The sequence below is a fragment of the Heliophilum fasciatum genome (assembly GCF_004341395.1).
Classification (GTDB): Bacteria; Bacillota; Desulfitobacteriia; order Heliobacteriales; family Heliobacteriaceae; genus Heliophilum; species Heliophilum fasciatum.
Genome location: NZ_SLXT01000017.1, coordinates 1 through 57671, shown reverse-complemented (window position 1 = coordinate 57671; position 57671 = coordinate 1). Strand labels below are relative to the sequence as shown.

Annotated in this window: 46 protein-coding genes (1 of these 46 running past the window's edge); 4 read left to right on the top strand and 42 right to left on the bottom strand. The window is 51.4% G+C overall.

Features of this window, described 5'->3' with window-relative positions; translation table 11 throughout:
- From EDD73_RS09775 to EDD73_RS15545, 7 genes are all read right to left on the bottom strand, one after another.
- Window positions 1–523, bottom strand: the 5' portion of a protein-coding gene (locus EDD73_RS09775; RefSeq protein WP_131919602.1) for an RpnC/YadD family protein. It extends 191 nt beyond the left edge of the window; 523 of the gene's 714 nt are visible here — the first part of the coding sequence; it begins with the start codon at window positions 521–523; its stop codon lies off the left edge, out of view.
- 396 nt (window positions 524–919) lie between these two features.
- A complete protein-coding gene (locus EDD73_RS09770) occupies window positions 920–2296 on the bottom strand; it encodes a Wadjet anti-phage system protein JetD domain-containing protein (protein ID WP_131919601.1) in 1377 nt (458 codons plus the stop codon).
- Window positions 2202–5618, bottom strand: a complete 3417-nt coding sequence (locus EDD73_RS09765; RefSeq protein ID WP_165876442.1) for an ATP-binding protein — start codon at window positions 5616–5618, stop codon at window positions 2202–2204. Before EDD73_RS09765 ends, EDD73_RS09770 begins: the two co-directional genes overlap by 95 nt.
- Entirely contained in the window at window positions 5587–6189 is a 603-nt protein-coding gene (locus EDD73_RS09760) for a DUF4194 domain-containing protein (RefSeq protein ID WP_131919599.1), read from the bottom strand. Before EDD73_RS09760 ends, EDD73_RS09765 begins: the two co-directional genes overlap by 32 nt.
- Before the next feature lie 111 nt (window positions 6190–6300).
- Entirely contained in the window at window positions 6301–7839 is a 1539-nt protein-coding gene (locus tag EDD73_RS09755) for a Wadjet anti-phage system protein JetA family protein (RefSeq protein WP_131919598.1), read from the bottom strand.
- A gap of 187 nt (window positions 7840–8026) precedes the next feature.
- A complete protein-coding gene (locus EDD73_RS09750) occupies window positions 8027–12016 on the bottom strand; it encodes a M4 family metallopeptidase (RefSeq protein ID WP_131919597.1) in 3990 nt (1329 codons plus the stop codon).
- Window positions 12017–12342: 326 nt separating this feature from the next.
- Complete coding sequence (locus tag EDD73_RS15545; protein ID WP_207668856.1) at window positions 12343–13920, bottom strand: LysM peptidoglycan-binding domain-containing protein; 1578 nt, start codon at window positions 13918–13920, stop codon at window positions 12343–12345.
- Window positions 13921–14231: 311 nt separating this feature from the next.
- Here EDD73_RS15545 and EDD73_RS09735 point away from each other — a divergent pair, with 311 nt between their 5' ends.
- Window positions 14232–16172, top strand: a complete 1941-nt coding sequence (locus EDD73_RS09735; RefSeq protein WP_131919596.1) for a methyl-accepting chemotaxis protein — start codon at window positions 14232–14234, stop codon at window positions 16170–16172.
- Window positions 16173–16336: 164 nt separating this feature from the next.
- On the top strand, window positions 16337–16666 hold the full coding sequence (locus tag EDD73_RS09730; protein ID WP_131919595.1) for a hypothetical protein: 330 nt from the start codon (window positions 16337–16339) through the stop codon (window positions 16664–16666).
- Here EDD73_RS09730 and EDD73_RS09725 read toward each other — a convergent pair.
- The 4 genes from EDD73_RS09725 to EDD73_RS09710 form a co-directional block, all read right to left on the bottom strand.
- On the bottom strand, window positions 16643–17455 hold the full coding sequence (locus EDD73_RS09725; RefSeq protein ID WP_264672925.1) for a serine/threonine protein kinase: 813 nt from the start codon (window positions 17453–17455) through the stop codon (window positions 16643–16645). The two genes, EDD73_RS09730 and EDD73_RS09725, sit on opposite strands and share 24 nt — an antisense overlap.
- Window positions 17456–17485: 30 nt before the next feature.
- A complete protein-coding gene (locus EDD73_RS09720) occupies window positions 17486–17812 on the bottom strand; it encodes a zinc ribbon domain-containing protein (RefSeq protein WP_131919593.1) in 327 nt (108 codons plus the stop codon).
- A 246-nt stretch (window positions 17813–18058) separates the two neighbouring features.
- The gene (locus EDD73_RS09715) at window positions 18059–19873 is read right to left on the bottom strand and encodes a GAF domain-containing hybrid sensor histidine kinase/response regulator (RefSeq protein WP_131919592.1); all 1815 of its coding nucleotides are present in this window, start codon (window positions 19871–19873) and stop codon (window positions 18059–18061) included.
- 240 nt (window positions 19874–20113) lie between these two features.
- Complete coding sequence (locus tag EDD73_RS09710) at window positions 20114–20290, bottom strand: small, acid-soluble spore protein, alpha/beta type (protein ID WP_131919591.1); 177 nt, start codon at window positions 20288–20290, stop codon at window positions 20114–20116.
- Window positions 20291–20494: 204 nt separating this feature from the next.
- Between EDD73_RS09710 and EDD73_RS09705 the strand changes: the two genes are divergently transcribed.
- Window positions 20495–21175, top strand: coding sequence for a ZIP family metal transporter (locus EDD73_RS09705; protein WP_131919590.1), 681 nt, complete (start codon window positions 20495–20497; stop codon window positions 21173–21175).
- Window positions 21176–21237: 62 nt separating this feature from the next.
- On the opposite strand, the gene EDD73_RS09700 is transcribed toward EDD73_RS09705, so the two are convergent.
- The 29 genes from EDD73_RS09700 to EDD73_RS09565 form a co-directional block, all read right to left on the bottom strand.
- Entirely contained in the window at window positions 21238–21879 is a 642-nt protein-coding gene (locus tag EDD73_RS09700) for a hypothetical protein (protein WP_131919589.1), read from the bottom strand.
- 211 nt (window positions 21880–22090) lie between these two features.
- Window positions 22091–23026, bottom strand: coding sequence for a copper amine oxidase N-terminal domain-containing protein (locus EDD73_RS09695; RefSeq protein ID WP_131919588.1), 936 nt, complete (start codon window positions 23024–23026; stop codon window positions 22091–22093).
- A 263-nt stretch (window positions 23027–23289) separates the two neighbouring features.
- Complete coding sequence (gene hemL / locus EDD73_RS09690; RefSeq protein ID WP_264672924.1) at window positions 23290–24600, bottom strand: glutamate-1-semialdehyde 2,1-aminomutase; 1311 nt, start codon at window positions 24598–24600, stop codon at window positions 23290–23292.
- A 12-nt stretch (window positions 24601–24612) separates the two neighbouring features.
- A complete protein-coding gene (gene ahbB / locus EDD73_RS09685) occupies window positions 24613–25092 on the bottom strand; it encodes a siroheme decarboxylase subunit beta (RefSeq protein WP_131919587.1) in 480 nt (159 codons plus the stop codon).
- A 141-nt stretch (window positions 25093–25233) separates the two neighbouring features.
- Window positions 25234–25731, bottom strand: a complete 498-nt coding sequence (gene ahbA, locus EDD73_RS09680; RefSeq protein ID WP_243116877.1) for a siroheme decarboxylase subunit alpha — start codon at window positions 25729–25731, stop codon at window positions 25234–25236.
- 4 nt (window positions 25732–25735) lie between these two features.
- Window positions 25736–26728, bottom strand: coding sequence for a putative heme d1 biosynthesis radical SAM protein NirJ2 (gene nirJ2, locus EDD73_RS09675; protein ID WP_131919586.1), 993 nt, complete (start codon window positions 26726–26728; stop codon window positions 25736–25738).
- Window positions 26729–26830: 102 nt separating this feature from the next.
- Window positions 26831–27820, bottom strand: coding sequence for a porphobilinogen synthase (hemB, locus tag EDD73_RS09670; RefSeq protein WP_264672923.1), 990 nt, complete (start codon window positions 27818–27820; stop codon window positions 26831–26833).
- A 225-nt stretch (window positions 27821–28045) separates the two neighbouring features.
- On the bottom strand, window positions 28046–29224 hold the full coding sequence (gene nirJ1 / locus EDD73_RS09665; protein ID WP_131919585.1) for a putative heme d1 biosynthesis radical SAM protein NirJ1: 1179 nt from the start codon (window positions 29222–29224) through the stop codon (window positions 28046–28048).
- Between the two features lie 177 nt (window positions 29225–29401).
- Complete coding sequence (gene cobA, locus EDD73_RS09660) at window positions 29402–30940, bottom strand: uroporphyrinogen-III C-methyltransferase (protein WP_131919584.1); 1539 nt, start codon at window positions 30938–30940, stop codon at window positions 29402–29404.
- Entirely contained in the window at window positions 30940–31878 is a 939-nt protein-coding gene (gene hemC, locus EDD73_RS09655; protein WP_131919618.1) for a hydroxymethylbilane synthase, read from the bottom strand. The genes cobA and hemC overlap by 1 nt, the downstream gene beginning before the upstream one ends.
- Before the next feature lie 34 nt (window positions 31879–31912).
- Window positions 31913–33208, bottom strand: a complete 1296-nt coding sequence (gene hemA, locus EDD73_RS09650) for a glutamyl-tRNA reductase (protein WP_131919583.1) — start codon at window positions 33206–33208, stop codon at window positions 31913–31915.
- Window positions 33184–33816, bottom strand: a complete 633-nt coding sequence (locus EDD73_RS09645; RefSeq protein ID WP_243116876.1) for a precorrin-2 dehydrogenase/sirohydrochlorin ferrochelatase family protein — start codon at window positions 33814–33816, stop codon at window positions 33184–33186. Before EDD73_RS09645 ends, hemA begins: the two co-directional genes overlap by 25 nt.
- Before the next feature lie 15 nt (window positions 33817–33831).
- Window positions 33832–34677 carry a c-type cytochrome biogenesis protein CcsB gene (gene ccsB / locus EDD73_RS09640; RefSeq protein WP_131919582.1) on the bottom strand — a complete coding sequence of 282 codons (846 nt, stop codon included), beginning with the start codon at window positions 34675–34677 and terminating at the stop codon, window positions 33832–33834.
- Window positions 34664–36019 carry a cytochrome c biogenesis protein ResB gene (gene resB / locus EDD73_RS09635; RefSeq protein ID WP_131919581.1) on the bottom strand — a complete coding sequence of 452 codons (1356 nt, stop codon included), beginning with the start codon at window positions 36017–36019 and terminating at the stop codon, window positions 34664–34666. The genes ccsB and resB overlap by 14 nt, the downstream gene beginning before the upstream one ends.
- A gap of 73 nt (window positions 36020–36092) precedes the next feature.
- Complete coding sequence (locus EDD73_RS09630; RefSeq protein ID WP_131919580.1) at window positions 36093–37055, bottom strand: polyprenyl synthetase family protein; 963 nt, start codon at window positions 37053–37055, stop codon at window positions 36093–36095.
- A 154-nt stretch (window positions 37056–37209) separates the two neighbouring features.
- Window positions 37210–37830 carry an RNA 2',3'-cyclic phosphodiesterase gene (gene thpR, locus EDD73_RS09625; RefSeq protein WP_165876441.1) on the bottom strand — a complete coding sequence of 207 codons (621 nt, stop codon included), beginning with the start codon at window positions 37828–37830 and terminating at the stop codon, window positions 37210–37212.
- Window positions 37831–37956: 126 nt separating this feature from the next.
- Window positions 37957–38727, bottom strand: a complete 771-nt coding sequence (tatC, locus tag EDD73_RS09620) for a twin-arginine translocase subunit TatC (RefSeq protein ID WP_131919578.1) — start codon at window positions 38725–38727, stop codon at window positions 37957–37959.
- Between the two features lie 17 nt (window positions 38728–38744).
- Window positions 38745–39815, bottom strand: a complete 1071-nt coding sequence (mqnC, locus tag EDD73_RS09615; RefSeq protein ID WP_131919616.1) for a cyclic dehypoxanthinyl futalosine synthase — start codon at window positions 39813–39815, stop codon at window positions 38745–38747.
- Window positions 39816–39832: 17 nt separating this feature from the next.
- On the bottom strand, window positions 39833–40744 hold the full coding sequence (locus EDD73_RS09610; RefSeq protein ID WP_131919577.1) for a menaquinone biosynthetic enzyme MqnA/MqnD family protein: 912 nt from the start codon (window positions 40742–40744) through the stop codon (window positions 39833–39835).
- Window positions 40745–40812: 68 nt separating this feature from the next.
- Complete coding sequence (mqnE, locus tag EDD73_RS09605) at window positions 40813–41916, bottom strand: aminofutalosine synthase MqnE (RefSeq protein ID WP_131919576.1); 1104 nt, start codon at window positions 41914–41916, stop codon at window positions 40813–40815.
- A 48-nt stretch (window positions 41917–41964) separates the two neighbouring features.
- Entirely contained in the window at window positions 41965–42837 is an 873-nt protein-coding gene (locus EDD73_RS09600; RefSeq protein ID WP_243116875.1) for a UbiA-like polyprenyltransferase, read from the bottom strand.
- 184 nt (window positions 42838–43021) lie between these two features.
- Entirely contained in the window at window positions 43022–43753 is a 732-nt protein-coding gene (locus EDD73_RS09595; RefSeq protein WP_320055183.1) for a demethylmenaquinone methyltransferase, read from the bottom strand.
- Between the two features lie 26 nt (window positions 43754–43779).
- Window positions 43780–44598: a polyprenyl synthetase family protein gene (locus EDD73_RS09590; RefSeq protein ID WP_165876440.1), complete on the bottom strand. Its 819-nt coding sequence runs from the start codon at window positions 44596–44598 to the stop codon at window positions 43780–43782.
- A gap of 145 nt (window positions 44599–44743) precedes the next feature.
- Window positions 44744–46009 (bottom strand): aspartate kinase, encoded by a 1266-nt coding sequence (locus EDD73_RS09585; RefSeq protein ID WP_131919574.1) that lies wholly within the window; start codon window positions 46007–46009, stop codon window positions 44744–44746.
- 32 nt (window positions 46010–46041) lie between these two features.
- Window positions 46042–47001 (bottom strand): homoserine kinase, encoded by a 960-nt coding sequence (thrB, locus tag EDD73_RS09580; RefSeq protein WP_131919573.1) that lies wholly within the window; start codon window positions 46999–47001, stop codon window positions 46042–46044.
- A complete protein-coding gene (locus tag EDD73_RS15465) occupies window positions 47001–47135 on the bottom strand; it encodes a hypothetical protein (protein WP_264672922.1) in 135 nt (44 codons plus the stop codon). Before EDD73_RS15465 ends, thrB begins: the two co-directional genes overlap by 1 nt.
- 40 nt (window positions 47136–47175) lie before the next feature.
- Window positions 47176–48465 carry a homoserine dehydrogenase gene (locus EDD73_RS09575; protein WP_131919572.1) on the bottom strand — a complete coding sequence of 430 codons (1290 nt, stop codon included), beginning with the start codon at window positions 48463–48465 and terminating at the stop codon, window positions 47176–47178.
- A gap of 14 nt (window positions 48466–48479) precedes the next feature.
- Window positions 48480–49001 (bottom strand): ACT domain-containing protein, encoded by a 522-nt coding sequence (locus EDD73_RS09570; RefSeq protein WP_243116874.1) that lies wholly within the window; start codon window positions 48999–49001, stop codon window positions 48480–48482.
- Between the two features lie 51 nt (window positions 49002–49052).
- Window positions 49053–49742 carry a hypothetical protein gene (locus EDD73_RS09565; RefSeq protein ID WP_131919571.1) on the bottom strand — a complete coding sequence of 230 codons (690 nt, stop codon included), beginning with the start codon at window positions 49740–49742 and terminating at the stop codon, window positions 49053–49055.
- A gap of 118 nt (window positions 49743–49860) precedes the next feature.
- On the opposite strand from EDD73_RS09565, the gene EDD73_RS09560 reads away from it, so the two are divergent.
- Window positions 49861–51285 (top strand): hypothetical protein, encoded by a 1425-nt coding sequence (locus EDD73_RS09560; protein ID WP_131919570.1) that lies wholly within the window; start codon window positions 49861–49863, stop codon window positions 51283–51285.
- A 102-nt stretch (window positions 51286–51387) separates the two neighbouring features.
- Here the strand turns inward: EDD73_RS09560 and EDD73_RS09555 are convergent, their stop codons facing one another.
- Both EDD73_RS09555 and EDD73_RS09545 read right to left on the bottom strand, forming a co-directional pair.
- Window positions 51388–55620, bottom strand: coding sequence for a Calx-beta domain-containing protein (locus EDD73_RS09555; protein WP_406567187.1), 4233 nt, complete (start codon window positions 55618–55620; stop codon window positions 51388–51390).
- Between the two features lie 104 nt (window positions 55621–55724).
- Window positions 55725–57251: a hypothetical protein gene (locus EDD73_RS09545; RefSeq protein WP_131919567.1), complete on the bottom strand. Its 1527-nt coding sequence runs from the start codon at window positions 57249–57251 to the stop codon at window positions 55725–55727.
- Window positions 57252–57671: the final 420 nt, after the last annotated feature.

Sequence of the window (57671 nt, the reverse complement as noted above, 5' to 3'; positions counted from 1 at the left end):
GAATCTTTTCTTTTTCCGGACTTAATAGGTTGCTGAAATTGGCAGCTACCATGGTTCCAATTAGGTAGGTACTGTTGTCTGAATTCTCCTGGTGTAAGGCCTCGGTGATTTTCCAGGCCGCTTGCGAACGTTCTTGCGGTTTTTCAAACATCATTGGCAGAAGCATGATGCGGATCTTGTCTTGTGCATCCAATGGTTTGTGACGTTGGATCTTGAGTAGCGCTCGTTCCAACTCATCGGCACCGTCAAAGTGCCGGTTCAGGTGAATCACATGCTGATGCGTAGTTAGGCTTCCGATATGCAACGGTTCCGGCGTTTTTTGAATACCGGCAGCGAAAATAACGATACGGCGGATTAATTTCTGCTGCTGCGCAAAAAGTTCTAGATCGTAGTGACCATAGCGAATCTGATCGGCCATGGTGGGTTCACTTGACTCAAATTCTAAGTGTAGCAAACTGTCATCTTCCAAAGCGAGGACCACATCCATGGTCTGATCCTTTACGTCAATGAGTGGTACATGCACTGGTAAGGCATCCACCACTTTCGGTAGTGCCAGATTAAAAAATTGAAATATTTCGCCGCGGAAGGTTACGGCCATCGATCGTAGCGATATGTCTTTATGATTCCTGGGCATACGAATATCCTTATCGATATCTATCCCTCCCAAAACGTATTTCTATCCTCTATTCTAGCATAGAAATCGTTTTATTTCCATAACCTGTTATTCTACTGGGGGGCATATGGCTCCCCAATCGTTGCTATGTCACTTAGAACTAGATACCCAGCGGTATGCTGTGGTTTATAAATAAGGCAAAATACAATTCACGGACATTTTATCTCGTCATATTTTAGCAATTATATGTTAGCAACAATAGTAACCACCCGAAGCATACGAAAAACGACGGCGCTCTGACCATCATCAGAACGCCGTCGTGCGTTTTTCCATCAACCTCTGCATAACTTCCGTAATATCAATACTTTCCTGCTCCACGCGCCGCCCTTCCATTTGCAACGCTTGAAGCACAGAAAGCCACCGGGCAAACCGTCCATCTTCTACCAGGTTGGCAAGCTTCCGGCGATACTCTTCCGTTACCGTAATCCCCCTTTCGGCATAGCGACGATAGGTCGCTACATCCATCGCCAGCGGCTGCAAATCCGGCAGCGCTTGATGGCGTATATGTTCAAAAATGCGTATGCCGCCATAATCGATATCGCCCCAGTGCCAAAACCGCGTTCCCGCCGGGGTCGCCTGCCCCAGCTTTTGCAGCAACCGCAGCGTGCCATGATGCGGAAATCCGCCGGTGTAAATGATTAAAACCGTATTTTTCTTTGTTGCCAGAGCTGCGACTGCTTGTGCAACACCGGGTTGTACTACACCAGCTTGTGCAGCGCCAACCGCTGCCACCAGTTGCTCATAACTCGTCAAGTTCTCCACCGTAACCACCGTCGCCGGCAACTTGCGCACCGCCAGCGCTTCAATCGTCGGCCCATACAGACCCACCCCGCCCGGCAGTGCCCCTACATCCGTCACCACTTCACCGACGGCAAATTGCAGTGGCCCCGCCAGCAATGTCAACTTAGGATGGTCAACAAGCCCGATGCTGTCGAGATATTCCTCATCCCGTTCAAACTCTTCACACTCTCGGCGCATCAAGGCGAGCAGCGGCTTTTCCACCACCTGCTCAAACCGCTTGGAATCCCCAAGCACGGCCTGGCTAAACACCCGTTTGGGCGTCCCCGGCGCAACCGTAGGCAGCGCCTGTAGTACACGTACCAGCAGTTCCAACTGTTCCCCATCCTCGGCCAGCCGCCCTACGGACTTGCGCTCCCCTGCCGCCTGCACAATCCCTGCCGCCCAGCGCCGCACCCATTCAAAAGGATGATCAAGGAGTTTCTCCGCTAACGCCTGCACCATCGCCAAGTGATCTGCTTTGGACGTGCGCCCAGTGAGTCGATAAGCCTGTTCCACCTCATCGAGAAGCAAATAAACCTTGTCCACCCGGCGACCTTCCTGAAAGCGCACCCACGTCACCGCCACGATGCCACGCCGCACCAGATCGCCCAGGGCGGCGTGGATCAATTCGCGGGGTCGGTAATCCATTTCATCATCATAAGCAGTTCCCAGTGGGCTGCCGCTTAGCGTCATCTGCGGCCGCTGCTTGCCCGCTTGTCCCGTACGAAAAGCCGAGCTCCGCTCATATTTATCCAAAAGAAAAGAGAGAATCTTGCGTTGATACTGCTTCGCCTTCTCCTGCTCCGCCGGGCTCAGCGTCGCCATCTCCGGAAATAAGCTCATTGGCCTGCGGCACCTCCTCGCGCCCAATCATATCGACAAAACAAACATAGCCGTCCCGGTTGACGACCAGCGTTGTCGTCACTTCCGGCGCCATGTGCTGCATCTTTTCGTCCGGCACTGCCGCGATCAGTTGCAAGTTCATCCGCTTGATCAAGCGCAAACTCGTTTGAATGCGCTCCTCATCCATCTTGTTAAAAGCCTCATCAAAAACCACCAGCCGCATCGTTTTGTTCGATGCGTAGAGATGATTGAACGATGCCAAGATAGCAATGTAAAAAGGCGTCTGTGTTTCGCCGCCGGACTTTTCTTTGAGCACCTGCGAAAACTTGTAGGACGTGCCGCGGCTCGTCACCCGAATGTCAAAGTCCAGATAGCGCCGGTAGTCGGTAAATTCCGCTTGCTCCCCCACCTCACCGCGAATCAACCGCTCAAACAGTTCATGCAACACCTGCGCTTTTTCTTCGCCGCCGTCAAACAAGGATCCCCGCTCGTTGATCTCCGGATCCATGATCGCTTCATAAAAGCGCTTGTACTTTTCACTGGCTTTGACTTCAAAATAATAATGATCCTCATGAAAGGGAAAATGCTTGAGCGCATAGTTAAGCTGTTGAAAATCACGCTTCGCCTGTTCGATGGCTTCCCGCAGCTTAAAGATAAAGTGCGACTTAAACTCCTCTTCCGACTGGCGTAGCGCCTCCGTCAGCTTCCCTTGATAATCGGGGATATCGACGGCATCGATATGATCGAGCAAGCTGCGATAGGCTTCGTTATCTTCAGCGCCCACATCAGCGCTGTAGGTGTAGCGCAAATTATACTCTTTGCGGGCATCACGTAGTTTTTCCGCTTCCTTTTGCCGCTTCGTCTCATTGCCCTGCTGGTTTCTGAGCCAGTTGCTGATCTTATTTGCTGTCGCTGCCTCTTGCTGCGCCGCTTCCAGCCAGCGTTCCTCGGCCCGCGCCAAATGCTCGGGGCCGTGCTCGGTGATCCAATCCTCCACCAACCGCCCTAACTTCTTGACCTCTTGACCGGTCAAAAAGCAGCGCCTTTGCACGTCCTGCTGCGCCGTTTCCAGTTGGCTTTTCGCACGCTCCAACTCACGAATCTGCCGGAGCAACGTCTGTTCCTGCCCATGCCAACGTTTGTACTCCTGTTCCAGGCGCTCCACATCACTCAGATCCAGTTGGGCCAGCGCGGCCGCTAACGTCTCGATCTCCCTTTCGGCTGCGGCCAAAAGGCGGGGCAAGTGCAATTGTCCCGCTAATTGCTGGCACCGGGTACGCTGATCGCTTAGTTGCCCGGCCCATCGCGCCAGTTCCTCACGGGCCGCCGCCAGGCTCGCTCTCTCCTGTTCCAACGCCGCCAATTCGGCTCGCTTTAGTTCCAGTTGGCGCACGATCGCCCGCGCCCCGATATAAGGCACTTCATAGCGGCTTTTGGGCATCTGCCGGGCCACCAAGTTGGTATAGGTCATGCACGACGCCGTCACCGCCTGGGCATGACGGCGCAGATCTTGCTCATCGTTGGCTTTGAACACCCGCCCTAGGAGATGAGCGATCCGTGCTTGTATCACCGGATGATCGGCACGCATCACTTCGGCGAGCGATCCCGGCTCCACTTTGCCCAGGTAGCGCTGCTCTTTTTCCGTGTCGACGAGCCCGACGCCTTCCAATTTAAGCCGCCATTTTTCTTGCTCATACAGCGCCAGCGCTTCGGCGAATACGGCTGGCTCCACAAGCAAGTCAAAGCGCTGTGTATGCAAATAGCCTTCTACGGCATTGCGCCATGCTTCATCGGCGATCTCTGCTTCTTCACAAAAGATCCAGACCGGCGATCGCCCTGCCAGCCGTTCCTCCAACAGTTTTTTCAGTGCCAAAAGCGAACGGTCATAGGGGCGTTTTTGGTTTTCCAGATCAGCGATCTGTTGTTGCAGCCTTTGCTTGCGCTGCTCCATCTCGGCCAGGCGATCTTCGATGCGCCCCACCGTTTTCGTCAAGCGGTCCTGCAACTGGGCCAGCATGTCGCCGACCTCGGCCAAGGCGTCACTTTTTTCTTCGGCTAAGGCATGGCTTTTTTCTTCGGCCAAAGCATCGCTTTTTTCCTCGGCCGTCGAGCCGGCTCCTTCCAGATCACCCAGTAACGCCGCCAGCAACTCTTCGGCCGCCACCAGCGCCGCTTGATCGTCTTCTGTCCACTGCCACTCGCTGTTACCTCCCCAGGAAGCGAAGGACGTCACCAGCCTGTATTGCCGATTGATGCCGTCCCGCAGCACTTGCAGCATGCGCCGGTGCTCATCGGCCTGCTTTTGCCGCTCGGCCAGTTCCGCTTTCAATGCCACCTGCCGCTGGCGCTGTTCATTGCCTTGCCAGGCCATATACGCTTCCTTGGCACGGTCCGCCGCTTCCCGCTGCTGCTCCTCGGCCAGCACGAGATCGCTGGCTTTTTGGCGGATCTGATCGTCCAGCAGCGCCGCTTGTTCTGTTGCCTGCGCCAGCAGTTCTTCCTGCTCCGCCACGCGCAAACGGCGAATCACATATTCCTGCTCCCGTACCCGCTCCCGCAGTTTCTGACAAGTGGCAAACTGCGCTGCGATCGTTTGCAGCATGTCGCGCCGCGCCTGCAACTCCGTCAACTCGCGCTGGTAATTTTCATGGATGCGAAAATTCTCTTTCATTAGATCAAGCTGCAATTCCCGCTCATCTAAGATGAAGTCAAAGACAAAATCGCGCACGTTGTGAATCGGCTTGAACGAAAGCGCCCGCACAAAGTTGGAAAAAAAGCGGTCATGCACTTGTCCCATCCGCTGCAACAAGGCCTTTTGATAAGCCGACTTGCTGCGCTCGAAAAAGGTCTTGGCTCCTTGATAATGGCGGCGAAAAGCATCACGGTTGCGCAGCTTGCCATTGCCGTCGCGCACGGCTAAGCTTTCGACGCCGGCGCCGGGAATGATGAAAAATTCTTCCACAATGCTGTTATCGCCATAGACATCAAAGACGGCGCCGATGACAAAGGTCTCGCGCTTCTTCTCATCATAAAACTCAGCGACCACATAGGAAGTAAAATCATTTTCCCGCACATGGCGCTGATCGTCACTGCCGATCTTGCCCCGGAGATAGCTGAGCAGCGATCGCCGTGCTTCATCGTGGGCCGCCGAATTAAAGCGGATCTGCCGCTGATCGGCGATGAAGATCACTTGGAGCGCATCGATGATCGTCGATTTGCCGGCACTGTTGCGCCCGGAGATCAGCGTCTGCGAACCGAAAGCCATCGTTTCATCCTGAAAATAGTGCCAGTTAATCAGCCGCAGCTTCCTCATCCACTTCATCGAACAATCCCTCCTCGCCCAGTTCATAGCGCGTGATCTTTTCATGGAGTTGATCTACCTGCTCGGCGTTGATCGCATGTAACAGCGTGTGAAACAAACGAAAGCGCGCTTCATCCATCCAGACTTCCTGATCCATCGGTTGGATCAGTTGGTACTGCGTAGCGAGGCGCACCAACTCGATCAGCCGTGTTTTTTTCAAAAAGGGCAACCGAAACGTATCATACTTGGCGCGGATCTCATAAAGCGTCGTCTCGGGAAACTCGCTTAGCGACAGTCCCTGGCGCTTTTCATGGTAAATCAAGCGCAGTACCAAGAGCCAAAGGCTTTCGTCGCGCGATAAGTTGCGCCGGTGGATGCTTTCCGGTGACGTTACGTAGATGCATTCATGGCGATCATCGACGACCACTTCCCAGCCGAGCAGGCGAAAAAAAGCATCGAGCCCTTCACAGTGCCGCCGCGCCACTTGAAAGCGCTCCCGGTCATTTTCTTTAAGCAGGAAATTGACGGCCAGCAAGCGATTGATCACATCGCGCAGCTTTTCCTGCTCTATTTGACTGATGCCTTCCCACATAGGTCTCGCTCCTCTACCATCAATTGCTTCACTGGGGGGCTTGTAGTAGGGCTTGTTGCAGGGCGCGCCGCTGGATCCTTGCGGTTCTCTCAGCAGGGCTGACCGCTCCCATCAGCGCACGAGCCGCTTCACTGATTGCTTCACCCGCTGCACTGTTCGTTCTTGAAAGCGATAATCGCCGATGGCCAAGATGCGGTTTTCGCTGCTGCGCGCCAACCGATACCCGGCTTGAACGTCATAGCCATATAAATAAACATAGTGCAAATAAAGAAACTCTTCCATCGTCGTCGGTGCCAGTTCCACAATCGACATCTGTTCCCGCTCGCCAAGCTGCGCTAACACATAGGCACGCACCTTTTCGCGAGTGATCGTCTTTTTCATGCGTTCCAGGTTTTGTTGCTTCATCTGCCGGCGCAGTTCCTCGGGCACTTCGATGACGACATGCTCCTCGGGCCGGTGGGGCTGACGGCGTTTGCGCGGTGGCAACAGCGATGCTTCGTGCAGTTGTCCCAGCCGTTGCAGGCGAAAAAGCCCTTGCAGCTTTTGTAGCCTTTGCTCGATCAACTCCTCACGATCGATTTCATCTTGGCGCAGCACTACGGAAGCCCATTCGAGAATTGTCGCCAGTTGCTGATCGATGCCGTGGCTGTGCTGGGTTAAGTAACGGGCGCGATCGAATGATGCCCGCAAATATTGATTGTGGCGCAAGTCAATCTGGTAAAGCATATCATCTAAGTTGCGATAGCCTTCATCAATGTGCAACAAGGCCGCGCGGATTCGCTCCTGGGCCTCCTCGGGTGACGAAAACAATTCGCTGCGAACCGCTTCTTCAACGGCCTTGGTCATCCAATGATCATCCATCAGGCAATCTTGCACATGGGTCAATATTGCTTGACGATAACGGGACACATGATCCGATGTTTTCAGCCGGTGGTAACTGCGGTCAACAATTTTCGTTTTGTATTCATCGAAATGATGATCCAACACGTCCTGAATCGATGATTTGGTTACCACTTGTTCCATGTGGTGCTTCATGTTGTTGATGAGAACACGTAGTTCCTCAATAAACTGTCTGGTCATCTCTTCCGCTTCGATAATTGCAACAGCCGGACGTTTTTTTGCTTCTTCACCGGTGAGCAATTGGTACGTGACAAAGGCGTAACGCTGGTACTCGACGGTGCGCACGGTACAAAGATCTTTAAATACAGCCAAGAGGCGACTCGTGTAATGGGGCAAAACGATATACTGGCGATAGCCGTCGCGTACTTCCACATCGATCCAACCTTGATCGCGCAATCGTCGCAACACGCCATTGGCTTGCAGCCGCATGGTATCCTCGGCAAACATGCTTGCCGCCGCTTCGGCTACGTTGCCATGCTTTTGTTGCTTTTCCCTATCGGCAGCAGATTCCGCGGATGTTGTGTTTGCCGCATTCCCATCATCACCCTCCGCCTCATAGACAAAGCCCTGCTCAACTTGCGTTTCTAACAGTTCCTGTACCAAGTCACGCAGGATCTCATACTGGATGCCGAAGTGATGAATCTGGTACTGCTCAAAGAGAATCATCAACACTTCTGCATAAAACTGCTTATTCTTCCCGGCAAAAAGCAAAAAGAATCGCTCCGGGATCACATCAAATAAATTCGTCATGGACAGGTCCGCCTTTTCGCTTCTGCTTGCCCTAGCATCATTTTAACCATTTTACTGCATTTTTCTATCATGATGGTACATTTCAGCTTATATCATCATGCAGAATAGGCAAAAATCGATGATCATAAAAACGACGGCACCCCGATCATCATCAGGGTGCCGTCGTTTCATGGAATACCGGCAACGCTCATTTTTTTTCTATTTTCCCTAACATCCGCACAACCAACGTTGCCGTTTCCGCGCGGCTGATGTTCGTGTTGGGCAGCAGCATCGCGTTGACACCTTTTACAATGCCATGCTTGATACATAGGGCTGCTTCGTTTTTTGACCAGTCAGCAAAGTCGCTGTAGTCGGCGAATTGAGCTAACGTTTTTGTTACTTCCCCATCGGAAACAATCGTCTCCATACCAGCATGTTTCATCGCTCGGGCGATCATCACCATCGCTTCCTGACGGGTGATCGTCTGTGCAGGCGCAAACTCAGTTTTGCTTCGGCCACGGATGATGCCGTTTTCAAAGGCGCTGGCTATGCAAGGGGCGAACCAGTCATCGGCTTGCACATCACTGAATGAACCAGACTTACCGCTGGGCGTAAGGTTAAGTGCTTTGTTGATAATCGCCGCAAACTCTGCGCGGGTAATATCGCGGTTGGGGGCAAAGGTTTCTTCGTCGATTCCGTTGACGATACCTCGCGCGACGAGATCATCGATATCGGATTTGGCCCAGTGATCGTCGATGTCACGAAGTTGGCCCCTCTTTGTTTTCACATTATTTTTTTTCGGATCTTCCTTATCGGAAGGAGATTGAGATTGTGCTTGCTGTTTATGCTTGTCCTCAGGCTTTCTTGGTTCTTCTTTCTCCACCATGACAGCATATTTAGAAAAGTGATCCACATTGACAGATATCTTATTTCCGCTGATCAGCCCGCCAAGTTTTACCCACTTTTTATCCTTTTCATCATAAAAGTATACCGCAGGTGTCTGGGTGCCTACTAATGATGGCTCAAAGCGCAATGTGATAGAAACAGGCCGGGCAAATGGTTCTGGCTGGGTTTTTGAAATTTCAAAAATTCTACTTACTAGCGTAGCCCCAGAAGGAATCAAATACGGTGCTGATATTTCTCGAACTTCCACTTCGATCGTCTTATCTATCGCATCAGCAGGAATTTGTACTTTCGCCTCTTCCCCTAGGGTGATGACTGTAGGTGTTCCCGCATACACCGTTTTATGACTTGAATTCGAATTTCCGGAACCTCGACTAACCACAGGCCTTGCGTCGCCGATAAATTCCACATCATCAATCACCCAATAGCCCGCGGGATCATCAATCCCCAAGCCCAAATCGTTGGTTGTTAATTGAAAGGTAAAGGATAGAACTACATTCGTTTGTCCAGCCACAAGGGAAGACAAGTCAAGTTTATTGGTGGAAAAATCGACAATGCTTTCACTGCTGCTCCAAACCGTTTCCCACGGCCCATCTAGTCCGTTCTTGCTTAATTTTATTGAAGTGAATCCATCCTCTTTAATTTGCTTATACCGAAGCCCAACTCTTTGCATGCCCGAAAAATCCATTGTCGGGGTAAACAGCCATGCATCTACAGCTTCACCATAGTAGGCAACTACCACCATGTTTTTATTTTCGCTGTAATATTCCCAGTCAATATCATTTGAATAGTTTTTTATCATCCATCCAGCGGGAAACGCTTGTCCATCAAATGTTTCTTTAAAAATAATTGGGTAAATAATATCGATATCAATCGTAATCGCTTGTTCTTTAAGAATTCCATTTTGATCCATAATCACATTAGCATTGATCCTTATACGATTGAAAGGATCTCGTAACGGTTCATACAGGGTGATGACCATCTCGTTTCCCTCAATGTTGACAGCATCTTTGGGCCCAAGTTTAGTGAACTGCTTGCCATCCCTTGCAATGGAGATAACCCTATCCATATCGTCTTCCGAACAGATAATGTTCTCGCTAAATATGATACGCACAACTTTATTACTATCATTGACCACATGGCCTTTTACTTGGGGTGGATGATCGCCCATACCGGAAAGCGGTATTGAGATGACGGAATTATCGGGGTCATTGCTATTTAGAACAAGCAACGCTGTGTGTTTGCCTTCTCGCTTAGGCTGAAAACCGATCTCTAATTCTGTTGTTGCCCCCGGTCCAATCATGATCCAATCTTTTTGGGGTTGAAAATCATGATTACCGTCTATCCGTACATGAACAAACGATGGGTAATCCCCTTTGTTAGTGATTGCGATGGAACGAAGTCTTTCTGATTCTGTTCCGGTCCATGCGAAATCCACTGGTTCTGTCGACAAGACAAGCTGCGGCTTAGCATCTTCTTTCACTTTTACTCGATCCCAGGCTTTTTCAACGGCAACCACTTCCGGTGATTGTTCACCAAATAATTCTTTGGCACTTTGCACCGTTGCCAAACGGGCATCGATAAAATCACTTTGAGGCGTCAGATGGAAGGCAAGTGCACGATAAAAAATCTGCCCCATCTTCTCTCTGCCGATGCTGTCTGCCCCTAAGCCTTCCGCCACAAGGTAAGCAGCATAGCTGGGTATACCACTGTAAGTATATTTACTGGAACCTCTTTGGTCATCTGATGCGTTCACAGATTGATATTCATCCATTGTCGCTGCCATCGGGTCATAACTTGTTGCAGGATCTTGCAGACTACGTAGATATCCGGGCTTGACTATCGTAACCTCCTCGCCAAGCAACCAGTCATCATTGTCGATTACACAAGCTAACACATCGCTAAGCGACTCGCTTAATGATCCAGACATATCATCATAAATCAAATCGGCAGTATTTTCGATAACCCCGTGTGTGTATTCATGTGCAACGATGTCGAGCGACCCGACGGGGTGCAAAAAAAGCTCTCCCCCATCACCGAATGCCAGAATATTAGGGCTAGCAAAAAAAGCGTTATCATAATCCACGCCATAATGAACTCCGGCTATAATGCTCATACCCTGATCATCGAGGCTGTTACGGTCAAATTTATCTTTATACGCGTTATATGTAATCCGTAGATTATGTAATGCTGAAACGGCTGACTTATCCCAATCACCATCCAAGGAAATCGCTTCAACGACTGAATCAGGATGATTATGATAACTGTTAAGATAATCAGAAATAATGATATTCCCTTTTCCAGGATCATCAGGAAGCACAGGGGGCGTTGTATGCATTGGCAACGAAGTATCTGCCATATAATATTTCTCTCCGTCTACCTGTTGCCACACGGAGAATGTTTGCTTTTCATCGTTTAGATCGAGACCTGAAGCCTCAAAGCGCCCCGGTACCGCTCCGGGTTCGTTAGGTAATGCCCCAGGTTCTGAAAGGCTTAATGAGTTGATTAACCGGGGTAACTGTTCAGTCTGAACAGTAGGACTGGCTTTCTCAGGTGTGACCGAATCATTGGACCCTCTGTCTTTGTATTTGTGAACAAGCGAGCCATCGACTGCATCAATAAAATAATGCCACCGGCTTCGAGGATCTTGAGCCTCGATATGATAAACAAGATAGGGTTGGCTATTTTTTATATAGATGGTCAATTCGGATGAAGCACTGATAGTTCCTGATCCTAATTCTTTTATTACCTCTTCTTGGGCTGATTCAATGGAGATTTTAGGTGATGTCTCCATTTGCGGTGTTTTCTCACTGCGCCCTTCAATCAAATACACAGCGCCGTCCCTGTTCATATGGACAATGATTTCTTTTCCCCATAAGGGGATTCCTTGAAAGTGCTGGCGAAATTTAACATGGTGAAATCCAAGGGGATCTTTTATGTTTTGCTTGAGCTTGAATTCTTCAACAGGATTATCAATCTGTAATATCGTTTTATAGGAGTCCAAGGCAGCCAATGCGATATTCTCTAGGTTATCTTCGTCCAATTGTGCCTGCCGCATCTGTTGTGCTCTCGGTGATGGATGGTTATATAGAAAATTACCACTAATAAAACGGGGGATCCCATTTTTTTTATCAAAATGAATCTCTAAGTTCTCTGGAAAAGTAGATAGCTCACTAATTTTCGGGTTATCTTGCGTTGCATCATTCCACTCCAGCGCACTTGCACCGGAGGGCATGCTCAGCACAACAAATAAAGCCATGACCCAGTATTGCATGAGCACTCGAATCTGTTTCACTGTTTTTCACTACTTTCATAACCGAATGGACTATCGGATGAACAAGCTGTCTTAATGAGTTGTGTTGCTAACTCTTTGGCGAGAATTGATTTCTAGCCAACCATGATCTTATTCAGTTAGACTGTTATCCTCCTTTCAATTCTAATCCAATTTTTAAATTACCATGTAATCAATAGATGTCAATCACTTATTTCCAATCATTCATTGAATAGTAACAATCAAATTTGGATCATCAAAAAAAAACGACGCCCAGATCTTCATCTGGGCGTCGCTGCGCTTTGTTGGTCAATACCGTTCTCTTAACTTACGTTCTCTTGCTAATACCACTACTTGATAAACATCTGCACCCAAGCACCCTGATAATAGCCTACACCAATCGTATTATAGTTGGCATTCAAGATATTCGCCTTGTGCCCGGAACTGTTCATCCAGTCCTGCATCACTTGGGCCGGTGAGGTTTGTCCCTTGGCAATATTCTCGCCTGCCCAGGAATAGTTGATCCCGAAGGATTTCATCATATCAAAAGGCGATCCATAGGTCGGCGATGTATGGGAGAAGTAATTGTTGACGATCATGTCTTTGGCTTTCACTTGGGCTACATTGCTCAAGTTGCTGTCCAATTTGAGCGGGGCCAGACCGGCCTTGGCGCGTTCAGCATTTACCAGATCAGCAACTTGGCGCGTATACTCTTGCTGCGTCGTTGTTGCCGGTGTTGTCGTCGTTGGTGTTGGTGACGTTGTCGTCGGTATCGTTGTCGTTGGTGTTGTCGCCGGTGCCGTTGGCATCGTCGGCAGGGTCACCGTCGTTGTTTTCGGCAGACGCAGCACCTGTCCTACATACAGATAGTTCGGGTTAATCAATGTTGGATTGGCCAAGCGCAAATCCGTAAGACTTACACCGATTTTCGTGGCAATACGCTGGAGCGTATCACCCGGTTCGACGATATACGAAGGCGTCGGTAACAGCAGTTTTTGGCCGACATAAAGCCAATCGGTCGTAAGCCTGTTTAAGCTTTTGATTTTTGTTACCGTCACCCCGTTGGCTTGGGCAATCTTCCAGAGGGTATCACCCGATCGTACAGTATAGGGCGTGACGTTACTCAGCGGTGCGATCTGCCGATCCGGCGACAAGGGTTGGATCACCGGTTTACGTGGCGGCAATTGATACTTTTTCGGAATTACCGGTGCTTTGAGCGTATGGCCGGCAATCGTTTGCCCCGGTGTCCAGGAGCCTTCCGGCAATACTCGCCGTACGGTGTAGAAATTGCTGCCCCACCAGTAGCGAACATCATCAACAATGCCGATGGCCGTGGGATTGTTCGTATCGGCCGTGCCGATGACTAAGGGTTTCCCGTCCACCATACCCATGAAAATCGCGACATGGCCGATGTACTTGTTACCACTGGAGTCCTTTTTCCAATAGGTGAAAATGTCACCAGGGCGCAGGTTTTCTGTGCCTTTGATCGTCCAGTAGCTGCCTTGTTTGGCCGCATAGACACCGTTCACGCGAGTACCGACGGTGTTATACTTTTTCGCTGTTGTCGTAATGTCAAAGCCGAGATCACTGTAGACCAGCGAAACAAAGTTCGAGCAATCAACAATGCCATAGTCTTTATAGCCTTTGTATTGATGGCCATAGACCATGTAGCCTTGGTCCATGTACCAGATCGCTCGTTCCACCAATTGATCGGCCAAACTGCCGTTGATCGATTGATAGTTCTGACGCCATTTGGCGATCTTGGGAACTTCGTCTTTTTGGTAGCTGCTGATGTACTTGTTATACTTGGAGATCGCTTGCGACGTACTGTACCGGGCCCAATAAGCATCTGCTGGATTCGGTCCTGTCAGGAAAAAAAGTGATGCTGCAAAGATACCTGCCATGATCGTTGCCAGTGCTTTTCTCATTCTCGTCCACCCTTCACATTATAGTTGCAGGAGACGCTCTCGGTACGTCTCCCTGACCATGCGTCGCTCATGGTTACTATAGCATTCGTTGTGAACATTGCGTTGTTGTCCAAAAATGATCAACGCGCACTGATAACACCTATTACAACCAATTCGTAACATTAGCACTGGTATAACAGTAGTATCTTTGAGCTTCTCCTTACGGACATCAAATGCACTATACATCCTTTAAATATTATTTATAACTTAAATACTAATTATGTTAAAATGAATTAGCTGTAACCATCAATAAACCATTAAGGAGAAGGCCCATGACGATACGAAAACAGATTTTAGTCACGTTGCTCTTCTTTGCGTTGTTTCCCATTCTTACTGGCGGAGGGATCGCTTTCATCGGCATCAGTCGGGGCCTTTCCTCCATGGAGCAAGAGCAAGCCCTCTTTGCCGGCAAAGCGGCCACCAATACAATGAGCGTACTTAATCAACAAATGGAACTAGCTGTACGCACTAATGCATTCTGGACTGATGCCCACGATGCCGTTGACCAAGAAAACGTAGCTTGGATCAAAGAACAATATGTCCCGATTAAGGAAGACTTAGATCTGGATTTCTTATTGGTTTGCAACAAAAATGGAAAAATGCTGTTGAACTCGGGTTCCGAAGATTTCTCCGGTGATATGACCACCCATCCCATCTTATCCCCGGTTGTGCAAGGCCAAAAAGTAAAAAGCGGACTCTTTATCACCTCGAAAGGCCTCGCCATTATTGGTACCGCTCAGATTCTCCAAAACCAAGGTAACGGAAATTCGTCCGGTTACCTGCTCTTCGGTCAATATCTTGGACAGGCTCACTTGGAAACCATTCAAAACATTACGGGTTCGCAAGTTGTTATTCATTATACCAGCGGTCAAGTCCCGATTGCCCTTGATCCTGCCTTTGCACAACAAGCCAACAGCGGAGGCAGCATCACCAAGCAAGTCATTCATGAATCCACGTATTTGACTGCTTACCAACCGATCATCGATATCAACGGACAAGAGATTGCCACCCTATCTGCTTCGATCCCGATCTTGGCTAGTGTGGAAACCAAAACCAACTTGACCATCATCGCTCTCGCAGTTTTGACATTCAGCACCTTGCTTGCCGTCAGCTTTGGCATTGTGATGTCGAACCGTTTTGCCGGCCCGATGAACATCACAACAGAGCTCCTAAAACGAGTCTCTGAAGGTGATTTGCGCGAAGAGCAAATTCAGCAGGTCAGCAGCAATGAGGAAATCCAAGCCATGCGCCGCGCCTATAGTCAGATGGTCCAAGGTTTGCGGGCGCTTGTCAAGGGAGCCAATGAAAATGCCGTGACGGTTGCCCAATCCACAGGCACACTTTCATCCAATGCCCAACACCTGGGCACAGCCAGCGAAGAAATTTCCGCATCTGTACAAGAAATTACAGTGGCGTTTCACCAGGTTTTAGGCAACGTGAAAAAAACAGTTACGGCGATGCAAGAAATGACCTCCAGCGTTCAGCAAGTTGCCACCGATTCTGAAGCAGTTTCCCTTTTTACCCAAAAAACCAGTGATGCCGCTCACGCGGGCATGGAAGTCGTCAATAAAACGGTGAATCAGATGAAAACGGTCATGGAAAAAGCCAAAGATACGGAATGCATCATTAATCACCTTGGCGACAACTCGCAAAGAGTCGGACAGATCGTTGACGTCATCACCGGCATCGCTGAGCAGACCAACCTCTTAGCGTTAAATGCCAGCATTGAAGCCGCCCGTGCCGGTGAGCAGGGCCGGGGATTTACCATTGTCGCTGAAGAAGTTCGTACACTGGCCGAAGAGTCGGCCCGTTCCGCCAAAGATATTCATGACATCATCTCAAGCATTCAAAAAGATACCGCTGAAGCGATCGCATCTATGCAAGCCGAAATGGCTGTATTAGACCAAGGATCACACCTCATCGAAAAAACCGGTGAGACCTTTGCCCACATTGAACAAGCAGCCGTCAATTTATCCGTCCAAGTCAGCAATACAAGCAAGCAAATTGAGCAAATGGCCAGTCAAAGCCAACAAGTTGTTGCGCAGATTCATTCCGTCGAACAAGGTGTCCAGATCACAACGGGTAACGCCGAGCGCATCGCTACTGCAGCGAAGGGGCAATTGGACTTTGTCAAGGAACTTACCACATCGATTCATCATCTTGATGAGATTGCTCAACAGTTAAAAGCTTTGAGCAGTCAGTTCAAAATCTGATCACGAGGACTGGCCGCTCCCCTGATTCGAACTCTTATTTTTACCAAAGCACAAGCACCAATCAAAAGCCAAACCGGAGGTCGCTCCACATGAGCAGACCTCCGGTTTTCGTTATTCCCAATTTTCGATTTTCACATAATCTAATCAAGAGGAGGCGATTCAGTATGTCCTTATTAGAAGGCCTTAGCCCCAAAGAACTGGTGATCATCGCTGCCCTCATTGCCATCCTCATCATCGATGACCTCAGTGCCGACGATCTGAACGTACTGGGTAACTTTGTCGTTGCCGTCGGTGGCCTGCTCTTGACCGCGGCCGCCCAAAAGTCCTCTCAGGAAAGCGCGGCGGAAAACCCACCGGCAAAGGAAGGCACGAAAAAGGCTACGGAAAAGACTACAGATAAGACCGCGGATAGGGCCACGAATAAGCCAAAAACCGGGACCGAGATCAAGAGACCCTGTCGACCATCGAACTCAGGTACGTATCAACCGGTGTAGCGCTGCCCGCGCTTCCGCCGCCGATGGCCAAGCTTCCACAGCCGCTTCTCCCATGAGCCGGCGCAAAAAAGCGATCATTCCCGGCGAAAGCGGCACCAGTTGATCCCACTTTTGCCCATCGCGAATCTCCGGCGGCACATGATTGACCATCATATCGACGGCCACCACACCGGCACCAAAAAGGTCACTTTGTGGACTAATCGCCCGGCGACGGATACGGTAACGCCTATCGGCGCTTTCTTCGATCGATGATTGCTGGCATCCTGACGCATTGCATTCAGGCCCATCGGCATCGGCACGAACCGATACCGGATCCGTCAACGCTTGATCAGCCGGACAGCCCATACGCCGGGCCAAGCCAAAATCGATCAAAAACACCTGCCCATTCGACCAGAACACATTGGACAAGCGCAAGTCACGGTGGATGACAGGCCATGCCCCCCGGGCGGATTCATGGATCGCCTGCAAGATGCCCAGCAATTGATCCAGCACCGCCACTACTTGCTCTTCCGTAAACCGTACACCGGCCATCACCTGTGCACTCAAGGGTTCCCCCGTTACATAGGTCTGCACCAGATAAAAGCAACCGTCTCGCTCAAAAGCTTCGATACACCTTGGCACCTGTGGATGATCGATGCTACGTAAAATCGCTGCTTCCGTTGCAAAGCGTGATCGCGTAATCTCGATACCTTCGCCGCGATCCCAGAAACCTTTGATCGCATAGGGGTGTCCATCATACCACGCCCGGACAACAGCTCCATAGCTACCGAAGCCGAGCAGCGCCTCCAGTTGATACGTCCGTGATGGTGTGGTCAGCGTTCACGATGAGAACAGGCGGCCTAAAAAACCTTTACGCTTATAAGCAGACGAACTGTAATGCCGTCCATGCACCGGGATGCCAAAGACCGTCCCACCGGGATGGGGATGTACCGGAGGATGGGGCGGCATCGGCGCTGCCGGCGGCACAAAAGCGGCCGGACGTGGCGGCGCACCTTTAAGGGCTACACCACAATAAGGACAGGCCGCCCAATCGGGATTGGTAGTTTTGCCACAACCGGGACAACGCGCCGGTGCCGTTTCCGTTCCACAGTGAGGACAAAAACGAAAATCATCTTGGATCATCCGTTGACAGCGAGTACACTGCATAAAAACATCCTCCTTAACGTTACATCCTTCGTCTTATTAGGATAAGCCATGATGCATCGATATAATACATAATTTTACTACAAAAGCCGCCTTACCGCAACGAAGGTACGCCGTAACCCGGCTGACGCTTTCGCATGCCGCCCATGAACTCAAAATCGCATCTCCATAAAAATAAATGAAGCAATCACCAACGGGCAAAACGATAAAAAAGCCCCGAAAACACAGGAGGTCATCGGAGCAATCCTATCATTGAACGATCGTTGAACGGTTGTCCAACCTATGGGTAAGCGTATCCAGCCACTGATTCACGACATTTTGTAATTGATCCCGCGTGATCGGTTTGCTGAGAAAGTCATCCATACCGCAAGCCAAGCACTGCTCACGGCAGCCCTCCAATGCATGGGCCGTCAATGCAATGACCGGAATATGACCGCCTCGACGGCGTTCCCGTTCCCGAATGATTCGAGTGGCCGTAAAACCATCCATCACCGGCATTTCACAATCCATCAATACCAGACTATATTTTGCCCGTTCCATCATCTTCAATGCCATCTGCCCGTTTACCGCAATTTCAGAAGCTAAGCCGATCTTTCTCAGCTGTTTCTTAAGTAGAATTGCATTGCTCCCATTATTCTCCACAATCAGAATAACTACATTCTGCCTCAAGATTTCTTGGTTCGACATCGTTGGTTTCGGTACACTCTCAGGCACTGCAATTCGTTCTATGGGCAGCGTGAACCAAAAAGTTGACCCCTGTCCTGAGTTACTGCTTACACCGATGTTACCGTTTAGTAACCGCACAATACGCTGGCAGACAGCAAGACTCATGCCTATCCCGCCGTATTTACGATTGAGTGAAGATTCCACTTGGGTAAAGGGTTGAAAAATGCTTTCCTGCACTTCCGGCAAAATGCCAATTCCTGTATCAGCTACTTCAAAGCGAACCATCGTTACACCGGGAACGGTCATCGTGGGTACCGGTTCGGCGCTCACCCGCAATGCGATCTCGCCGGCCTCCGTAAACTTAAGCGCATTATGAAGTAAACTGTCCAGCACTTGCTGAATACGCAAAGGGGCACCGCGGAACGGACTGCTTACACTCGGATCAATATGTTGATGAAGCTTCAAGCCTTTGCTTAGCGCTTCCTGTTCATATTTCTTTACGACATGTTCAACCAAGATCGATAGATTCATTTCTTCCATCGTCATCGACAGATTCTCCGTTTCCAGTCGTGAAAACGTCAGGATCTGGTTAATCACATTCAGTAACGTATTGGCTGAATTAATGATCATCGTCGTAAGTTCCTTATGCTCTCCTTCCCGTACAATTTCAGTCAGTAGTTCCGCCGAGCCAAGAATCCCGTTTAATGGGGTCCGCAGCTCATGGCTCATCATCTTCAGGAACTCACTTTTGAGGCGACTGGCCGATTCCGCTTGTTGCTTCGCCCGTACCAATTCTTCCCGCGACCGGGCGCTATCCAGCACAATCGAGATCTGGTCAGCCATATATTCCAAAAAAGAAATCTGCATCGAATTGAAGAAATCAGCAATCGACGAATAACAAGCGATCATTCCCCATACCTGCCCCCTCACTTTCAGAGGAAAGGCACCTGTAGATTCAATGCCATACCGGAGAGCCCGTTCGCACCAAGGCGCAAAATTCGGATCTTTCACCGTAACAAAGGAACTTGTTCGCATACGAACTGCCTTGCCGCATGGCCCTTCTCCATGGGGTCCCTGATCCCACCGGACGGTCAACCCCTGTAGATACCCAGAAGCACTCCCCGCCGAAGAAAGAATACTAAATGTTCCATCTATTTCTTTGATACCGATCCACACCAACTTCAAGTGAAACAGTTGAACAAGTTGTTGACAAATATAAGGAAGTATCTCACTTGAAGGACGATTCTCTAACACAGAGAAGGCAATCTCTCTGATCAGTTGCTCCCGTTCAGTAGCACCTCGTTGTCCATTTTGCTCATTTTCAGCCTGCAACAGCGGGCTTTCCCCTTGCTCGGCCACCGGTGTTCCCATCGGCTCGCACTCTCGCAGACTATCCATAAGCCATCATACTCCTATCAAGTCATAATCAAGTCATAATATATCTAATCATAATATATCTAATCATAATATATCTAGTCATAATAACTTCAATCCATGATCTTAATAGATAGATAACTTCGACTGCCAAACTTGATCTCCTGTTGTCGAATTCCACCGGGAATTGAAAATAATAAAAAATTAAAGCCAGCGCATTTGATCGATCAATTGCGCTGGCCTGGCCGCCAATGATAATTGGAATTACTTCGAACCCGTCACACCTCGCTCAGCACGTTCAATCGCTGCACGTACCAAGCTCCCCGCATCCCGAGTGGTCACCCCACCCCAGCCTTCACGATCGACCACATCGGCAAAGCCTAATTCTTGGGCCAACTCGTATTTCAGCTTCTCGGACATGACAGGACGGCGACGAGACATGTGATTCCTCCTCTCTTAGCGAACCGCCTATAGTGTTTCGCTTTTGTCTTTATCTTATGCGGTAAAAAGAACAGCGTTCCTAGCAGGAAAAAAGGGCGAAAAAAAGAACTCCAATAGGGGCATAAATGCTTACTACTTACTGCCTTCTGCCAACTACCTACCGTCATTGATAATCTCAACTACCATATATAATAAAGGAATCGTATGATAAATGATGTATTGTTGATGGCGCTGCTGGCCGGTTCGATGACCATTCTTGGTGGCTTACCTTTTTTCTTTTTGGCGGTAAGCCACCGGCTGCGTGACAACTTGCTTGGTTTTTCTGCCGGCATGATGGTTACCGCTGCCTTTTCACTGATCAGTGAAGCGCATAATTACTGGTTGATGGTTGCCGGTATGGGGATCGGTGCGCTTTTGTTGTCCTTGCTGATCCGGTTTTTCCCTGAAGGCGGACGACTTGCCTGGCTTTCGTTTATTGCCATATCGCTGCATAATATCCCGGAAGGACTCGTCGTCGGTGTAGGTTACGCGGAGGAGGCCACGTTAGGTTTGCTCATGGCCGTGACCATCGGCATTCAGAATATGCCGGAGGGTCTGATGATCGTGGCGCCGCTTTTGGAGCAAGGGATTAACCGTTGGAACGCTTTTTTCTTTTTAGCCTGCGCCGCACTGGTCGAACCGGTTTTTGCCGTGTCCGGCTATGTGCTGGTGGCACAAGTGAATGAACTGCTGCCGCTGGCATTGGGCTTTGCCGCCGGTTCCATGCTTTATGTGACTTTCCGTGAACTGATCCCGGAAACCCATGGTCATGGCTATGAAGGGCAAGCGACTTTTTCCTTTTTGTTTGGTGTGGTCCTTATGTTGGGGTTGGGCCAATTGTTTTAGCTTAGGGAAAGTTGTATTAGCTTAAGTTCATTTGTTTTAAACTTAAGGACATTTGCTGTAACCTATGGTTCTGTAACAAAGTAAACAAAGCCGCCGCCTTTTTTCGTGGTACGGTACCATAAGGAAAGGTCAATTTTCTTGATCATTCCCCCATCGGCGATATCGACGAATACAGAGCGCTCATCGCCGGAGCACTCCAGCGCAACTATCGTCACCCAGTGCCATGCTTCAAGGTTGACTTCTTCGCCGTTGCATAAGTTAAGGAAGGCAACCGGTGTGTCTTGCCGTAATGCTTCTTTTAAAAATGTTACGACTTCATCGAAAGCGGGACGGGATGCTTTGGCTTTCGGCAAGTTGCATACATTATAGGTAACTTTCATTTGCTTGGCCTGCGCATAGGCCAGTACCGATTCATAAAACAATTTGGTTGTCGGTATTCCACGGAAGGTCGGGGTCACATATCGCCATACTTCGTTCATCCAGGCTACACAGTTGGCTTTATTATGGAATCTTTTGGCCTTCTCACCGGCCATTCGGGTCTGGTAAAGATAAAAAAGGATATTGCAGGCGGTGGAAGGACCGCACCCGGAAAGGCGTCTCCAAAAGGAAGTGTACCATTCCTGATTGCAGCCATAATAGATTTGGTTGGTTTTTTCATCGGTTAAGGTAAATACCTGCAAATTCTTGATTGCCGTTGTCTCCATATCGTACGCCTCATTCCTACTGCTTTCTTGATTCTTCCCGCTCAAACGGCGCAGGTACCATGAAGCTTTTTTTCATTACTTGATAGCACACCATCATGCTATCTGCTTTGCTTGGTTGATGCAAATCAATTGGGGTAATCTACAATATACAAAAAGCCGTCTCCTTGCTCATTATTTCGCGCAGGGAGACGGCTTTTCCTTTATGGGTTGCTTATCTTGCTTGTGACAGAATTACCCGGTATTGTATCCAAAGGCTTGCTTCGTCGGTTGGTGAAAGCCTATCTTGCGGGTGGAAGTTTCCCGCTTGATCAGCCGTTACTAACTTCATGATACTGGCGCGCTGGACATAGGTCATCCGTTCGGGAGCGATTTGATCGGCATCGCGGAACTGCTGAAAAAGTTGAATATACATCAAGGAGCCTTTTTTACTTTCCAATGCTTTTACGAGCCAAAGGGCGGCTTCCTCACGGGTAATCGCATCATCGGGGCGGAAGGCTTGTCCGATGTCAATGATGTTATAGTGTCCGGCGATGACTACATCGTGAGCATAACTGGCTTCCTGGGGAACATCGGTTACGTAGTCGCTGGGAACGGGCGCTTTGATGAAGCGAATGTGATTGAGGTTTAGGTCGGTCTCCTTGATCAGTTTGGTCAGGAAGGCGAAGCGCGTGATCGTTTTTCCGTTATCTTTTTCGTCTATGGTTTTGGTTGCCGTCGATGGGGATTGTGGTTCGGCCTGCGCTGTAATCGCAATGGTTTGGGTGGAGTCATGCCAAACGACGTGGCACCCTAAGGCTTCGGAAACAAATCGTAGCGGAACCATGGTGCGATCTTGGATGATTTTAGCCGGTACATCAAGGTCCATGGGATTGCCGTTTTTGGTGGCTTGACCACCGAGGGGTAAGCGGATGTTATTGTCTGCTTTTTGGATGATTACGGTCTGGGTGGCCACATCCCAATTGACGTTGGCACCCAGCGCCGTGCTGATCGCCCGCACCGGCACCAGGGTCCTGCCGTTTTCGATGATGGGGGGCACGTCAAAAGCGAGTGCTTGGCCATCAACAGTCACGGTAGGTGCGGCCCAGGCTGTTGTCGTTAACGCCAACAAGGCTGATGTTGTTAGGAAGGATAGAAAACTTCTTTTCAACAGTACTCCTCCGTTCTTTTGTGATCCTCTGTTCTATGAATTATCCCGGCTCACAGGAACAATATTCTGAGTCATAAATTTTATCCTTTTTGTTGTCCCCAAACTTTTCAATATATAACTAAATCATAATGTAACTCATAGCTGTTTGCAACGAACTTGTCCAAAAAAAAGCCGGCAGTAATCTCCATCACTGCTGGCTAGAATATTTCCAATCATAACTATTAGGCTCAGTTTGATTTATCTCTATTGCTTGACTATATTACTTACCCCTTCCGGCTCTCCGCAACCACCTGGAACGACTCTCTTGCCGCCGCAATCGTCGCATCCAGATCTTCCTGCGTATGGGCCAGCGACATAAAGGCCGCTTCGAACTGCGAGCATGCCAGATACACACCCCGGTCAAGCATCGCCCGGAAGTAGGTCGCGAACGCTTCCGTATCAGACGTAAAGGCCGAAGCAAAATCATTGACCGGCTGTTCCGTAAAGAAGCCTGTAAACATCGCCCCGACGCGGTTCGTCGACACAGCTACACCGGCATCTTGCGCCGCTTGCGCTAAGCCATCGGCCAGATAAGCTGCTTTTTTCTCCAGCTCATCATAGGTACCGGGACGCTTGAGGATATTCAGCGTCGCAATTCCCGCCGTCATGGCCAAGGGGTTACCGGACAGTGTGCCGGCTTGATAGATCGGGCCGGCCGGCGAGATTTTCTCCATGATCTCCGCTTTACCACCATAAGCACCGACGGGCAGACCACCGCCGATGATTTTGCCGAGACAGGTGATATCGGGGTCGATCTTATACCGGCTCTGAGCTCCGCCGTAAGCTACGCGGAAGCCACTCATCACTTCGTCGAAGATCAACAGCGCGCCAAACTCCTGGGTCAGCTCGCGTACACCTTGCAGGTAGCCCGGACGAGGCGGCACAACGCCCATGTTGCCCGGTACACCTTCAATGATCACGGCCGCAATATCGCTGCCCACTTGGGCAAAGATCTCCCGCAACGTTTCCAGGTCATTATAAGGTGCTGTGATCGTATTGGCGGCAATGTTTGCCGGAACCCCCGGGCTCGTCGGCACGCCAAAGGTCAGCGCACCGGAACCGGCTTTGATCAAGAGGCTGTCAGCATGGCCATGATAGCAGCCTTCAAACTTGACGATCTTGCTCCGGCCGGTGAAACCACGAGCCAGACGCAGTGCGCTCATCGTCGCTTCCGTACCGGAGTTGACCATACGCACCTTGTCCATCGCCGGGAACGCTTCCAGCACCATGTTGGCCAACTTCGTTTCCAGTTCCGTCGGCGCACCGTAGGACGTACCCCGGTCTACAGCCGCTTTGAGCACTTCCGCCACTTCGGGATGGTTATGACCGACGATCATGGGACCCCATGATTGCACATAGTCGATATAGCGGTTGCCGTCCACATCATAGAGGTATGCACCGTTCGCCCGATCGATAAACACGGGGTTACGACCGACCGATTTAAATGCCCGCACGGGCGAGTTGACGCCGCCGGGAATGACTTTCAACGCTTCAGCAAACATTGCCTCCGAGCGTTCATAGCCGTGATGAGCCAAAATTTTCGCCTCCTACGCTTCTTTTTCCATGAAGTAACGCATGCTGGTCTTTTTCAGTTCCACTGTAGAGAAAAGCAACCGGTAATCGGTGATGCCTGTCGCTTCGGAAATCCGCTTGGCAACGGCTTCGCAGTCTTCCCGGGTTGTGCCGTGAATCATTGTAAAATGGCTGTAGGGCCAGCCTTCAAACCGGGGACGCTGGTAGCAATGGGAAACTTCCCGAAAACCGGCCATGATCTTGCCGATCTCATCGGCTTTTTCTTCCGGTACATTCCAGCAACCCATACCGTTGGCCGTATAGCCCACTTCACGGTGACGCAGTGCTACGCCAAGACGGCGCATGGCACCGGTATCTTTTAGGCGTTGTACTGCTGCCAGTACTTCCTCTTCAGTGAGACCGATTTGCTCACCGATCGCCTGATAGGGACGCGATGTCAGCGGCAGATCATCTTGCAAAAGACGAATAAGCTCTTTGTCTTTTTCAGTCCACATGGTATTCACGCATCCTTATTGTTTATCGACTTTACTGTTCTCAGTCACATCGTATCGATAGCACGGCAAACGCCATCGTGATCAATCATGACGATCGGGCGATGGCGTCCGTGCTTTTACGCATGCAAAGATGAACGGCTTCTAAAGGTTAAAGTCGACTTTGATCTTGAAAAAGCGGGTCGCCGGCAAGTTGTGGATGTCGCAGCCGCTGGCCTGGCGCATCTGATCCAGTGTCGCTTCCATCGCTTCCGTCGACGGAGCAATCAGGGTGAACCACATGTTGAACTCATGTTCGCGACGGTAGTTGTGGGTCACACCGGGGACCGCGTTGATCACTTCAGCGACTTCGTCATAGCGCTCTTCGGGAACGCGCATGGCGCAGAGGGTGGAACGGTAGCCCAGTTTACGGGAATCAAAGATGCCGCCGATGCGCCGAATCGCACCGGTATCTTTGAAACGTTGCAAGCGAGCCAGGATATCTTCCTCCGAAGTGCCCAGTTGCTCCCCAAGCTCTTTGTACGGCTCAGCAACGATAGGGAACCCGGTCTGGACGATATTCAGCAGGCGGCGATCAAGTTCATCCATCGCCACGGCACTTTCAGCCGCTGCCGTTGCATTAGACGGTTGTTGCGCAGTCATGGACTTACCCCTTCCGTCCGTGATAGAGGCACCAGGGCTCTTCAGCCATGAAGTCGTTGTTGTGGTAGTAGTAAGCGCGAGCCCGGCAACCGCCGCAAGCGTATTTGTATTTGCAAGAACCGCAGCCACCTTTGTAGGCCAAGGTGCGCAGTTCTTTGAAGATCGGTGCTTCTTTCCAGATCTGCGAGAACGGCGTTTCACGGACGTTGCCGGCGGGAATGTTCAGGTACGCGCAAGGCTGGACAATGCCTTTCGGCGAGATGATGCAGTAGTGGGTGCCGGCGAGGCAGCCACGGTTGTAGCGCATATCCATGCCCATCTCCTTGGCGATACGCATGAACTGCGGTGCGCAAGTTGGTTTCAGTTCGATATCGACGGTTTTTTGTTTTTCCAGGATCTCCGTCAAGATCTCTTCGTAGGCTTCGGCTTTCAGCGACTCTTCTTCGATCGAAACAGCGCGGCCCGTCGGTACAAGGAAGAAGGTGTGGTGGCCAACAGCGCCCATTTCCACGGCAAAGTCAGTCAGCGCATGTACCTCATGGCGATTCCAATCCATGACAGTCGTGTGGATCTGGAAGCCTAGGCCGGCAGCGCGGCAGTTTTTCATGCCTTCGACGGCTTCATCCCAGGCGTTGGGATAGCGGCGGAAGGTGTCATGTTTTTGTTTGTCCATCGAGTCGAGGGAGATCCCGATGCCCATGGCGCCAGCTTTTTTGAGGTTTTGAGCCATTTCCAGCGTGATCAAGGTGCCGTTGGTGCCGAAAACCGAGCGGAGGCCCAGGTTGGTGGCATGTTGCACCAGTTCGACGATGTCGGGGCGCATGAGCGGCTCGCCACCGGAGAAGATCATGATCTTAAAGCCGGCTTTGGCGATCTCGTCGAGCAGCGATTTGCCTTCTTCGGTGGAAAGCTCTTCACTGGCTTTGGCTCCGGCATCACGGTAGCAGTGATCGCAGAACATATTGCACTGGTTGGTTGTATTCCATGAAATGATCACAGGTGCTTCCTCCCCATTCTATATTCGGTGTTTTGTATCTGTCGTTGATCGCCATGTTCAGCAACGCAACAATTGTGCAGAACTGAAGTATGCGGCAAACTTCTACTCGGCCAGCCAGCGGACAACGTCTTTGGCATGGTAGGTGATGATCATATCAGCACCGGACCGTTTGAAGCTAAGCAGGATTTCCAAGACGGTTTTTTTCTCATCGATCCAGCCGTTGGCCGCGGCCGCTTTGACCATGGCGTATTCGCCGGAAACGTTGTAGACGGCGACAGGCATGCCAAAGTCTTGCTTGAGGCGGTAGATGATGTCCATGTAGGACAGGCCCGGCTTGACCATGATGATGTCGCAGCCTTCCTGGATATCCAGAGCCGTTTCACGGAGCGCTTCATTGGAGTTGCCCGGATCCATTTGATAGGACCGGCGGTCACCCCATTGCGGCGTCGATTCAGCTGCTTCACGGAAAGGACCGTAAAAGGCCGAAGCATATTTAGCCGAGTAGGACATAATCGGGATATGATTGAAACCGGCTTCATCTAAAGCGGCGCGGATCGCACTGACCCGACCGTCCATCATGTCAGAAGGCGCGACCATATCGGCACCGGCCTGTGCATGGGAAACGGCAGCCCGTCCCAGGTATGCTAGTGTCGGATCATTGAGCACGCGATGGCCTTCGACGATGCCGCAGTGACCGTGATCAGTGAATTGGCAAAGGCAAACGTCAGTGATGATGTACAGATCGGGACAGGCTTTACGGACGGCACGAACGGCTTCTTGCACGATGCCGTTGGGATCGTACGCACCGGAACCGAATCCGTCTTTTTCTGGGGGAATGCCGAAGATCTCCACGGCCTTGACGCCCGCTTTGACGGCATCGACGGCTTCTTTGACGAGCAGGTCGATGGACAGTTGGGAAACGCCCGGCATCGAGGAGACCGGATTGTTGACGTTTTCGCCGGGAACGACGAAAAGCGGATAGATTAAGTCTTCGGGACGCAGATGATTTTCGCGAACCATTTCCCGAACCGTGGGGTTTTCCCGTAAGCGGCGCATCCGCTGAATGGGGAAGCCAGGTACGATGTATTTCACAGTTGAGTCCTCCTCTTCCCTGTCACCAAGCAAGTAGGTCGGTTGCCGGGAGAGGCTTGTTCGTCTCCCCCGGCTTCTATGTTCGGATCAATACTATTTTATCGGGATTACCGGGATTGTCTGTACACTAGTCCTGCCGGTATTTCTGGCATCAACAATTTGTAGGACATCACCGGAAGCCCCAGTATATTGAACATCAACGGTATCACCGTCAGCGTTCAGCTCTTACTTAATGCCGATTTCTTCGTCGGTCAGGTAGCAAGCGGGATCGGATTCCCAGAAGTCGCCCGTTACCGCTTCAGCGCGAGCGCGGAAGTTGCCGTTGCAGACGTTGAGCCATTGGCACTTGGCGCAGCGGCCTTTGAGCAGCGGTTTGCGATCTTTGAGACCGGCCAGGATTTCGTTTTTCGAGGTGTCCGTCCAGATTTCGCCGAAAGGACGCTCTTTGACGTTGCCGAAGGTGTGGTTTTGGGTGAACTGGTCGGGGTGAACGTTCCCTTGGGAGTCCACGTTGGAGAAAGCGATACCGGTCCGGTTGCCGCCGTTGATTTGCATCAGCTTCCAGATGTATTCGGCTTTTTCTGGGAAGCGGTCTTTCATTTTCAGGTAGAGGTAAACGATATCGCAGTGGTTGTCGACGGTGAGGATTTCACAGTCGATCCCTTTGGCTTCGAATTCGAGAACTTTTTCCATGATCAGGTCCATCGCTTTGCGAGACTCTTCATGGGTGATATCTTCGGCCATCATGGCGCCGCCGCGGCCGGAGTAAACGAGGTGGTAAAAGCAAACGCGGGGGATTTTTTCTTCTTCAATGACGCGGAAGATGTTTTCCATGTCGTTGAGGTTGTGACGGTTGATCGTAAAGCGCAGGCCTACCCGTTGGCCGATAGCCAGACAGTTGCGGATACCAGCGAGGGCATCTTCAAAGGCGCCTTCTTTACCGCGGAAACGGTCGTTGTTTTCGCCGATGCCGTCGAGGGAGATGCCGACATAACCAACTTCCAGGCTTTTGATTTTGGCAGCCACTTCGGGGGTGATCAGCGTACCGTTGGTGGAGAAAGTGGTGCGGATACCTTTGCTGCGTGCGTATTCCACGAGCTCAAAGATGTCAGGGCGCATCAGCGGCTCACCACCGGAAAGAAGCAGCACGGGCACGTTAAAATCGGCCAGATCGTCGATGAACTTTTTCGCTTCTGCCGTCGTCAGTTCGCCGGGATACTCGATTTCATCGGAGTCGGAATAGCAGTGGATGCAGTGCAGGTTACAAGTCCGCGATACGTTCCAAGCGACCACAGGGCCGTGACCGGCAACAGCGCCGTTCTTTTGGCCTTGGGAACCGTGAGCGTAGCGCAGGGTATCGCCAAAATGGTTGGAGTCTGTCAGCAGTTTGGTTACACCGATCATCAGATTACTTCCTTTCTTTTTGGGCCACATCGCGAGAGATATAGGCTGATAAAACAGCTCCGCCGGGTACGACGTGGCGCGTAGACAAAATTGCCTCGGACGGCTTATGCTTATCGGGACAAGCGCCCGTTACTTGCCGGATCCAGCCGCGCCCGTCGGGCGCGGCAAAGGCAGGTGTTACTGAATACCCCAGAAGCCAAGCAGCGCTTTGGTCAAGCCGGGGATGGTGTATTCGGTGGCTTCCACATCAACACGCAGGCCCAAGGCGCGCATCGTTTCGGAAGTGACCGGACCGATGGAAGCGAGGGTAACACCTTCGAGGAGGCGTTGCAGTTCCGCAGCGTCTTCCACGCCAAGCATTTCCACAAAGTTACGCGCTGTCGATGACGAAGTAAAGGTGACGGCGCTGATCATTTTATCATTCATCATCTGCTTCAAGATGCCGGCATCGCCGCTGCCGCGAACGGTACGGTAGGTCACCACGTCATCAACGATGGCACCAAAGCGTACCAATGCTTCGGGCAGTTCTTTACGAGCAATGTCCGCACGGGGCAGCAGGACTTTTTTGCCTTGCCAGTCGTAGTTTTTCAAGCCTTCGATGATCGCTTCTTGACGGAACTCTTCCGGCACATAGTCGACTTTCAGGCCGTATTTTTGCACTTCTTTTTTGGTTTGCGGCCCGATGGCGCAAAGCTGGATGCCTTGCAGATCGCGGATGTCATGACCGGCCGAGAAATAGTGGCTAAAGAAGTGTTCCACGCCGTTGGGCGAGGTAAAGACAATCCAAGAATAATCCTGGATGTGCGCGATAGCATTATCGAGCGGTTTGAGATCGGCCGGCTCTTGAATGTCGATCGTCGGGAATTCCCACGGCTCCGCACCAAGTTCTTCCAGTCGGCCGGCAAAAGCCGATGCTTGCTGGCGCGAACGGGTGACGACGATGCGTTTGCCGAAGAGCGGCTTTTTCTCCAGCCATGCCAGTTTTTCACGCAGCTTGACCACTTCGCCGACAATGATGATCGCCGGGTTTTGGAAGTTGGCTTCTTTGGCTTTTTCGGCGATGTCGGCGATGACACCGGTCATGGTGCGCTGTTCCGGACGGGTACCCCAGCGGATCAAAGCCACCGGTGTTTGCGGGTCGCGGCCATTTTCGATCAGCTTGGTCGTGATGTGCGGCAGGTTGCCCATGCCCATCAGGAAGACCAGCGTACCGATACCGGTGCTGATTTTTTCCCAGTCAATGTTGGACTCTTCTTTGTTGGGATCTTCGTTGCCGGTAATGACAGCAAAGTTAGCCGTAAAATCGCGGTGAGTTACAGGGATACCGGCGTAAGCAGGCACTGAGATGGCCGAGGTGATGCCGGGAACGATTTCAAAAGGTACGCCGGCTTCCAGAAGCACTTCTGCTTCTTCGCCGCCGCGACCGAAAACAAAGGGATCGCCGCCTTTTAAGCGGGTAACGATTTTACCTTCCAGGCCCTTTTGTTTGATCACTTCGTTGATTTCTTCTTGTTTGTATACGTGGAGGTTCGGGCCTTTGCCGACGAAGATCAACTCCGCGTCAGGGCGGGCATATGTGAGCAGGCGGTGACCGGCGAGGCGATCATAAACGAGAACGTCGGCTTTTTGAATACATTGCAAGCCTTTGACGGTGATCAAGCCGGGATCCCCTGGTCCCGCACCTACGAGATAAACTTTCCCTACCTTTTGATTCATCAGTTGCACGACTCCTGTCTTACAGCTTTTAGAATTTCTGCGGCTCCCTTGGCGATGAGGATATCGGCCAGGCGATGACCGAGATCGGCCGCCTCGCTTCTGTGACCGGTAACTTGATCGCGGCAAATCTCGCGACCGTCCAGCGAAGCAACCACACCATGCAGGGTTAAGCTGTCGTCTTCGCCGAGTTTGCCCAGGGCACCGATGGGTACTTGGCATCCCCCTTCCAAGGTGCGCATCAACGCGCGTTCTGCCGTAATGCAATCGGCAGTATCCTTGTGGTTGAGGGCGCCGACGACGCGGGCAATGGCTTCGTCTCCGTCACGGATTTCGATGCCCACTGAACCCTGGCCGACGGCCGGTAAACAAACATCCTCATCGATGTACTGGGTGATCTTGTCAGCCCAACCGAGCCGCAGGACGCCAGCCGCCGCGAGAATGATACCGTCTAAATCTTGTTCTTCCATCTTGCGCATCCGCGTCTGCAGGTTGCCGCGGATATCGAGCAGTTCGAGATCGGGGCGAACTTTCCAGATCTGCGATTTGCGGCGCAAGCTGGCCGTGCCGACTCGTGCGCCTGGCTTCAGTTCCGCCAAGGTGCGGGCCGTACGACCGATGAGTACATCCCGGTAGTCTTCACGGATGCACATGGCACCGACGGTCAGACCTTCAGGCAGTTGCGTGGGGAGATCTTTCAGCGAATGCACAGCCATGTCCACTTCGCCTTCCAGCATCGCCACTTCCAGCTCTTTGGTGAAAAGGCCTTTATCACCGATTTTAGCGAGGGCGACGTCGAGGATCTTGTCCCCTTTGGTTTTGATCGCTTTGATTTCAAAGCGCTGCTCCGGAAAACGAGCTTGCAGTTGTTCCAAAACCCAATGGGTTTGCCAGAGGGCCAGGGCGCTGTCGCGGGTGCCGATGACGATGGGGCGATTGATTTCAGTCATGACAAGTGGCTCCTTGTTTTATAAATTACTCGCTTTTGCCTTTGGCACGTTGTCCGGAAATGGCTAAACCAAAGAGGTTTTGCAAAATCTCCGAGTACAAATGTCCATCGGGAGAAGCGGCGTAATGCCGGATTTGGGTAATCGGATCGTGCAGCAATTGGTTGACAATCGATGAGGCCAAGGCGCTGATCGTTTTTTGGTCTTTTTCAGGAAGGTCCTTCATGCGTCCGAGAACGCGCTCCAGCTCTTTTTTGCGGACTTCTTCACCTTTGGCTTTCAAAGCCACGATGGTCGGCACGACAAAAAGGGAGTTGAGCCATTTAAGAAAATCGTTAATCTCTTGATCGATGATCACTTCTGCTAGCGCCGCTGCTTTGCTGCGCTCAGCTAAATTCTGATCGATAACATTTTGCAAATCATCAATGTCAAAAAGATGAACACCGCCAACGGTACCTACCGAGGGCTCTATGTCGCGAGGAACAGCGATATCAATAAAGAAAATCGGCCGTTCCTTCCGCGTGGCCATTACCCGCTCCACCATATCCCGGCGGATCACATAGTGCGTAGCCGCCGTACAGGAAATCACGATGTCAGCCTCATGCATGCGTTCTTCAAGCTTATCAAAGTGGATGGCTTCCCCGCCGCAACGTCCGGCCAGTTCTTCCGCTCTCTGGAAAGAGCGATTGGCCACCAGGACTGTCGAAACGCCATTGGCAATCAGGTGGGTCAACGTCAATTCGCTCATTTTACCGGCCCCAAGAATCAAGGCTGTTTTGCCGTTGAGATCGTTAAACACTTGCCGGGCCAGTTCAACCGCTGTATAGGAGGTGGACACGGCATGCTGATCAATACCGGTTTCGGTACGCACCCGCTTACCCACCGTGATGGCTTGTTGAAACCAAGTGTTAACAACACTGTTCGATACGCCATGCTCAGTGGCCAGTTGGTAAGCCCGGCGCACCTGCCCGAGGATCTGTGTTTCACCGAGCACCATTGAATCCAGTCCGGAAGCTACACGAAAGAGATGGCGAATCGCATCATAAAGGGTATGGGTATAAAAATAGTTGGCGAAGTTCTCGATCGCCAGCGGCCCCATTTTCGTTACAAAGCGCCGCACAGCAGCCAAGCCTTTTTCGATATCCGTCGTCGAGCCGTAGATCTCGGTACGGTTGCATGTCGATAAGATCGCACAACCGGTAATCCCTGGTTCACTGTACAGCAGATCCAAGGCTTTGCCGATCGTCGATTCCGAAAAGGTAAGCTGCTCGCGAATTTCGACGGGCGCTGATTTGTGATTTAATCCGACGACAAAGATAAACACTGAGCAATTCGCTCCTTTACCGTTTGGTGGTCACCTGCTTTGAGCAGTGCCAGTAAACCTGCATCAGCCAGCCGATCAAATATCGCTTTACGCCGTGCGGGATCGGGAACATCACGCAATACTTGCTCACGCAGTTCGGCCATGATTTTAAGAAAATCCGCATATTCTTCGCCGAAGACACCTTCGATCTCCCGGCGAATGCGCTTGGCTACGGCCGGGCTGGCACCGCCTGTGGAGATGGCGATCGTCAGATCACCTCGACGCACACTGGCCGGTACAAAAAAGTTGCTTAACTCTTGGTTGTCGACGGCATTGATGAGAATATTGCGCTGTTGACAGTCACGAGCCACCGAAGCGTTAACATCGGGGACATTCGTCGCGGCGACAACCAGAAAATGGCCAACCGCGTCACCTTCCCGGTAGGTTCGCTGCAGCAAGCGAACCTCACCGTTCTCAGCCCACCGGTGAATCTTATCGGAAGCTTCCGGTGTGATCACCAGGACACGTCCACCATGCTCCAGCAACGAAGCAATTTTTCGCTCCGCAATCGTACCACCGCCGACGACCAGGCAAGGTTGACCTTCTAATTTCAGCATCAACGGATACAAAACGGTTTCGCCTCCTCAGCTTTTCGCATAGGCGTGCAAACCAGTGAGAAAATAGTTGACGCCAAAGAAAGTAAACAACACCGCCATAAAACCGATAATGGCCATCCATGCAGCACGGTTACCACGCCACCCAAAGGTATGGCGCGCATGCAGATAGGCGGCATAAATTAACCAAGTAATCGCTGACCACGTCTCTTTGGGATCCCAAGCCCAGTAGCGACCCCAAGCAAATTCCGCCCAGATCGCGCCGGTGATGATACAAAGGGTCAACAGGGGAAAACCGACTGCTGCAATCAAGCGATAGCCGATCTCATCAAGACGTTCCGGCGACGGCAAGTGTGCGCCGATACCGGTTGTGCGCCCTGATTTGATGGCGCTTTTTTTCCATAAGTACATAACACCGACACCAAAGGAAAAAGCAAAGGCACCATAGGCCACCATGGCCGTGATCACGTGATAGGTCAGCCAATTCGATTGCAATGCCGGCATGAGCGGACGACTGGCCCGCGATACCGGGTCCATCAGCATCGCCACGTACGCTAAAATCAGCCAAGCCACAGGGACGACAAAAGCACCGGCCAAAGGAATGCGGTAATAGCGCTCGGCAATTAGATAAGTGGCCGCAATCCCCCAGGAAAAGGCCAGCAAGAACTCATAGCCGTTCGTCAAGGGCAAGTAGCCGGCGATCAAGTAGCGCAATACCAGGGCGGCTGTATTCGTTGTAACTGCAGCCACCGTGATCCAGTACCCGCTTTGCGCCAGATAGGGCTTACGCAAAGCCAAGTAAGATACATAAAGCAATGACGCAATACCATAAAGAGCAAATGTCAAATAAAAAAGCAGATTTTCACTCCAGCCCATCGTCGTTCTCCTTTGCTACGTCCGGTTTTGTTTCCGTCAAGCGATGAAATTCATCTACAAAAGCGACTTTGTTTTTGGGCGAAATCCCGGCCCAAGCGATGGTCGCTTGAGCACCCTTTGGTTCTATCGCTGCCCAAATCCGTCGGTAGGGCAAGTAAAAGGAAAGTCCCATCCCCACCAGCAGGATCGCGCAACCGAGCCAGACGATATTGACACCAGGATCTTGTCGGATCAACAAACCAGTATAGGGACGATGGCTCACGATGCCCAGGGTGGCTCCACCGGGCAAAGTCTCCGGTACACCGATCTGTGCGGCACCGACGTCAATCTGCTTCATGCCTTCATAGACCACATAGATGACGCGTGGGTTATTCGGCTCATTCGATTTCGTTTGGGGCGCGATGGCCGGATCAAAATCAGGCACATAACGATAGAGCATAACGGCCAGCTTCGTGCCAGGTACCTGAACGGCTTCGCCTTCTTCCAAACGCACATCCCGGCTTTCTCCGTTCGGGCCGGTAACATGAGTCACCATGTTGGCACCGTAAAAAGCCTGATAGAATTTATAACCTTCATAGTAGAGGGGCTGGTTCACTTCAATCGTCTGGGTAAGTTGTTCCTGACCGTCTTTCAGCACCGTCAAGGTACTGAGCCAATCCTGGATCGTTCCGTCTTCGCGGTAGATCGTTTTAAAATCTTTGACTTGGATCGCCACATTGGACGGCGCACCTAAAAGTCCTCCCAGTTCCGACAGTGCCACTTGTTGGCCCACTTCCAAGGGCGCTTGATCTTCCGTTGACATGTATGTACTGACAACGGCACCGGCCAGCAACACGAGCATCCCCAGGTGCGTAATTAAGGAACCCCAGATACCCCAACGGCCTTTGTCGGCGGCAATCAGTTGCGTCTCACCATCACTTTGGCGTTGAACACGATAGCCTGCCTGCTGCCAGCGCGTAGCGATCGTCGCTGCTACCGCATCGACCGATCCCGGTTGAACACTGGTCGCTTTCGTAGCCAGACTGCGCAAGTCTTCCGCTTTTTTAGCGGCCGGCAAAGCACTGAATTGACGCTGTAAGGCACCAAAGCGGTGAACGGAACAAACCAGCAGGTTCATAGACAAAAGCGCCAAGAGCACTAAAAACCACCAGGTATGATACATGTCAGTTAAGCCAAGGGCATCATATAACTCATAAGAAGAACCGTAAGCCTGAGGCGGTTGATTCTGTGGAATCACGGTGCCGGCGATAGCCGCTACGGCAATCACCAGCAAGAGAATCAAGCCAAGTTTCATAGAGCTGAAAAAATTCCAAGCACGATCGGTCCATGTTTGGTTCGACAAGTCATTCACTCCTTCGCCATTTTAGCACGGCCCTTACAACGGAAAACAGGACTTATCTCACATTATGGGTTGATCAATAGGAACGACGGCCAATAAAATCAGCAATCATCGCCATCGAGTCACGGGCCGGTATGTTGGGCAATCGAGACAGTTCTGCCTTGGCTTTGGCTAGATACAGTTGGGCTACCCGATGGCTCCGCGCAATCGCATCGGTTTGTTTGATGATGCGGATCGCCTCTTGTACTTCCCGCTCGGATTTTTCTTGTTTGGCCAGCAACGTTTTTAATTTGGGATCTTGTACTTGCGCAATCGCTTCCAGCACCGGCAGGGTCATGATTCCTTGCCGTAAATCGGAACCAATCGGTTTGCCCAGTTTGGCTTCGTCAGCCTCCAGATCGAGGATATCATCGGTCACCTGAAAAGCCATCCCCAAATGATACCCATACCACTTGAGCGCCCGAATCATATAGGGTGGAGCATCAACAGCGACGGCACCGAGTTGACAGGATGCCGAAAGCAAAAGCGCCGTTTTGCGCTTGATCCGGTACAGATAGTCACGAAAATTTTGTTCCACATCAAAGGCCGTCGCCATTTGCTGAATCTCGCCTTCACACATCTCCACGCTAGTTTCGGCCAAGACGCGGGCGATGATTGGATTATTCATCTCCGCGATCAACAGCAGCGACCGGGCAAAAAGGTGATCACCGGCGTGCATGGAAACCCGGTTCCCCCAGCGAGCACGCACCGTGGGCGTCCCCCGGCGTGTTTCTGATTCGTCGATCACATCATCATGAACCAAGGTGGCCATGTGGATCATTTCCATGGTTACCGCCAGCGGTAACAACCGCTCAAAGGAATAGTTGTGGAAGCGCCCCGCCAGCAGGACAAAAGCCGGTCGTAACCGTTTTCCTCCGGCATACAAAAGGTGTCCGGAAGCAGCCGTTAACGTCGGGTGGTCCGTATCCATGTAGTTGCTTAATTCTTTTTCCACACGCGCTAAGTCTGCCTGAATTTCCCGGAAAAGCTGAAAAGACATGCCGTCACCTGCTTACGGTAAAGTAAAGATGATCATTAAAGAGGCACGTCTTTGGGACGTGCCCCCGAAAACTTTGTTGCTATTATCGCATAATGAGCCGTGCCCTGTAAAGAAAGGCTTATACCCAGTGTAATTCCTACCTCAAGTGTTAAACTCATACATCTCGCTCATCGGTCCCGGCGTTGATGGTTGGGCCGGGCATGAGAATACGTGCCGATTCGGGTAACCCGAAGTGAAACGTATGGACAGGGCGATAAACCACGCGACCATGCTGCGTCACACTTTCCATCAATACAAAGTGATTTACTTTAAAGGTTGCTTTATTCCGGGGAATGGTCCAGGTCATCACTTCTTCCGTATTAGGCGGAAAAACCGCATGGCGCACTAATGTCACGTGGGGCCGATAATGACGCTCTTCCGTGGGATAGCCTAAAACTTCACAGATCATACTTACGGTTTCCTGAAGATAATTGAGCCGCGTCCGTTCACCTTGAACCCCCATCCAGAGGGCACGAAAAGGATTGCCATAACCAAAACGCCCCATTCCGTCAAGGGTCAACGAAAAAGGGGATGTGTATTTGGCCAGGGCATTTAGGGGGGGAATAAGCAAGTCCGGCACATCGTCCGGTTGCTCGCCCAAAAAGGCAACAGTAATATGGAAGTTATCGGGCTGCGTATAGTTGCCTCGCTTCAGTTGAAACCGTACCCGCCACTGCAGATCGGTCAATGCTTTGGTTACCGTTTCCGGCAATGTGATAGCAAAAAAAAGGCGCATTCTAATCCCCTCCTTTACCATGAGTCGGCATAAAAACCCTCTCGGCGTCGGCACAACCACCGTGCTTGCGAAGAAAAACCCAAAGTAAATGAGACAGTCCGGCTGTTTTTTGCGCCCGTTTCTACACTATGCACGATCTTCCGGCAACGTCTTTTTTTTCGGCCGAATCAAACGGATCATCCAGATACTGATCTCATACAACAAATACATCGGCAAGGCCATCAAGGTTTGGGTCACAATATCCGGTGTCGGCGTAATCACCGCAGCGATGACAAACATCGCCAACAACGCATACTGGCGATACTTTGCCAGCAATTGGTGGGTGATCAAGCCCATCCGCGCCAGAAAAATTAAGATCACCGGCAGTTGAAAAATGATACCAAAGGGTAATATAAAGGTTAAGGCAAAACCCAGAAATTCACTGATCGAAATCATCGGCGTAAAATCACCAAAGGTGATCAAGAACTTGACACCGAGCGGATACACGGTCATATACGAAAAAGCCACACCTGACAAAAATAGCAGCACGGAAAAGGGGAAAAAAATGTAGACATAGCGCCGTTCATGGGAATAAAGGGCAGGAACGATAAAGGACCAGATTTTCCAGAGGATCGCCGGCGATGCAATCACCAGACCGGCAAAAGCAGACACTTTTAAGGCAGCAAAAAAACCTTCTGTCGCCCGGACAATGACGGGTTTAATCTCCAGTTCCGTCAAAGGACGAATCAACAATGCGATCAATTCCTGATGAAAGTTATAGGCACTGATCGCACCGAGCAACAACGCCACCAGGGAAAAGATCAACACGCTCCGGAGTTCCTCTAAGTGATCCATCAACGGCATGGCATGATCATCGGGATTCGTCGCAGTACCTGGCAAGATTTTTGAATTGGTCATGAGCCCGACAAGCCTCCTCAGAACTCCCGGAGAATACGGTAGAGCGTATCGCGTTGCGTCGGTACCTTGCCGGCATCACGAATTGCCCGCAGAATTTCCTCCATAGGTACCCGATTGGTCACACCGGCGGCACGGACAACATTTTCCTCAAGCATGGTTCCGCCAAAATCATTAGCACCAAAAGCCAAAGCGACTTGCGCCATCTTCGCTCCCTGGGTTACCCATGAAGCCTGAATGTTCGGCACATTATCCAACATCAGTCGAGATACAGCGAGCGTTTTTAGATATTCCACACCGCTCGACGCATTTCCTTCCAAGGAAGTGTTCTTAGGCTGAAAACTCCAAGGAATAAACGCGGTAAAACCCTTCGTTTCTTCTTGGGCCTCACGGACCCGTACCATGTGCAACACGCGCTCCCGCAGCGTTTCCATCGAACCAAACATCATCGTGGCCGTCGTCTTCAGTCCCAGGCGGTGCGCCGCTTGCATCACATCCATCCAACGGCGCCAACTGATTTTTTGCGGACTGATCGCTTGGCGTACACGATCGACCAAAATTTCTGCACCGCCACCGGGCAGCGAATCCAGTCCCGCTGCATGCAAACGGGCCAACACTTCCTCTACCGGCAACCCTTCCCGGTCCGCTAATTCAGCAATCTCCGGCGGCGAAAAGGAGTGAATATGAATCGTAAAGCGCGCTTTGATCGCACGCAGAAGCTGCTCAAAGTAGGTAAGATCAAGTTCCGGATGAATGCCGCCTTGCATCAAGATCTGTGTGCCGCCAACGGCCACAGTTTCTTTGATCTTTTGCATGATCACATCTTCCGGCAACACATACCCTTGTGCATCGCCGGGACGCCGGTAAAAGGCACAAAAAAGACATCCCGTTGTGCAGACGTTCGTGTAGTTAATATTACGATCAATCACAAAAGTAATGCGTTCATCCGGATGGTGCCGCCGGGCCACCTCGCGCGCCGCCGCACCTAAGGCCAGCAAATCATCGCTGGCCAACAGCGCTTCCCCGTCATCGAGCGTCAATCGCTCCCCGGCCCAGGCTTTCGCCAAGGCCTCATTGGCTCGCCGCTTCATCGGCTCATTGATGCTGATCATGCTCTTCCCTCACCCCAGACTTTTAGAGGTACCGGCGCCGGCAGCAGGCCAATCTCGGCAGACAGTTGAAAAAACCGCTCTGCCGCTTGACGATAAACACCATCCAAGTCATAGCGAATCGTTGTAAAATAGTCTTCCAACACCGGTAGCGAAAAATCATACTGGTTTTTGGCTGCCGCAATGACTTCCTTTTGATGGGCCGTGCTCCACAAGCGCGCTTGGCGAAAGGCCTCGGCTACCTGATCAATGGCCGTCGTTTCTCGATGGCTAAAGTCGCGGCGAATCGCCCAAAGCGCAAAGACCATCGGCAGTCCCGTCATCGCTTTCCAGACTTCACCTAAGTCGACGATCCATAACGGTTGCTCCTCGTCTCCGACTTGGGTAGCTTGTCCATCACCGGGAACCCCTTGCTGACGGGCTTGCCGTTTGATCGCTCCAAACCCCCAGTGTTCCCCTTCACGGAGCGCATCATCACCAATCAACAGCGCCGCCGGCGCCGCTTGCAGCATGGCGGTTAAGTTCGGTGCCATGGGGAGCAATGAGCAACGCAGGCCGTAGTGTTTTTGGAGCAGGATCTGTAATAGCGCCACCGACGTCGCCGATGACGTGGTCACAGCGATCATTTCACCGTCCAACTCCTCAATCGGCTTACGGCTAAAAAGTGAAATCGATGCCACCCGTCCGTTGGCACTGATCGACACATCAGGCAGCACCCAGCCCGTCTCCGGTTGACTGGCGTAGGCAAAGGCTGAGATCGGCGTAATATCTAACTCTCCGGCCATAAACTTCTGATTCAGTACGGCCGGCACTCCGCGCACCGTCTCAGCGACGAGCGGTACGGCACCGGTTTCAAAGGCATGATAGATGGGAAACACATTCACATAGTCGACTCGTCCCAACCGTAACATCGGCTACCCTCCCTATTTTTGCCAAGACAAAAAGCCGCCATGCCTGCTTCCGGGCATGACGGCTTTGCTTACGCCTCAAAGGTACGAATCACCCGGTACAGGGTGTCCCGTTCCACGGGAACACGACCTGCAGCCCGGATCATAGCTGTTAATTCTTTACGCGTCATCGCCTGACCGTTTTCCGAACCGGCCGCATTAAAGATCTTTTCTTCGACAACGGTGCCGTCAATATCATCGACGCCAAAAGCCAGCGATACTTGCGCCAGTTTCGGCCCGATCATGATCCAGAAGGCCTTGATGTGATCGAAGTTATCGAGCATCAAACGGCCCACGGCTAAGCATTTGAGATCTTCAAAGCCCGTTGTCCGCACGCCTTCCCCTTCCAGCGCCGTGTTTTTCGGATGAAAAGCCAGGGGGATAAAGGTTTGAAAGCCGCCGGTTTTATCTTGTTGTTCACGCAGCCGGATCATGTGATCCACTCGTTCTTCCAGCGTCTCCATGTGACCGTAGAGCATGGTCGCATTGGTTTTTAACCCTAAGCGATGAGCCTCACCATGGATTTCCAACCAGCGGCTGCCGGGGATCTTATCCTTAGCAATCTTGGCGCGAACGCGTTCACTGAAGATTTCCGCACCGCCGCCCGGCAAGGAGCCTAAGCCGGCTGCGATCAGCTTTTCCAGCACTTCGCGCACCGTCAAGCCGGATTGTTCGGCGAAATAATCGATCTCCACGGCAGTAAAAGCTTGAATGTGCGTATCGGGCATCACGCGGCGCACTCGTTCCAGCATTTCGATTTGATAGGAGAAAGGCACATCCCGATGGAGTCCACCGACGATATGGATCTCGCTGGGGTTGCTGTCCATCGATTCTCGGACCTTGGCTTCCACCTCATCAAGCGACAGGTTATAGGCCCGCGGATCATCAGCATCAACACCAAAAGCGCAAAGGGCACAGCGTTTTACACAGATATTCGTCGGGTTGATATGGCGATTATTGATGAAGTACACCGTGTCACCGTTTTTGCGGCGCCGAACCATATCGGCCATATAGCCAATCGTCAAAAGATCATGCGACTGAAATAAGCGCAGGCCATCTTCCCGTGAGAGCCGTTCACCGGCTTGTACCTTCTCCACAATATCGGCCAAAGGGCTTTGTTGCCAAAATTCTTTCATCCCAAATCCATCCCCCTACTGTATCATCCTGTCCAGGGAGCGGTGCTTTTAACGCCAAAGCACATCGATGAACGTAAAACCAAATAAAGCGACACTGATATAACCATTCATAGCAAAAAAGGCCGCATCAAGACGGCTGAGATCGTCCGCCGACACTAAGCGATGCTCGTACACCAAGAGCGCAGCCGCAACAGCCACACCGACATAATAGATCGGACCGAGCCCCAACATCAGGCCCACTGCGGTCAACAAGATCGGCGCCAAGACATGGAGCATTCGTGCGATCAGCAAGCCGCGCGCCAATCCAAAGCGCGCTGGAATCGAATGGAGGCCTTTGGCCCGGTCAAAGTCAACATCTTGGCAAGCGTAAATCACATCGAATCCAGCGACCCAAGTGACCACGGCCAATCCCAGTACATAGGCCGGTGCGTCGAGACTGCCGTTGACGCCGACCCAAGCACCCATCGGTGCCAGGCCGAGGGCGACGCCCAAAACGAGATGGCAGGCCCAGGTAAAACGCTTGGTATAGGAATAAATCGTCAAGACAAACACAGCAATCGGCATCAGCAGCAGCGCCAATCGGTTAAGCATGGCCGCTGCCAGGAACAGCACCGCAAAACTGATCAGTGTATAAATCCAGGCATCGATCACTTTGATGCGGCCTGCAGCCAGTGCGCGCATGGCCGTGCGCGGATTTTGCCGGTCGATATGCCGGTCAATCAGGCGATTTAAGGTCATGGCTGCTGTGCGCGCACCGACCATGGCCACGGTGATCCAAAACAGCACCGGCCATGACGGCAATTGCACACCGGCGACGAGTGCCCCCATATAGGCAAAGGGTAAAGCAAAAATGGTATGCTCAAACTTGATCATTTCCAAAAATTCGCCGATATTGCCAGCAGTGGCAGCGGCTTTGGCCACCGTGATCACCCCATCGATGCGTCTTTGTGACGCTGCTTATTTTTCTCGATCATCCGCTTTAAGCCAATATGAAAACCCGGAGCAGCCTTTGCCTTGTTCAGGCACGCTTCTCCGGCTTTTCACTTCGCTATAATCACCGATGACAATTTATCTTCTGCCATGAACGATCCCCGTCGATACCGACTTACGCCTTAACGCCGACATGAACGGCCACAACGCCGCCAAGCAAGTTGTGATAGGACACTTGTTGGCAACCCAGCTCAGTAAAGACGCGTGCCAGATCTTTTTGGGGCAAAAAGGCTTGGGCCGAACGGGCCAACCAAGCATAAGGTCCCTGCTGTCCCACGGAAAGTTTATCAATCATCGGCACAACACCGTTGACGTAGAAGCCATGCAGTTCTTTGAGCACCGGAACTTCCGGCTTCGCCGTTTCCAGCGAAACAATCGTACCGCCGGGTCGAACAACGCGCAGCATTTCGCGCAGCGCCTGGCGATAATCAGGCACATTGCGCAGAGCAAAGCCAATCGTCGCCGTGTCAAAGCAGTTATCCTCAAAGGGTAACGCCATCGCGTTGCCTTGAATAAACTGAATCTGACGGGCAAGCCGGCCTTTTTCTTGCTTTTCCCGGGCCATCGCCAGCATCTGAGCATTGAAGTCCAGTCCGATCACACGCCCCTTGCCACCGACATGCTTGGCCAGCGCCTGTGACAGTTCCCCCGTTCCGCAGCAAACATCGAGCGCCTCGCCACCAACGGGGACACCGGACAGTTGCACCGTTTTCCGTCGCCAACGCCGGTCGAGATTAAAGGTCATCACCTGGTTCATGCGATCATACCGTGTGGCAATGGTCGAAAACGTCGCTTGGATAAAGCGCTCTTTTTCTTCGGCTGAACGAAAATTACCTATGGCGCCCAAATTTGCCTTCCCCCTCAGTTCTGCCCTCAGACAACCCATTTCGACGTGCAGGGCACGCAAGCTACATCAGCAACAACAACGGCCGATCGTGGTGTTTCGCTCCGCCAGCGTGCGCCAAGATTGTTCAGCAGCAATCGGCAGGCATCGTTAGCTGCACCTTGAGGCAACTGCTCGATCGCATCCAAACCCTGTGCTAACCAGTGGGCAGCTTGACTTGTACTCAGCGACGTCAGGCGTTGCGCGCCCAGCATACCGACGGCTCGTCCAAATTGTTCCAACGCCTGGGACTCTTCAAAAGAAGCATTCCCCGCTTGACCGGCCAAACGGCAAGCCGTCACCACCAGCGAAGTCCCTTCCAGCGTACGCATCGCTTCCGTGTGATTTTCTTGGGCATAGCCCGTTTCCACCAGTTCCTTGCGAATCATTGCACCTTCGTGCATGGCACAGATGGATTGCGAAAGCGGATATAAACAGGAGAGGATCTCTCCTTCACATAACAGTGCAAAAAATCGCGCATAAAGCAGATCACCGACGAGTGCCGCAAAGGGAATCGTCTGCCCGTCACGAATCGTTCCGGCGCGTTCATCAGGAATCGTTCGATGAATTTCCGTAGCAACATGTATACATTGAACAACACTGGCCAGATAGCGCATAGAACGCGTCGTATGGCCAAACATGCGAGCAATGAGCAGCACGACAATCGCTGGATACATCTTGTCTTCATCAAAGGCGTTGGCGCCCATGATGCTCGTATATGATCCTGACTTCAACCGCAACGTCGCCTCCAACTGTGCTCGCACGTTGGACAACTCGGGCAAGAGGTGTTCCCATTTCTTCCATGACATATACATACCCCTTTCCGACAACGTTTTCTTGGGCTATTCCAGCACAGCATGCAACATTTTCTAGGGAGAAAAAGCTGGACAAATTCAGGAACCTCGGCTCAGCAAGGATCCGAGGCTCCAGTGAAACATTATAGCATAGTCAAGGTTACGATGCAAAGCCTTCGTTGTTGGCCGCTTCACCGGCTTCCAGGCCAAAGGCCTCATGGATCGCCACCACGGCCCGTTTGGCATCGGTCGCCATCACAACGCAGGAAACTTTGATCTCCGACGTGGCGATCATTTGAATGTTGATCGACTCGTTGGCCAGCACTTCAAACATTTTCGCAGCCACGCCCGGACGGCTGATCATGCCGGCACCGACGATCGAGACTTTGGCCACATTGTCTTCGAAAGCCACCGCACCGCCGCCGATTTGTTTTTGCACATCTTCCACGACTTTGACGGCTGTTTCCAGGTCATCTTGCACAACCGTAAAAGCGATGTCATTACGATTGTCGCGCATGGCGCTTTGAATGATCATATCGACGTTAACCCGGGCTTCCGCCAGCGCTTTGAAGATGATCATGGCCACACCGGGTTTATCGGGCACATCAAACAAACCGATTTTTGCCACATTCATATCGTAGGCGACGCCACTGACCATTAATTCTTTTTCCATTTGTTCTTTGCCCATTTCGTCACTTACCTCCTGCACCAACGTTCCGGGATTATGATTAAAGCTTGAGCGTACATGGATGGGCACACCGTATTCCTTGCCCAGTTCCACTGAACGCGGATGCAAAACTTGCGCACCAAGACTGGCCAGTTCCAGCATCTCGTCATAGGTAATCGTTGATAATTTACGTGCTTTGGGAACTATGCGCGGATCGGTGGTATAAATGCCGTCCACGTCGGTAAAAATCTCACAGACATCGGCTTGCATGGCTGCCGCAATCGCCACGGCCGTTGTGTCGGAACCGCCACGACCCAAGGTGGTGATTTCCCCGGCTTCGGTTACGCCTTGGAAACCGGCGACGATGACAATATTGCCATTATCGAGTTCCGCATGGATGCGCTCGGGATTGACTTCCATGATTTTGGCCTTGCCATGGACTTCTTCCGTTAAGATCCCGCCCTGGCTACCGGTCAAGGAAACGACGCCGTGGCCCAACTTGTCAATGGCCATGGCCAAGAGGGAGATCGAAACGATTTCACCTGTAGCGAGCAGCATATCCATCTCGCGGGCTTGAGGTTTATCAGTGATCGCCTTGGCAAGCGCGATCAAGTCATCGGTGCTGTCACCCATCGCCGACACGATAACAATCACTTGGTTACCGGCTTCTTTGGTTTCAACGACGCGGCGAGCTACCCGCATGATCCGCTCGGGGGTGGCGACGGAACTGCCGCCAAATTTCTGAACGATAATGGCCATGCTTTCCACTTCCTTGGTTGATAAGTCTAGATCTAGATCGGTTGATAGGGATTGATCGGCTCCGCACCGACAGGACAAGGTTTGAGGTCCATCGTCTGGCACTGCACGCCGTGACGGCCAAAAGCCGCTTGCATGGCCGCCGCAATGTCCTCCGTATTTTCACGGGCAAAGGCTATCAAAGTTGGCCCGGCACCGCTCAACACAGCAGCAAAAGCACCGGCTTGTTGGGCCGACGCAAAAACGTCCTGCATCCCCGGAATCAATTCCTGGCGATAGGGCTGATGCAGGCGATCGTCCATGACTTTCGCCAGCAGTTCCCAATCATTGTGTACCAGGGCCATGATCAGCATGGAGATGCGCGATACGTTAAATACAGCGTCTTTATAAGGAACTGCCGTCGGTAAAACGCTGCGCGCTTGCTTGGTCGACAAGTGAAAGTTGGGAATGGCCACAACGGCACGCATCCCATAGGGCGGCGGAATCTTGCGGCTGATCACTTCGTTGTTACCTTCACCGTGGACCATGGCCGACACGACGATACCGCCGAATAATGCGGGAGCCACATTGTCCGGATGGCCTTCGAATTCCGTCACAATCTCCAAAATCTCCTGATCCGTAAGAGGGTTGCCGTACATTTCATTGGCCGCCACGGCTCCACCGACCAGGGCTGCCGCCGACGAACCCAGTCCCCGTGCCACTGGTATGTGGTTGATTAAACGCAGATGAAGACCGGCCGGTGTCACTCCGGCTTTTTGCCAGACTTTACGGATCACGCGTAAGACGATATTGGATTCACTGCGCGGAATCGACGCTGCACCTTCGCCTTCCACTTCAATCTGGACACCGGAGGGCATCGCTTGCAGTTCGACAATATTAAAAAGCTCCAACGCCATGCCCAAGGTATCAAATCCTGGGCCTAAGTTGGCCGTTGTTGCCGGCACTTGAATCCGTACCCGCTCTTTCTGAGGATGAACTTGTTGCCGGGAAGACATTAGAAGCCCTCCCGTAGCGGGGCTGCCAGGGTGGTTTCGATCATTACCGAGATACCGGTCTGACAGCAATACTGATGCGTCGGGACCGGTGGATACTCGCGATTAGCCGGGCTTATCCCGGACCATCGATTCATGCGTTGGCTCCCCTTTCTTCTCTGTACAGGCGCCGTTCGGTTAGTCCTTTTCAACGCGAATCACGTTACCGATGGCTTCCACAGTCGGCAACGTCGCGAGGATCTGCAGCGCTTTTTGCAAGTTTTCTTCCCGTACGTGATGTGTCACCAGTACGATCTCGGCAGCACTTTCGATTTGCTCTTTTTGGATTAAGGTCTGAATCGATACACCTTGATCACCAAATACGCCGGCAATCGACGCAAGCACACCGGGTTTTTCCGTCACCAAGAGGCGCAGATAATAGCAGCACTCCACCTGGCCGATGGGCTTTACTCTCTTTTCGTGGTAACAGGTGCAGGCAATGCGTCCGGTATGGCCGTTGATGATGTTGCGGGCCACATCAATAATATCACCGACTACGGCGCTGCCGGTCGGTAAGTCACCGGCTCCTCGCCCGTAGAACATAGTCTCGCCGACGGCGTCACCTTTGACAAAGATGGCGTTAAAAGCATCTTGCACGGTCGCCAGCGGGTGCTGCGAAGGAATCATGGCCGGGTGTACCCGCGCTTCCACTTGGCCTTCGCTTTCTTTGGCAATCCCTAACAGTTTAATTGTATAGCCTAGTTGTTGTGCATATTCGATATCGCGGGCGGTGATGCCCGTGATGCCTTCCACATAGACTTGATCCAAGGTAACGCGGGAATTAAAGCCGATGGAAGCGAGAATCGCCAGCTTCCGGGCTGCATCCAAACCTTCCACATCGGCCGTAGGATCGGCTTCGGCATAACCAAGTTCTTGGGCTTCCTTTAGCACATCGGCAAAATCAGAGCCTTCACTCGTCATCTTGGACAGGATAAAGTTGGTTGTGCCGTTGATGATCCCTTTGATCACTTCAATGCGGTTACCAGCCAAACAAATCTTCAGCGGCCGAATGATCGGAATACCACCGGCTACGGAAGCCTCGAATTCCACATCGAGCTCTTTGGCGGCAGCCAGATCAAAAAGTTGTTGACCATGAACAGCCATCAAATCTTTATTGGCGGTAACCACATTTTTGCCCGCTTTTAATGCCGTTTCCAAGTAATCCAAGGCCGGGTGGATGCCGCCCATCACTTCGACAACGATCGAAATCTCCGGATCAGCAAGAATATCGGCGGGATTATCGGTGAGCAGTTCCGCATCCACAGGAACACTGCGCGGTTTTTGCAAATTCCGCACCAGTACTTTTTTGACTTTTACCGGACGCCCTAAGCGCCGGGTAATATCTTCGGCGCGGCTTTGCAGGATGTGCAACGTGCCGCCACCTACCGTTCCTAAGCCCAGCATGCCTATCCAGATTGGTTCTTGCATCTTTTCGACACCTTTCATTGCTCAATCTCCAACGCCAGCTTTTCGTCACCGATGAGCTGGACGCTACGCACACCGGTCATGCGGCGCAGTTCACCAAGTAAACGCGGTATGTCGATGACCATGCGGCTGATATCCAAGACAATCGCTACCGCCGCCATTCCTCGCTCCGGTACGGCCTGGTTGATGGTCAAGATGTTGCCGTCAACGGCCGCTACCGTGTTCAATACCCGTGATAAGATCCCTGGTTGATGCTCAAGCACGAGCCGCACGGAGATCACCGGCTGAGGACCGGACCCTGGCGAAGGCAGCACACCATCCTTGTACTTGTAGTAGGCGCTGCGACTCAAGCCCACTTTTTCTACGGCGTCACTGACTTTGGCGACTTCCCCTTTGGCCAGCATTTCATTGACAATGGCTGTCTTGAGAATCGCTTCGGGCAAGATGTCGCCGTCGACTAAAAAAAAGCGTTTGGGTCCTGTGCTCATGGCTTCACCTCTGTCCACGTACGAAGGAACTGCTCCCTCCACTGTAGACATTATAAATGCCGCCCGGCAGGACGGCAACCCAAACAAGCAAAGTCAGTCAATTTATTTTTTTCTGCGCCCACCGACGATCACCAACAGGGCCATCAAGACCAACGCCAGGGGTAACAACACTTGTAACGGTTGGCGCCATGCTTGCACTTCCAGCGCTCGTAAGGGGTGCATTAGGACGGAACTCCAGGTCGCTTCCGGTTCGCTGCCAATCTGTAGGATGTACACGCCGGGGCGACGGTTTTGATCATAAATGGCGATCGTATACTCGGCATCGGCCGGTGCAGTTAATTGAAAGACCTGCGTAAGGTCCAGGTCCATCTTGTTGGCTTGATCTTGAACCGGGCGAACTTTATTCGCCGGCTGCACAATATGCAACCCGGCTCCGGCAGGTAAACTAATTTGTTCCGGTACATCTTCCGGCAGCGCCAGACCCGGGCCCATGACAGCCACTGACGGGCTGGCGACTTCATCGCCGGCATCACGCGGGATTAACATGGAAAGGCGCAGTTCCTCGCCACGTTGTACGGGAAACTTGAAATAATCGATCGGGTGCTCCGGTGTCAATCGGCCATAGATACTGCTTGGCGTTACCGGCAAAACCAGTGCTTTGGTTAAGCTGTCCGCACGATCACCCGGGAAAATCGCTGTGGCTGCCCAGCCGATGCTGCCACTCCAAAGCAGCAGTCCTATGGTGAGCCACCGGCAAAGCCACCACGGCCATCGCTGTTTTTTTCTTGCCATTGCTCCCACGCCCCCTCTTTGAAGATTATGCTTCTTCAGGGAGGGGGCATTCTTTTTACCACGAAAAAGCCTCTTCTGGTATACTGGAGGGGTAAGATCCTTTAAAGGGGCGCGATGTATGCGAAACTCCGGCTTTTCTCGCCGCACTTTTTTCCAACTCGCCGGCGGAAGCGTGATGGCCTATTTGACCTATCGTTACAGTTTACAGCTTCTACCGTCGGCCGCGATGACGCCACCGGCAGAGCCAAGCACGGAACCGCTGGAATGGAATCGGCCTGAACATACGGTGACGGTCGCCGGCATGCAGATCGGCCGCCGCAAGTTCCCCTACCCTTATCAAGCGGCCGTGGCGATCACTTCCGATATTGACGGCACAACGATCGATAAATTCGGGGAAATTCATGAGTTTCTCAATACCCGGGCCAGCACGGCCATGGGTTCCGGTTTAGGCTTGGATATTGCCGACTCTTGCTGGATGTATATCGGCACCAACATTGCCGGTAAGGTTCACCCGGACGGACGCACGCTGCAAGATCAGATGAGTTACTGGCGCGGCACGTCTTCCCAACCGGCCCATGCCGAAGCGATTCGCCATTACCTGCGGTGCGGTTGGATCGATTCGCTGCACTCCTATGGTGACTTTAACCGCCAAGATGGGCAGGACATCGCTTTTTCCCGCCGACTGGCCGAACAGGCGGCGAATGAGTGGCAAAAGCGCGGTATGCAATTTCCGGTTTGGATTGATCATGGCAATGCAGCCAATGTGCAGAACTTTGGCGGGGCCGATCAGGACAATCTTCATTATCAACAAGGGGACAACCCGGCTTCACCGTACTATCATACGGACTTGCTCGGAAGCAGTGGCATCACTTTTCTCTGGGGCTCCACCCGCTCCACAGCGGAGGCGAAACTTGGCCGAAACAGCTTGCTTTTTCCACTGACGCTGCGTGATGGTCGTCGTTACTGGGGTTTTTACCGTTATACCAACAGCGGACTTGATGCCAACGGCCAGCCGGTCTGGAACTGGAGCGCTCATTTGCTCAAAAACCAATTAAATGAAGTCAATTTTCAAGCGTTAAAGTCGGCCAATGCCTATGCTTCCTTTGCTCAGCATCTTGGTGGGCATGCCAATTTGCCGCACCCCTTCCGCCCGCTGGAGTGGGAACCGTTGCAAGCGCTGGCTGCGGAGTATCATCGCGGTGACATCCTGGTGGCGCGTACAGCGCGGTTGCTCCGCTATAACGTAACGGATCTCTTTGTTCACTGGCAAGCAGCGGAGGACCCTGCTGATCCCCGGCGTGCGATCATCCGGATCACATCAATTGACGATCCGGTGCGTGGCAGTTTTGTACCGACTGTCGATGACCTGCGAGGATTAACCTTTTACTGTGATGATCCATGGCGAGTGACTTTACATATTAACGGTGTGCCACTCGATCCGCAGCTGGTGCAACGTAACCCTCCTGACGCGCGTGGACAAGCTTCGATCGGCGTGGCCTGGTATCCGGCGGATAGGACCAATTACCGGTACGATCGGCGCTAGGGCATTCTATCGGCTTCCTCAATTTCGCTTATATCCAAACCCAAGCAAAAACGGTCAGTAACACCAACCACTGGTGTCACTGACCGTTTTTTTATAAAGAAACTAGTTGATTAAATTGGCTTTTTGCAGCATCCGCATGACGATGGCTGCTGTCTCCGCCCGGGTAATGTTGGCACCGGGGTTCAGATTCATATCACTGCCGACAACAATACCGTTTTTGATCGTCATCGCTGCGGACTGGGCGGCCCAAGGAGCAAGATTCTCACTATCGGCATACTTCTTCAACACTGTGAATCCATCCTGTTCGGAAAGGGTTGTATTGATACCAGCAATTTTCATCGCTCTGGCGATCATGGCCATGGCTTCTTCCCGCGTGATGGCTTTGTTGGGGTCAAAGGTGATACCATGTTCTTCCTTATAGCCACTGACGATACCATAATTGTATGCTGTCGCTACCGTTTTGGTGTACCAATCACCGGCGCTGATGTCGCGGAAGGGATTAGCTTTGCCGGTTTCGTGCAGCCCCAAGGCTCTGGCGATGATGGCTGAGAATTCGGCACGGGTGATCTCACGGTCCGGTTCAAAGGTAGACTCGGTAACACCATTGATCACTAAGCGCGAACCCATTTCATTGACGTATTTTTTCGCCCAGTGGTTGGCCACATCAACAAAGGTCTTGGGATGAGCGATCACCGCATAGGTGCTGTTGGTTAAACTATTCATCTTAGCATAATATTTTCCGTCAATCTGTACAATCTGTGTCGGCACGTGGGTGACCGTTCCATCGGCGTTTAGGACCACACCGGTGGTGACTTTTGTCGGGTCCACACCTTCCGGTATGGCAATCATCCGCTCTACATAGGCATTAAATTGGTTTACAGGAATCGTTTTGTTTTCATAGGAGCACGTCACCGTAAAGTCAACGGGCGGTGCCATGATCGTGAATTCACCTTGCTTGGCTGCATTCTCCACAACTTTGATCGCTTCCTGCGGCGTCTTCGCGATGGTTACTTGTACTTTGATATCATGCAAAGCGACCTCGGTGCCGATTTGTTTAGAAATTTCATTGATGTTGATTTGCACTGCTGGCAAAATATAGGATGCCTCTGCTGTTCTAACTTCCAGGGAAGCTTGTTTTTGTTCCATATTGCTGACCATCTGACCGGTCAGTTCACCGATAATGATATCCGATTTGGCCATAGCCGGGATGGTAATAAGGGGTTTCTCTTCTTCTGTGGCTAGGCGTTGCTGCAACTTTTGCTCATTCGGGGTGTAAATGCTGACGGTTTTGTCGTTTTGCGATACCGTATTGACACTGGCCGAGTTGGTTTGTTCCTGGCCATTGACAAAAACAGAAAGGCCGTTAGCTATGCTGTTCTGGCTATTTTGCGTGTTCTGATTGCTTGATCGGCTGCTGCCGAGCGACCGTTCGAGGATGGTCAAAGTCGCTTGATCTCTCGTTCCCAGCACCAATCCGCCGGTCGGATTGGATAGGGTCAACTTTAAGGAACGGGGAGCGCTGGCGTTGTTCCGATTGAACACAGGTACCTTAAAGGTTGCATTGATTTCACCGGGAGCAAAGGTCACCGTTTCATTGGACGCGGTGTAATCTGTTCCGGCAAGGGCCGTGTCATCAGCAGTAGCTACATCCACAGTTGCCTCATTTTCGCTTTTGCCGGTACGTTCGATGTTGATCTCTGCCGTTCCGGCATCCTCTCGAATAGAATAGGCAGTGCTGGTAAACTGCACGGTGCCGGTTTCATCATCAAGAATGGTCAAGACAGCACCATCGCCGAGCAGCAGCCCGCCTGTGGGGTTGCTGAGGGACAGATTTACGGTTCGATCACCGTCCAACCGCCCATTATCGAATAAGGAAATGGTAAAGGTCTTGCTGGTCTCGCCAATCGCAAAGGTCAACGTGCCACCCGTCGCCGTATAATCTTTACCGTCAACGGCGGTGTCATCAGCAGTGCTATAATCCACCGAAGCCTCCACGTCATTGCGACCAACACGTTCCAGCGTAATGTCGACAGTGCCAGCATTTTCGGCTGCGCTGAACGTAGGATTGCTAAACAGTACGGTACCGGTTTCATCATCAAGGATCGTGATTCTCGATACCTTCTGCTGCCCTAAGGTGGTGCCTCCCGTTGGATTGCTGAGCGTAAGTTTCACTGTCCGGTTTTTATCATACAATTGGTTATCCAAAACAGGAACAGTGAAGGTCTTGGTTGTCTCGCCGATGCCAAAGGTCAACGTGCCACTCGTCGCCGTATAGTCATTGCCACTTATTCCAGTGGCGTCTTCTGTCGTATAATCTACCGTAGCCTCTGTTTCACTGCCATCAACGCGTTGCACCGTGATCATCTTGTTGCCTGTGGCTACATTTTCCTCGACGTTGTAGCTGCCGCTGCTGAATTGGAAGGTACCCGGCAGGATTACCTTCATCACACTGATCTTATTGCCCTTGTGGTCATCACCAAAAGTTACGTAAGGAATCGGGTAGCTGGTGGGAGTCGGGTGAAATACCGCTAATTTAGGCAGTATGGCCTTTCCTTCCGTAAACCCTTCCGCTCCGACCAAATTCCATTGCTCCCCGTCGAACTTCATCACCGTGGCCTTCTCGCTGTTTTTGGTGTCCATAAAGGCTAGGTAGGGCGTACCGTTATCCACAAAGAGCGAAGTAAACAAGACCGGTCCTGACGAGAATCCGGCATTACCGATGGTTTTCCACGTAGTTCCGTCAAACTTCATCACAGTAGCTTTGGCCTTTTTGAGGATATCTTCAAAAGCTACATAGGGAACACCGTTGTCGACAAACAAGGAAATATCTGTCGCCGGTCCGCAAGAAAATCCGGCATCACCGACAATCTCCCAGTTCGTTCCGTTAAATTTCATGACCGTTGCTTTTAAGCATTTTTCGACATCAGAATAGGCCAGATAAGGGGACCCTTTGTCGACATAAAAGGTGGCTATCCCGTTCACCGATTGATCAATGCCGACTTGTTGCCATTGTGATCCGTCGTATTTCATCACGATGGCTCTAAAGTTTTTGCTGTCCTGGTAAACCACGTAGGGTGAGCCGCTTTTTGTATATACGGCCATTTTTAAGGGCGGATTTTCCGTGAACCCTTTATCGCCAACAGTGCTCCAAAGCGGATTTACGCCGAAAAGCGATGAGGATTTGATCACAGTTGCTTTCAGCCCACTGAGACCGTCACGGTAAACGATATAAGGGGTGCCTTTGTCCATATAGAAAGCGGCCCCTGCTGCCAACGGTGAGTACGGGATGCTGTCCGGGAATAACTCATCCGGTACGAGTTTCTTCAGCAGATCGATCAAGCTTTGGCCGGTCAGTCCGGGGATGTCAATCGTCTGATTGGGGACCAAATTCGAATTCAAACCGGGAATGTTGATTTGTGACGCGAGATCGCGCAAATTCAAGCCCGGCACAGTTATATTCGGCAACAATGTTGACAAATCCAGTTTTCCTGTGAGCAATGCATCTTGAAGAACGGCTTTCTGCCAGTTTTGGCCGTCGTATTTCATCAACGCTGCATTGGCAAGGTTCTTGACGTCTATGAATTCAACATAGGGGGTGCCGTTATAGAGCGAAATGTTCGGAGCAACGCCGACTCCCGGTGAAAATCCGGCGGGCCCTACATAAGTCCACATTTCATTGATGGCCGGGCCACCGGATTGCGATGCTTCGTCATCGGCAATCGCCAATGTGGCTGTTTTTCGTGATCCCAGGGTAGCGTCACCGGTAGGATTGCTAAGTTGGAGATCGAGGATGCGCGTCCCGTCCAACAGTTCATTGTTGGTGATGGTTACGGTAAAAGTCTTGATCGTTTCACCGTTGCCGAAGGTCAAGGTTCCGCTGGCAGCGTCATAGTCAATCCCAGCAGCGGCAGAATCATCGCCTGTGGCATAATTCACAGTAATAGAACCGTCACTGCCACCAATTCGCTCAACCGTAATCATTGCGGTACCTGCGTTTTCGGCGACACTGTATGTAGCATTGTTAAATTGAACGGCGCCGGGTTGCGGCACTTCATCATCCATGATCTTCAGTACAGCCGAACTGGTCGTACCCAGCGTCGCACCGCCGGTTGGGTTGCTCAAGGTGAGCTTGACGGTGGTGAAGCGGTTACCGGTCAAGTTTACCGCCTGGTTGTCCATAATCGGCACGGTGAAGGTTTTGCTCGTCTCACCGTCGGCGAAATTTAATGTGCCTGTTGTGGTTGTGTAATCGGCCGGAGTTGTTGCTGTGCCGTCGCTGGTGGCGTAATCAACGGAAACAGCACCATCGCTGCCGCCGACGCGGTTGACAGTGATCTCCGCCGTGCCGGAAGCGGCATTTTCCGCTTCGCTAAAAGTAGCGCTGCTGAATTCGAATGCGCCATAGACAGGCTGCTTGATTTGGGCAGAGGTTAAGGTGATCAGCGAGAATTTGACGATGGTGTTGCTGGCGTCGACTTCGTAACACCGAGATACTTGTTGGTGGTGTCATCGATACCGCTGATGTTGGCTTCTGCCGTATAAGGATCGATCACATCATTGCCGCTGGGTGCCGTATCGCCGACGTTCGGTGTGGTAATCGTCGAAGATGATTTTTTGATGACGAGGTGATTTCCGGAATTATCGGTAACGGTGGCCGTCACTTTGGTCGAGTTGGCTGCCGTTCCTTCAGCTGCTGTGGCTCCTAGTTCCGGGGCGGGGGTGGGGGTATATTGTAGGAGAGCAACTTTTCCTCCATTCCAAAGAGCCAAGTTCGTGGTGCCATTGGTTACTCTTAATGTAGGATACAACGCAGGAGTTGAAGAAAAGCCCAGACCACCGACAGGAACCCAATCAGTGCCGGTATACTTCATTACTGAGGCCTTGGCGCTCTGGGTACCGTCTTGATATGCCACATAGGGGATTCCATTATCCACATATAAAGATAAAGGAAGCCCTACGGTTACCGATATATTTGGTAAGGTTAACCCTCCTATCGAGAAGGTAGCCCCTACGGGATTGGAAAATCCGTCGCGTCCGACCGACTCCCAAATTTTTGTGATGCTGTTATATTTCTTAACTGTTATCCTTGAGAACTGATTCTCATCTTGGAAAGCCAGATAAGGCACACCATTGTCAATGTACAACGATACCAGTTTAGCAGTTCCCGAAGAAATCGAAGTGCCGGCAGATTCCCATGATTCCCAATCAGTACCATTAAATTCTAACAGACTGGCTTTGTCACCATTATCGGAATCGGGAAAAGCGATAAAAGGGGTACCGTCATATACATCCAAAGACACATTGCCCCATGTAGAATTTGTACTCTTTGTTGAGCCCACTTGGCTCCAAGCATTGTTGATATATCTTTTTACAAGTATTGACGAACCTTCTTTATAGGCCACGTAGGGGACGTTATTGATCACAACTAGCTTGATTGATGTTGGGTTTTTGCCTGAAAATTTGGTAGAACCGACAGCACTCCATGTATTGCTATTATTAAGCTTCATTACGGTCAGCTTGCCATCAAAATTTGTAAGGGCCGATAAGCCCGACGTTACGTCTTTTTCCAAATAAGCAACATAAGGTGTGCCATTATCAACGTACAATGACATTGATAACGAATTAACACCTACACCATCAACACCAATATTGCCTGTACCCACCGGATCCCAAGTGGGAGGGGTAGTACCGGTATTAAGTTTCTTTACCACTACTTTTGGTCTCAAAATCTTAGTGGCATTGGAGATGTCCATATATGCCAGATAATATGTACCATTGTCATAATAGGCTGCAGTAGCTGAGGCAGTTGGTGAAGCATCACCACCAACTTTATCCCATGTTCCTCCTGAAGCAGCCAGGGCAGCACCGCCACCCGGCAGCGGCAAGCTCACATTCAGTACCAGACCAAACAACATCCATAGCGTCAGCAATACTGCTATGGATTTACGTACTACTCTACGTCCCATGTGCACTCCTCCATGAAATTGTTTACTCCTGCTTTCCAATTACCATTCTACGAAGTCCTGAAAAGTACATTGATGTTCTTCCATGATGTCAAGAGAAAAAAGTATTTTCTCTTTCCAACCCCCTTTGCTAAAAATCTGGCCATACTATCGTATGAATTTTTACTTGATGGGCCGCGAAGACCAAAAGAAGGTTTTTGCACCATTAGATCCATGGTTATATTAACATCTATTCTATCGCTCGCCTCTTACAAGCTTCTTACAAACCTCTTAAAATTCATCACCTTTTGCTACTCCTTCGGGATGTTATGTGTTTAATAAATTTAATTGAGTCTGTCTAAAAACCCCCGCATCCCAAGGGTCGATTCATAAAACTCAGTATTCAATGGTATTTTGTGCCATTTAAAGGTATTTTGGCTTCGC

What these genes read in the sequence shown, in the direction of transcription:
- EDD73_RS09760 (WP_131919599.1), bottom strand. Translation starts at nt 6,189, where the DNA reads ATGTGGGAAGGCATCAGTCAAATAGAGCAGGAAAAGCTGCGCGATGTG.
- EDD73_RS09715 (WP_131919592.1), bottom strand. Translation starts at nt 19,873, where the DNA reads ATGGATAGTCTGCGAGAGTGCGAGCCGATGGGAACACCGGTGGCCGAG.
- EDD73_RS09545 (WP_131919567.1), bottom strand. Translation starts at nt 57,251, where the DNA reads ATGGGACGTAGAGTAGTACGTAAATCCATAGCAGTATTGCTGACGCTA.
- EDD73_RS09570 (WP_243116874.1), bottom strand. Translation starts at nt 49,001, where the DNA reads ATGTCTACAGTGGAGGGAGCAGTTCCTTCGTACGTGGACAGAGGTGAA.
- EDD73_RS09755 (WP_131919598.1), bottom strand. Translation starts at nt 7,839, where the DNA reads ATGACGAATTTATTTGATGTGATCCCGGAGCGATTCTTTTTGCTTTTT.
- EDD73_RS09565 (WP_131919571.1), bottom strand. Translation starts at nt 49,742, where the DNA reads ATGGCAAGAAAAAAACAGCGATGGCCGTGGTGGCTTTGCCGGTGGCTC.
- thrB (WP_131919573.1), bottom strand. Translation starts at nt 47,001, where the DNA reads ATGTCTTCCCGGCAACAAGTTCATCCTCAGAAAGAGCGGGTACGGATT.
- ccsB (WP_131919582.1), bottom strand. Translation starts at nt 34,677, where the DNA reads ATGGGCTGGAGTGAAAATCTGCTTTTTTATTTGACATTTGCTCTTTAT.
- EDD73_RS09560 (WP_131919570.1), top strand. Translation starts at nt 49,861, where the DNA reads ATGCGAAACTCCGGCTTTTCTCGCCGCACTTTTTTCCAACTCGCCGGC.
- mqnE (WP_131919576.1), bottom strand. Translation starts at nt 41,916, where the DNA reads ATGAAAGAATTTTGGCAACAAAGCCCTTTGGCCGATATTGTGGAGAAG.
- ahbA (WP_243116877.1), bottom strand. Translation starts at nt 25,731, where the DNA reads ATGACTGCGCAACAACCGTCTAATGCAACGGCAGCGGCTGAAAGTGCC.
- EDD73_RS09765 (WP_165876442.1), bottom strand. Translation starts at nt 5,618, where the DNA reads ATGAAGTGGATGAGGAAGCTGCGGCTGATTAACTGGCACTATTTTCAG.
- EDD73_RS09730 (WP_131919595.1), top strand. Translation starts at nt 16,337, where the DNA reads ATGTCCTTATTAGAAGGCCTTAGCCCCAAAGAACTGGTGATCATCGCT.
- EDD73_RS15465 (WP_264672922.1), bottom strand. Translation starts at nt 47,135, where the DNA reads ATGAATCGATGGTCCGGGATAAGCCCGGCTAATCGCGAGTATCCACCG.
- thpR (WP_165876441.1), bottom strand. Translation starts at nt 37,830, where the DNA reads ATGCGCCTTTTTTTTGCTATCACATTGCCGGAAACGGTAACCAAAGCA.
- cobA (WP_131919584.1), bottom strand. Translation starts at nt 30,940, where the DNA reads ATGAATCAAAAGGTAGGGAAAGTTTATCTCGTAGGTGCGGGACCAGGG.
- mqnC (WP_131919616.1), bottom strand. Translation starts at nt 39,815, where the DNA reads ATGAAGCGGCGAGCCAATGAGGCCTTGGCGAAAGCCTGGGCCGGGGAG.
- EDD73_RS09710 (WP_131919591.1), bottom strand. Translation starts at nt 20,290, where the DNA reads ATGTCTCGTCGCCGTCCTGTCATGTCCGAGAAGCTGAAATACGAGTTG.
- EDD73_RS09590 (WP_165876440.1), bottom strand. Translation starts at nt 44,598, where the DNA reads ATGTCATGGAAGAAATGGGAACACCTCTTGCCCGAGTTGTCCAACGTG.
- EDD73_RS09735 (WP_131919596.1), top strand. Translation starts at nt 14,232, where the DNA reads ATGACGATACGAAAACAGATTTTAGTCACGTTGCTCTTCTTTGCGTTG.
- EDD73_RS09770 (WP_131919601.1), bottom strand. Translation starts at nt 2,296, where the DNA reads ATGAGCTTATTTCCGGAGATGGCGACGCTGAGCCCGGCGGAGCAGGAG.
- EDD73_RS09610 (WP_131919577.1), bottom strand. Translation starts at nt 40,744, where the DNA reads ATGTTACGGTTGGGACGAGTCGACTATGTGAATGTGTTTCCCATCTAT.
- EDD73_RS15545 (WP_207668856.1), bottom strand. Translation starts at nt 13,920, where the DNA reads ATGAGAAAAGCACTGGCAACGATCATGGCAGGTATCTTTGCAGCATCA.
- EDD73_RS09720 (WP_131919593.1), bottom strand. Translation starts at nt 17,812, where the DNA reads ATGCAGTGTACTCGCTGTCAACGGATGATCCAAGATGATTTTCGTTTT.
- tatC (WP_131919578.1), bottom strand. Translation starts at nt 38,727, where the DNA reads ATGACCAATTCAAAAATCTTGCCAGGTACTGCGACGAATCCCGATGAT.
- ahbB (WP_131919587.1), bottom strand. Translation starts at nt 25,092, where the DNA reads ATGTGGACTGAAAAAGACAAAGAGCTTATTCGTCTTTTGCAAGATGAT.
- EDD73_RS09630 (WP_131919580.1), bottom strand. Translation starts at nt 37,055, where the DNA reads ATGTCTTTTCAGCTTTTCCGGGAAATTCAGGCAGACTTAGCGCGTGTG.
- EDD73_RS09705 (WP_131919590.1), top strand. Translation starts at nt 20,495, where the DNA reads ATGATAAATGATGTATTGTTGATGGCGCTGCTGGCCGGTTCGATGACC.
- EDD73_RS09585 (WP_131919574.1), bottom strand. Translation starts at nt 46,009, where the DNA reads ATGGCCATTATCGTTCAGAAATTTGGCGGCAGTTCCGTCGCCACCCCC.
- EDD73_RS09700 (WP_131919589.1), bottom strand. Translation starts at nt 21,879, where the DNA reads ATGGAGACAACGGCAATCAAGAATTTGCAGGTATTTACCTTAACCGAT.
- EDD73_RS09575 (WP_131919572.1), bottom strand. Translation starts at nt 48,465, where the DNA reads ATGCAAGAACCAATCTGGATAGGCATGCTGGGCTTAGGAACGGTAGGT.
- nirJ1 (WP_131919585.1), bottom strand. Translation starts at nt 29,224, where the DNA reads ATGATCGGTGTAACCAAACTGCTGACAGACTCCAACCATTTTGGCGAT.